40 protein-coding genes and 1 pseudogene are annotated in these 49,695 nt (G+C 72.9%); 20 read left to right on the top strand and 21 right to left on the bottom strand.

Annotation, left to right across the window (positions count from 1 at the left end; all coding sequences use genetic code 11):
- Positions 1 to 938 (bottom strand): methyltransferase (locus ACFW9Z_RS34260; RefSeq protein WP_384647204.1); only part of this gene is annotated, 938 nt, incomplete at its 3' end.
- 214 nt (positions 939 to 1,152) lie between these two features.
- Positions 1,153 to 1,365 carry a hypothetical protein gene (locus ACFW9Z_RS34255; RefSeq protein WP_384647201.1) on the bottom strand — a complete coding sequence of 71 codons (213 nt, stop codon included), beginning with the start codon at positions 1,363 to 1,365 and terminating at the stop codon, positions 1,153 to 1,155.
- 79 nt (positions 1,366 to 1,444) lie between these two features.
- On the opposite strand from ACFW9Z_RS34255, the pseudogene ACFW9Z_RS34250 reads away from it, so the two are divergent.
- A pseudogene (locus ACFW9Z_RS34250) lies at positions 1,445 to 1,540 on the top strand (muramidase); the annotation flags it as partial.
- Between the two features lie 202 nt (positions 1,541 to 1,742).
- Positions 1,743 to 2,561 (top strand): endonuclease I family protein, encoded by an 819-nt coding sequence (locus ACFW9Z_RS34245; protein WP_384647199.1) that lies wholly within the window; start codon positions 1,743 to 1,745, stop codon positions 2,559 to 2,561.
- A gap of 12 nt (positions 2,562 to 2,573) precedes the next feature.
- On the opposite strand, the gene glsA is transcribed toward ACFW9Z_RS34245, so the two are convergent.
- Together glsA and ACFW9Z_RS34235 are read right to left on the bottom strand one after the other, a co-directional pair.
- Positions 2,574 to 3,926 (bottom strand): glutaminase A, encoded by a 1,353-nt coding sequence (glsA, locus tag ACFW9Z_RS34240; RefSeq protein ID WP_384647197.1) that lies wholly within the window; start codon positions 3,924 to 3,926, stop codon positions 2,574 to 2,576.
- A gap of 10 nt (positions 3,927 to 3,936) precedes the next feature.
- Positions 3,937 to 4,530: a hypothetical protein gene (locus ACFW9Z_RS34235; RefSeq protein ID WP_384647194.1), complete on the bottom strand. Its 594-nt coding sequence runs from the start codon at positions 4,528 to 4,530 to the stop codon at positions 3,937 to 3,939.
- 197 nt (positions 4,531 to 4,727) lie between these two features.
- On the opposite strand from ACFW9Z_RS34235, the gene ACFW9Z_RS34230 reads away from it, so the two are divergent.
- Entirely contained in the window at positions 4,728 to 5,843 is a 1,116-nt protein-coding gene (locus ACFW9Z_RS34230; protein WP_384647192.1) for a chemotaxis protein, read from the top strand.
- 156 nt (positions 5,844 to 5,999) lie between these two features.
- Here the strand turns inward: ACFW9Z_RS34230 and ACFW9Z_RS34225 are convergent, their stop codons facing one another.
- From ACFW9Z_RS34225 to ACFW9Z_RS34190, 8 genes are all read right to left on the bottom strand, one after another.
- On the bottom strand, positions 6,000 to 6,959 hold the full coding sequence (locus ACFW9Z_RS34225) for a D-2-hydroxyacid dehydrogenase family protein (protein WP_384647190.1): 960 nt from the start codon (positions 6,957 to 6,959) through the stop codon (positions 6,000 to 6,002).
- Between the two features lie 68 nt (positions 6,960 to 7,027).
- The gene (locus tag ACFW9Z_RS34220) at positions 7,028 to 9,406 is read right to left on the bottom strand and encodes a phosphoketolase (RefSeq protein WP_384647188.1); all 2,379 of its coding nucleotides are present in this window, start codon (positions 9,404 to 9,406) and stop codon (positions 7,028 to 7,030) included.
- Between the two features lie 28 nt (positions 9,407 to 9,434).
- A complete protein-coding gene (locus ACFW9Z_RS34215) occupies positions 9,435 to 10,847 on the bottom strand; it encodes an NADP-dependent succinic semialdehyde dehydrogenase (RefSeq protein ID WP_384647185.1) in 1,413 nt (470 codons plus the stop codon).
- Between the two features lie 212 nt (positions 10,848 to 11,059).
- The gene (locus ACFW9Z_RS34210) at positions 11,060 to 11,518 is read right to left on the bottom strand and encodes an ATP-binding protein (protein ID WP_384647183.1); all 459 of its coding nucleotides are present in this window, start codon (positions 11,516 to 11,518) and stop codon (positions 11,060 to 11,062) included.
- Positions 11,519 to 11,730: 212 nt separating this feature from the next.
- Complete coding sequence (locus ACFW9Z_RS34205) at positions 11,731 to 13,827, bottom strand: xanthine dehydrogenase family protein molybdopterin-binding subunit (RefSeq protein ID WP_384647181.1); 2,097 nt, start codon at positions 13,825 to 13,827, stop codon at positions 11,731 to 11,733.
- Positions 13,828 to 13,858: 31 nt separating this feature from the next.
- Positions 13,859 to 14,869, bottom strand: a complete 1,011-nt coding sequence (locus tag ACFW9Z_RS34200) for an FAD binding domain-containing protein (protein WP_384647179.1) — start codon at positions 14,867 to 14,869, stop codon at positions 13,859 to 13,861.
- Positions 14,866 to 15,429, bottom strand: a complete 564-nt coding sequence (locus ACFW9Z_RS34195) for a 2Fe-2S iron-sulfur cluster-binding protein (protein WP_384647176.1) — start codon at positions 15,427 to 15,429, stop codon at positions 14,866 to 14,868. The genes ACFW9Z_RS34200 and ACFW9Z_RS34195 overlap by 4 nt, the downstream gene beginning before the upstream one ends.
- 86 nt (positions 15,430 to 15,515) lie before the next feature.
- Positions 15,516 to 15,905, bottom strand: coding sequence for a hypothetical protein (locus tag ACFW9Z_RS34190; protein WP_384647174.1), 390 nt, complete (start codon positions 15,903 to 15,905; stop codon positions 15,516 to 15,518).
- A 246-nt stretch (positions 15,906 to 16,151) separates the two neighbouring features.
- On the opposite strand from ACFW9Z_RS34190, the gene ACFW9Z_RS34185 reads away from it, so the two are divergent.
- The 3 genes from ACFW9Z_RS34185 (at position 16,152) to ACFW9Z_RS34175 (ending at position 18,397) form a co-directional block, all read left to right on the top strand.
- A complete protein-coding gene (locus ACFW9Z_RS34185; protein WP_384647173.1) occupies positions 16,152 to 16,505 on the top strand; it encodes a DUF6479 family protein in 354 nt (117 codons plus the stop codon).
- 52 nt (positions 16,506 to 16,557) lie between these two features.
- Positions 16,558 to 17,472: a cation diffusion facilitator family transporter gene (locus ACFW9Z_RS34180; RefSeq protein WP_384647172.1), complete on the top strand. Its 915-nt coding sequence runs from the start codon at positions 16,558 to 16,560 to the stop codon at positions 17,470 to 17,472.
- A 100-nt stretch (positions 17,473 to 17,572) separates the two neighbouring features.
- A complete protein-coding gene (locus tag ACFW9Z_RS34175; protein ID WP_384647170.1) occupies positions 17,573 to 18,397 on the top strand; it encodes a VOC family protein in 825 nt (274 codons plus the stop codon).
- 9 nt (positions 18,398 to 18,406) lie between these two features.
- Here ACFW9Z_RS34175 and ACFW9Z_RS34170 read toward each other — a convergent pair whose 3' ends face one another.
- Entirely contained in the window at positions 18,407 to 18,940 is a 534-nt protein-coding gene (locus tag ACFW9Z_RS34170) for a DUF6328 family protein (protein WP_384647168.1), read from the bottom strand.
- A gap of 136 nt (positions 18,941 to 19,076) precedes the next feature.
- Positions 19,077 to 19,574: a GNAT family N-acetyltransferase gene (locus ACFW9Z_RS34165; protein ID WP_384647166.1), complete on the bottom strand. Its 498-nt coding sequence runs from the start codon at positions 19,572 to 19,574 to the stop codon at positions 19,077 to 19,079.
- Between the two features lie 201 nt (positions 19,575 to 19,775).
- Between ACFW9Z_RS34165 and ACFW9Z_RS34160 the strand changes: the two genes are divergently transcribed.
- Positions 19,776 to 20,357, top strand: coding sequence for a hypothetical protein (locus ACFW9Z_RS34160; protein WP_384647164.1), 582 nt, complete (start codon positions 19,776 to 19,778; stop codon positions 20,355 to 20,357).
- On the top strand, positions 20,354 to 20,947 hold the full coding sequence (locus ACFW9Z_RS34155; RefSeq protein WP_384647162.1) for a hypothetical protein: 594 nt from the start codon (positions 20,354 to 20,356) through the stop codon (positions 20,945 to 20,947). Before ACFW9Z_RS34160 ends, ACFW9Z_RS34155 begins: the two co-directional genes overlap by 4 nt.
- A gap of 116 nt (positions 20,948 to 21,063) precedes the next feature.
- Here the strand turns inward: ACFW9Z_RS34155 and ACFW9Z_RS34150 are convergent, their stop codons facing one another.
- From ACFW9Z_RS34150 to ACFW9Z_RS34140, 3 genes are all read right to left on the bottom strand, one after another.
- Positions 21,064 to 21,243, bottom strand: a complete 180-nt coding sequence (locus ACFW9Z_RS34150) for a hypothetical protein (protein WP_384647160.1) — start codon at positions 21,241 to 21,243, stop codon at positions 21,064 to 21,066.
- 102 nt (positions 21,244 to 21,345) lie between these two features.
- Positions 21,346 to 22,143: a tyrosine-protein phosphatase gene (locus ACFW9Z_RS34145; RefSeq protein WP_384647158.1), complete on the bottom strand. Its 798-nt coding sequence runs from the start codon at positions 22,141 to 22,143 to the stop codon at positions 21,346 to 21,348.
- A 73-nt stretch (positions 22,144 to 22,216) separates the two neighbouring features.
- Positions 22,217 to 22,744 (bottom strand): DUF6325 family protein, encoded by a 528-nt coding sequence (locus tag ACFW9Z_RS34140; protein ID WP_384647155.1) that lies wholly within the window; start codon positions 22,742 to 22,744, stop codon positions 22,217 to 22,219.
- Between the two features lie 309 nt (positions 22,745 to 23,053).
- Here ACFW9Z_RS34140 and ACFW9Z_RS34135 point away from each other — a divergent pair, with 309 nt between their 5' ends.
- The 3 genes from ACFW9Z_RS34135 to meaB are packed head-to-tail and all read left to right on the top strand — an operon-like array spanning position 23,054 to position 28,152.
- Positions 23,054 to 24,916: a methylmalonyl-CoA mutase family protein gene (locus tag ACFW9Z_RS34135; RefSeq protein ID WP_384647152.1), complete on the top strand. Its 1,863-nt coding sequence runs from the start codon at positions 23,054 to 23,056 to the stop codon at positions 24,914 to 24,916.
- Positions 24,916 to 27,144, top strand: a complete 2,229-nt coding sequence (gene scpA / locus ACFW9Z_RS34130) for a methylmalonyl-CoA mutase (protein ID WP_384647150.1) — start codon at positions 24,916 to 24,918, stop codon at positions 27,142 to 27,144. Before ACFW9Z_RS34135 ends, scpA begins: the two co-directional genes overlap by 1 nt.
- A 12-nt stretch (positions 27,145 to 27,156) precedes the next feature.
- On the top strand, positions 27,157 to 28,152 hold the full coding sequence (gene meaB, locus ACFW9Z_RS34125) for a methylmalonyl Co-A mutase-associated GTPase MeaB (RefSeq protein ID WP_384647148.1): 996 nt from the start codon (positions 27,157 to 27,159) through the stop codon (positions 28,150 to 28,152).
- Between the two features lie 77 nt (positions 28,153 to 28,229).
- On the opposite strand, the gene ACFW9Z_RS34120 is transcribed toward meaB, so the two are convergent.
- Positions 28,230 to 29,021 carry an ABC transporter ATP-binding protein gene (locus tag ACFW9Z_RS34120; RefSeq protein WP_384647146.1) on the bottom strand — a complete coding sequence of 264 codons (792 nt, stop codon included), beginning with the start codon at positions 29,019 to 29,021 and terminating at the stop codon, positions 28,230 to 28,232.
- 149 nt (positions 29,022 to 29,170) lie between these two features.
- On the opposite strand from ACFW9Z_RS34120, the gene ACFW9Z_RS34115 reads away from it, so the two are divergent.
- A complete protein-coding gene (locus ACFW9Z_RS34115) occupies positions 29,171 to 30,181 on the top strand; it encodes an ABC transporter substrate-binding protein (RefSeq protein ID WP_384647143.1) in 1,011 nt (336 codons plus the stop codon).
- Positions 30,182 to 30,270: 89 nt separating this feature from the next.
- On the opposite strand, the gene ACFW9Z_RS34110 is transcribed toward ACFW9Z_RS34115, so the two are convergent.
- A complete protein-coding gene (locus ACFW9Z_RS34110) occupies positions 30,271 to 31,506 on the bottom strand; it encodes a M20 family metallopeptidase (protein WP_384647141.1) in 1,236 nt (411 codons plus the stop codon).
- 138 nt (positions 31,507 to 31,644) lie between these two features.
- On the opposite strand from ACFW9Z_RS34110, the gene ACFW9Z_RS34105 reads away from it, so the two are divergent.
- From ACFW9Z_RS34105 to ACFW9Z_RS34095, 3 genes are read left to right on the top strand one after another with little or no spacing between them, the layout of a single operon-like run.
- Positions 31,645 to 38,994, top strand: a complete 7,350-nt coding sequence (locus ACFW9Z_RS34105) for an amino acid adenylation domain-containing protein (RefSeq protein ID WP_384647138.1) — start codon at positions 31,645 to 31,647, stop codon at positions 38,992 to 38,994.
- A 5-nt stretch (positions 38,995 to 38,999) separates the two neighbouring features.
- Complete coding sequence (locus ACFW9Z_RS34100; protein WP_384647135.1) at positions 39,000 to 39,203, top strand: MbtH family protein; 204 nt, start codon at positions 39,000 to 39,002, stop codon at positions 39,201 to 39,203.
- Entirely contained in the window at positions 39,200 to 40,663 is a 1,464-nt protein-coding gene (locus tag ACFW9Z_RS34095) for a DHA2 family efflux MFS transporter permease subunit (RefSeq protein WP_384647133.1), read from the top strand. Before ACFW9Z_RS34100 ends, ACFW9Z_RS34095 begins: the two co-directional genes overlap by 4 nt.
- A gap of 140 nt (positions 40,664 to 40,803) precedes the next feature.
- Here ACFW9Z_RS34095 and fes read toward each other — a convergent pair whose 3' ends face one another.
- Both fes and fhuB read right to left on the bottom strand, forming a co-directional pair.
- Positions 40,804 to 42,087 carry an enterochelin esterase gene (fes, locus tag ACFW9Z_RS34090; RefSeq protein ID WP_384647131.1) on the bottom strand — a complete coding sequence of 428 codons (1,284 nt, stop codon included), beginning with the start codon at positions 42,085 to 42,087 and terminating at the stop codon, positions 40,804 to 40,806.
- A gap of 14 nt (positions 42,088 to 42,101) precedes the next feature.
- Positions 42,102 to 44,441, bottom strand: a complete 2,340-nt coding sequence (fhuB, locus tag ACFW9Z_RS34085) for a Fe(3+)-hydroxamate ABC transporter permease FhuB (protein ID WP_384647129.1) — start codon at positions 44,439 to 44,441, stop codon at positions 42,102 to 42,104.
- Positions 44,442 to 44,542: 101 nt separating this feature from the next.
- Here fhuB and ACFW9Z_RS34080 point away from each other — a divergent pair, with 101 nt between their 5' ends.
- From ACFW9Z_RS34080 to ACFW9Z_RS34060, 5 genes are all read left to right on the top strand, one after another.
- On the top strand, positions 44,543 to 45,373 hold the full coding sequence (locus tag ACFW9Z_RS34080; protein ID WP_384647126.1) for a 2,3-dihydro-2,3-dihydroxybenzoate dehydrogenase: 831 nt from the start codon (positions 44,543 to 44,545) through the stop codon (positions 45,371 to 45,373).
- Between the two features lie 96 nt (positions 45,374 to 45,469).
- Complete coding sequence (gene dhbC / locus ACFW9Z_RS34075) at positions 45,470 to 46,675, top strand: isochorismate synthase DhbC (RefSeq protein ID WP_384647123.1); 1,206 nt, start codon at positions 45,470 to 45,472, stop codon at positions 46,673 to 46,675.
- Positions 46,672 to 48,318, top strand: coding sequence for a (2,3-dihydroxybenzoyl)adenylate synthase (locus tag ACFW9Z_RS34070; RefSeq protein WP_384647121.1), 1,647 nt, complete (start codon positions 46,672 to 46,674; stop codon positions 48,316 to 48,318). The genes dhbC and ACFW9Z_RS34070 overlap by 4 nt, the downstream gene beginning before the upstream one ends.
- A 47-nt stretch (positions 48,319 to 48,365) precedes the next feature.
- Positions 48,366 to 48,998 (top strand): isochorismatase family protein, encoded by a 633-nt coding sequence (locus ACFW9Z_RS34065; RefSeq protein ID WP_384647119.1) that lies wholly within the window; start codon positions 48,366 to 48,368, stop codon positions 48,996 to 48,998.
- Positions 48,995 to 49,234, top strand: coding sequence for a phosphopantetheine-binding protein (locus tag ACFW9Z_RS34060; protein WP_384647117.1), 240 nt, complete (start codon positions 48,995 to 48,997; stop codon positions 49,232 to 49,234). The genes ACFW9Z_RS34065 and ACFW9Z_RS34060 overlap by 4 nt, the downstream gene beginning before the upstream one ends.
- Positions 49,235 to 49,695 lie beyond the last annotated feature (461 nt).

The following is a 49,695-nucleotide window of genomic DNA, read 5'->3' as shown; positions in this document are numbered from 1 at the left end:
GGCACCAGGTCCATGCTGCCCGGGGCCAGGTCGGCGAGTCCGTCGCCGACCAGGAAGTCCGCCTTCGCGCCTTCCGGAGCGCCCAGGCGGAACGTCTCTTCGGCGGAGGCGACGGCCCCGTACGACTCGTCGACGAAGGTCACGTGCGCGTCGGGGTTGGCGATCGCCGCGGAGAGACCGAGGACCCCGTTGCCGCAGCCCAGGTCGGCGACCTTGACGGGGCCGCCGCGGGTGGGCAGGTGCTTCAGGAAGAAGCGGGTGCCGATGTCCAGGCGCTCGGCGCAGAAGATCCCGGCGTGGTTGACGGCGGTGCGGCCGGCGACGGGGCCGACGTCGCCGGGCAGCTCGTAGCGGTACGGCCACGAGCTGGGTGTACGCGGCAGCGCGGGGTCCGGGGTACAGAAGATGAGCCGCGCCTTGCGCACCGCCAGGGAGGTGCGGGTCGGCCCGATGATCCGCTCGAAGAGCTTGAGGGTGGAGGTGTGGATCTCCTTGACCATGCCGGTGCCGATGACCACCGTGCCCGCGTGCAGGGCGGGGGCGATCCGGTGGAGCTGGTCCTCCAGGAAGGCCAGGGACTTGGGCACCCGGACCAGGAGTACGTCGATCCGGTCCGGCGGGGTGTCGCGTGAGGACAGCGTCGTCACGGAGTCCGGGTCCAGGCCGTTGCGGCCGAGGTTGGCCAGGGTGGCGCGCCGGGCCAGGTAGGAGTCGCTGATCTGGACGGGCCGGTGGGCGGCCAGCGCGGTGGCCAGGGCACCCCACCGGTCCCCCACGACGGCAACCTCGCCCGTGAGGTCGACGGGGCCCGTCTCGGGGTCCGTCAGCTGCCGGAGCAGGTATTCGTCGGCGGCGTCCCATGCCCGGAAGGGATCGCTCGGGTGCTCGGGGAAGCGGGCAAGCTCGAAAGTGCCCTGTGAGGTCGTCAAACGGTTCATATGTCACTCAGGCTAACCGAGGGAACCGGGGGCGCCCCACACGCTCCCCGGCCCCTCGGCCCCATCGCCACGGGGTCCCGGCCGGTCGGGCCCCCGGGCGGGCCTGCCCCGTCGGCCTCCGGACGGGGCGGTGGGCTCCGTCCGGGCAGCCGCGTGTCGCGGTCGGGGCAGCCGTGTGCCGTGGTGTCAGGGCAGCGGTGTCGGAGCAGCCGTGTCAGGGCAGCCGTTTGTCGAGGGTGGAGCGGCCCTCGTCCGCCAGTTTGCGCCGCGCCCACTCCAGGGTCTCGGGCGTCACGTCCCGCCCGGAGGCGAGCACCACGTCCTCCGCGCTCGGGCTGTCGCTCGCGCCCGTGTGCAGAAGCCGGTCGGGGGTGATGCCCCGCACCTCGGGCACGGCCGCGGATACGGATTCGGGGTCTTCGCTCATGCCGACTCCTCCTCGTCCTTGCGGCAATTCTCGCGCCGCACGGGCCGGGCCGCATCCGAGACGCCCGCCACCCGGGAGAGCGAAGCGGCGGATCCACCGGTACACCGACGACCCCCTCGACAGGAACGTGGCGGACTTCGGCTCGGTCCGGGCCCTGCGTGACTGGGCCACCGGGCAGTACCCGCCCCCCCGGCCCGAAGGCGCAGGGGCCGGACGAGGACTCACCTTGACCTGCACATGATAGGTACACAGCGTTCACACCCGGGTCACGGTGCGTGTGGAAGGCTCCCGCGTACCAGATATCGCACGGCCACCCCGACGAACGCCCCCACCCAGGGCCGGTGTCGTGGTGCCCGCGTTCCGAGAGGACACCCCACATGTCCCGTCGCCATCAGGTCTACGCGCGTCCGCTACTGGCCACCGCAGCCGCCGTCGCCCTCCTCGCGGGCACCGCGGCCGCCGCCCCCGCCGACACCCCGCCCGACCGCTCCGCCACCCTCGCCGCCGTACTCGACGACACGTACTACCGGGACGCCATCGGCAAGACCGGTGGAGAGCTCAAGGCCGCCCTGCACACGATCATCAGCGACCAGACCAAGCTCTCCTACAGCCAGGTGTGGGACGCCCTGAAGGCCACCGACGAGGACCCGGCCGACCCCTCCAAGGTGGTCCTCCTCTACACCGGGCGCTCCCAGTCCAAGAACGACAACGGCGGCAACGCCGACCAGTGGAACCGGGAGCACGTCTGGGCCAAGTCGCACGGCGATTTCGGTACGGCCACGGGCCCGGGCACCGACATCCACCATCTGCGCCCCGAGGACGTCTCGGTCAACTCCGCCCGGGGCAACAAGGACTTCGACAACGGCGGCAGCGAGCTGGGCGAGGCCCCCGGCAACTACACCGACGGCGACTCCTTCGAACCGCGTGACGCGGTCAAGGGGGACGTCGCCCGCATGATCCTCTACATGGCGGTGCGCTACGAGGGCAACGACTCCTTCGCCGACCTCGAACCCAACGACCAGGTGAACAACGGCTCCGCCCCGAGGATGGGCAAGCTGTCCGTGCTGAAGCAGTGGAGCGAGCAGGACCCGCCGGACGCCTTCGAGAAGCGGCGTAACGACGTCATATTCGAGCGGTTCCAGCACAACCGCAACCCGTTCATCGACCACCCCGAGTGGGTCGGGGCCATCTGGTAGCCCCCTCCCGGGTCAGGCCTCACCGGCCAGGGCCTGCGCGCTGCCCTCCACGGCCGCCTCGCGGGTGGGGTAGCGCGGCAGGTCCTGGCCGATGCCCTCCCGGACCTCGTCCGGCGGGCCCAGCAGGTCGCGCGGGTCGACGATCGCGACGCGCCTGCCGTCGGCGGAGAGCCGGCCCAGCCCCGTGTGCAGCATCCCCAGGCCGACGGAGTCGACGGCGGTGACGTCGTGCAGGTCGAGCACGACAGGGCTCTCCTGGTCCGGCCCCGACTCGTCCAGGGCGTAGAGCACCCGCTCGGCGGCCGTGAAGTCGATGGACCCCTGCGCGGCGACCACGCCGACCTGCTCGTGCAGGACCCTCTCGTGATCGGCCGAGGGCGCGGACGGCAGGTCGTCGGCCGTGGTGACGAGGCTGACGGTGGAGCCGGGCAGCGCGGGGTTGAGCATCAGATGGAGCCCGTACCGCTCCGAGAGCGCCCGCAGTGCCGCCTGGCCGCGTACCGAGTTGCCTGCGGTGTCCAGCGGCGGGCTGTAGGTGGCGAGGCCGAAGCGGGCGGGGCCGACCGCGATCAGGCCGCCGGAGACCCCGCTCTTGGCGGGCAGCCCGATCCGCAGCAGCCACTCCCCCGAACCGTCGTACATCCCGCAGGTGGCCATCACGGCGAGCACCCGGGCGGTGACCTCCGCCGAGACGACCTGCTCGCGCGTGACCGGGTTGAACCCGCCGTACGCGAGGGTCGCGGCCATCGTGGCGAGGTCGAGGGCGGTGACGCGTACCGCGCACTGACGGAAGTACCGGTCCACGGCCAGGACCGGGTCGACGGGCATGGTGCCGGTGGCGCGGATCAGATAGGCGAGCGCCCGGTTGCGGTCACCGGTCATCGATTCGGAGCTGAACACCTCCTCGTCGACGTCCAGTTCACGCCCGGCGAAGCGGCCGAGACAGTGCAGGATGCGCTCGAAGGCGGGTTCGTCGGGGGCGTCGGGGATCAGGGCGGTGGTGACGATGGCCCCGGCGTTGACCATCGGGTTGGCGGGCCGGCCGGTGCCGGGTTCGAGGCTGATCGCGTTGAACGCGTCGCCGCTCGGCTCGGCGCCCACCCACCGGCTCACCTCGTCGAGGCCGAGCACGGAGAGCGCGAGGGCGTAGATGAACGGTTTGGAGACCGACTGGATGGTGAAGGGCACGTCGGCCTCGCCCGCGCTGTAGCAGTGGCCGTCCATGCTGACCAGGGCCAGCCCGAAGGCCTCCGGGTCGGCCAGGCCCAGCTGCGGGATGTAGTCGGCCGGACGGCCGCCCGGCAGGTCGCGGAATTCGGCGCGCATCCTGTTGAGGGAGTCGGTCACCGCGTCGGAAGCACTCATCGCCGCCCCCTCAGCCGCGCTCGGCCTGGGCGACCCGGGGGAAGGTCTTCACCCCGGCGGCCTTGCGGCTGTTGGCCTGGGCGTCGACCGTACGGTCCGGCGGGGCGTCCTCCACCCCGACGACCACGGTGTCCAGGACCTTGTCCTCCGCGTCGACGAACTCCACCTTGACGGCGTAGAAGGCGGGTTCGTCCGTGGGGTTGGTGATCCGGACGCGGGCGCTGCGGACGTCCTCCGAAGCGGTGACGGGCAGTCCGCTCACCGAGACGTCGCCCACCGCGTTGCCCCGGCCCTGGACGCCTTCGAGCTGTTCGGCGGCCTTCCGCCGGACGCGTTCGGTCTCGGCGGAGACGGAGGCGGCGAAGCTGCGCTGGGTGCGCGGGCTCTCCTCCGTGGACGGCGACCCCTCCGGTTCGGCGTGCGGGCTCCCGGACGGCGATTCCCCGTGCTCGGAGTGTTCCGGCGTGAGCGTCCGCACGCTGCGGGAGGTGCCCTCACTGGTGGTGTCGGAGTCGCAGGCAGCCGTGGAGGCGGCGAGCAGGGCGGCGGCGGCCACGGCGGGGACCAGGAGACGGGCCCTACGGCGGTGGAGGTTCGCTTTCACGGACGGTCCGTCCAATCGAGGGATGTCGGGGGATGAGGAGAGAACGACGGGGAACGAGGAGGCCGCGAGCACGGGCATCGCGCGCCCTCCGGCAGCCGATGATCACCAACTCGCCCATATTAGGATCAAAAGGTATGTATTGACTCGTCGAAGCATCCGCTTCATACGGGAGCGGGTTAAAGCCCTGGGAGGGAACGATGGACACGGACGCCCTGACCGCCGGCCTGTTGCGGGAGCTGCGGGCGACCCGGCCCTATCCGGCCCTGTCCCTGACGATGCCGACCCACCGCACGGCCCCGGACAACGCCCAGGACCCGGTGCGGCTGCGCAACCTGGTGGCGGAGGCGGTCCACCGTCTGGAGGCCGATCCGCAGGTGAGCCGGGAGACGGCCGCCGCGATCCGGGCCGAGCTGGACCGGGCGGCCGACGAGGTGGACCCGCGCCGGGCCCTGGACTCGCTGGTCGTCCTCGCCACGGCCGACGAACACCAGGTCTGGCAACTTCCGCGTACCGCACCCGAACGGGTGGTGCTGAGCGACAGCTACCTGACCCGCAACCTCGTCGCCGCCAAGGCCCAGGCCCGTCCGTACTGGGCACTCACCGTCGCCGCCGACCACGCCACCCTATGGAACGGCACGGACGGAGGTATCGAGGTACGGGAGACCGGCGGATTCCCCCTCACCGCGCCGAAGGAGCCGCCCAACCCGCAGCGCGAGGAGCGGATCGGGGACACCCCGAGCACGTTCACCGACGAGGACACGCGGAACTTCTTCCGTACGGTCGACGAGAAGCTGCGGGCCCTGCTGGCCTCCGACCCGCGTCCGCTGTACGTGATGGGGCTGGCGCCCGCCCTCTCGCTGCTGGACGACGTCGGCGAGAGCGTGAAGGCGGCCGCCGGCCGCGTCGCCAAGGGCGCACCGGCCGATCTGCCGCCGGCCGAGGTCCTCAGGGAGCTGCGGCCCGCGCTCGACGAGGGGGCCCGGCAGACCACGGCCGAGGTCGAGCGGCGCCTCGACAACGCGCGCAGCGCCCACACCTTCGCCGGCGGGCTCGACGAGGTGTGGACAGCGGTCCGGGAGGGCCGGGTGGGACTCGTGACGGTGGAGGAGCACTACCAGACCACCGTCCGGGTGACCGACGAACACCTGGATCCGGTCCCCGAGGGCACCACGCCCGCCGAGGACCCGCAGATCCGCGAGGACATCGTGGACGAGCTGATCGAGGCCGCGCTGGACGGCGGGGCCGACGTGGTGTTCGTCGCGGACGACTCACTGGCCGAGCACGGACGGATCGCAGCGGCGCTCCGGTTCTGACGGCCGGTTCTGACAGCTGGTCCTCACCGCCGGTCCCCACCGCCGGTCCTGACGGCCGGTCCTGACGGCCGGTCCTGACGGCCGGTCCTGACGGCCGGATCCGACGAACGTCGGCTGTACGAGGCCGTCTCCGTACGCGACCGTACGGAGGCGGCCTCAGCCGATCCGCCGGACCGGTGCCCCGTCCAGGAACGCCCGGATGTTCTCAACCGCCTGGCCGTAGTACGTGGCGTAGTTGGCGCGGGAGACATACCCCAGGTGCGGGGTGGCCAGCAGGCGCGGGGCGGTGCGCATCGGGTGGCCGGGCGGCAGGGGCTCGACGTCGAACACGTCGATCCCGGCCCCGGCGATGGTCCCGGCGTGCAGGGCCGCGAGCAGGGCGTCCTGGTCGACGATGGCGGCCCGTGAGGTGTTGACGAGGTAGGCGGTGGGCCGCATCCGGGCGAGCTCGGCGGCGCCGATCAGGCCGCGCGTGCGCTCGCTCAGAGCCAGGTGTACGGAGACGAAGTCGGCGGCCTCCAGCAGCTCTTCCCTGGACGCGGCCAGCTCGGCCCCGACCTCCTCGGTGCGTTCCTTCGTGAGGTTCTGGCTCCAGGCGACGACCTCCATGCCGAAGGCCCGGCCCACCTGGGCGACCCGGCTGCCGATCTTCCCCAGGCCGAGCAGGCCGAGGGTCCTGCCGTGCAGGTCGGCGCCGAGGGTGGACTGCCAGGGGCCTTCCGTGCGCAGGCCGTTGGCCTCGGGGACGATCGAGCGGGCGAGGCCGAGCAGCAGGGCCCAGGTGAGCTCGACCGGCGGGGTGGAGGAGCTGGCCGTCCCGCAGACGGTGACACCGTGCCGCTCGGCGGCGGCGAAGTCAATCACGGAGTTGCGCATACCGGAGGCGATCAGCAGCCGGAGCCGGGGCAGGCGCGCGAACACCTCGGCCGGGAACGGGACCCGTTCGCGCAGGGTGACGACGATGTCGAACTCCGCGAGGGCGGCGGCCACTTCCTCGGCCGAGCCCAGGTGCTCGGTGAACGTGACGACTTCCACGTCGGGGGTGACGGGCGACCAGTCGGCGACGGTGGTGGCGGCGGACTGGAAGTCCTCGATCACGGCGCAGCGCAGCTTCATGAAGGCTCTCTCTCGCGAGGCGGGGCGGTCGGACGCCCTCCATGATCACCCAAAGCGCCTCGCGGCCCTCAGCCGCCCCAGCTCCACTCCGCCACCTCGGGCAGGTCGACGCCGTGCTCGCGGATCCAGGCGTGGTGGCGGGTGCGGACATCGGCCATCGCCTGGCGTACGGCGACCGCGCGGACGCCGAGCCCCGGCACCCGGTCGATGACGTCCATGACCAGCCGGTAGCGGTCCAGGTCGTTGCGGACCACCATGTCGAAGGGCGTGGTGGTGGTGCCCTCCTCCTGGTAGCCGCGCACATGCAGGTGGGCGTGGCCGGCCCGGCGGTAGGCGAGCCGGTGGATCAGCCAGGGGTAGCCGTGGTACGCGAAGATCACCGGCCGGTCGCGGGTGAACAGGGCGTCGTACTCGGCGTCCCTCATCCCGTGCGGGTGCTCCTCGTTGGGCATCATGCGGGCGATGTCGACCACGTTGACCACGCGTACGGCCAGCTCCGGCAGATGGCGGCGGAGCAGGCCGGCGGCGGCCAGGACCTCCTGGGTCGGCACGTCCCCGGCGCAGCCGAGCACCACGTCCGGCTCCCGGCCGCCGTCCTCGGTCCCGGCCCACTCCCACACCCCGGCCCCGCGGGCGCAGTGGGCGCGGGCCTCCGCCAGGGTGAGCCAGTCGAAGGCCGGCTGCTTGCCCGCCACGATCACGTTGACGTAATCGCGACTGCGCAGGACATGGTCCGCCACGGAGAGCAGGGTGTTGGCGTCCGGCGGCAGATAGACCCGTACGACCTCGGGGCTCTTGTTCAGCACGTGGTCCACGAAGCCGGGGTCCTGGTGCGAGAAGCCGTTGTGGTCCTGCCGCCAGACGTGCGAGGTGAGCAGGTAGTTGAGGGAGGCGATGGGGCGCCGCCAGGGCAGCCGGCGTGCGGTGCGCAGCCACTTGATGTGCTGGTTGACCATCGAGTCGACGATATGGGCGAACGCCTCGTAGCTGGAGAAGAGCCCGTGCCGTCCGGTGAGCAGATATCCCTCCAGCCAGCCCTGGCAGAGGTGTTCGGAGAGCACCTCCATCACCCGGCCGTCTCGGGCGAGGTGTTCGTCGGTGGGCAGGATCCCGGCCTGCCAGGCCTTGCCGGTGGCCCGGTAGAGGTCCTGGAGCCGGTTGGAGGCGGTCTCGTCGGGGCCGACCACCCGGAAGTCCCGGCGCCCGGCCGTCGCCGCCATGAGGTCCGCGAGGAGCCCGCCGAGCACCTGGGTCGGCGAGTGGGTGGCGGAGCCCGGCTTGTCGACGCGTACGGCGTGGTCCTCCAGGGCGGGGAGCGGCAGCTCCCGCAGGAGGAGGCCGCCGTTGGCGTACGGGGTCGAGCCGAGCCGGGCCGCTCCCTCGGGGACGCAGGCGAGGACCTGTTCGGTGGGGCGGCCGTCGGCGTCGAAGAGCTCCTCGGGGCGGTAGGAGCGCAGCCAGGCCTCCAGCTGCCGCAGGTGCTCCTGGTTGTCCCGGACCCCGGAGAGCGGGACCTGGTGGGAGCGCCAGGTGTTCTCGACGGGCAGCCCGTCGGCCTCCTTGGGCCCGGTCCACCCCTTGGGGGTGCGCAGGACGATCATGGGCCAGCGGGGGCGCTCGGTGGCCCCGTCCTCCCGGGCCGCGCGCTGGCAGGCGGCGATCCGCTCCACGGCGGTGTCCATCGCGGCGGCCATCGCCCGGTGGACGGTGGCCGGGTCGTCGCCGGTGACGTACAGCGGGTCATGCCCGTAGCCGCGCAGGAGGGCGTCGAGTTCGTCCTCGGGCAGCCGGGCCAGGACCGTCGGGTTGGCGATCTTGTAGCCGTTGAGGTGGAGGACCGGGAGGACGGCCCCGTCGTGGACCGGGTCGAGGAACTTGTTGGCGTGCCAGGACGCGGCGAGCGGCCCGGTCTCGGCCTCGCCGTCACCGATGACGCAGGTCACCAGCAGTCCGGGGTGGTCGAAGGCGGCCCCGTAGGCGTGGGTGAGGGCGTAGCCGAGTTCGCCGCCCTCGTGGATGGAGCCGGGGGTCTCCGGGGCGACATGGCTGGGCACCCCGCCGGGGAAGGAGAACTGCTTGAAGAGCACGCCCATGCCCTCGGCGTTCCGGGGCACGTCGGGGTAGGTCTCGGAGTAGCTGCCCTCCAGCCAGGCGTTGGCGAGGACGGCCGGGCCGCCGTGGCCGGGGCCCCAGACGCAGAGGGCCTCGATGGACCGGTCCTTGACCACGCGGTTGAGGTGGGTGTGGACGAGGTTGAGCCCGGGTGAGGTGCCCCAGTGGCCGAGCAGCCGCGGCTTGATGTCCTCGGGCGCGAGCGGCCGGGTCAGCAGGGGGTTGGCCATCAGATAGATCTGGCCCACGGCGAGGTAGTTGGCGGCGCGCCAGTGCGCGTCGAGCGCGGCCAGTTCCTCGTCGGAGGGAGTGGCCGGGGTGTGGGTGTCGCTCACGGAGCGGATCTCCTCGTGGGCTGAGGTCTCAGGACTTCCCGGGGCCGTACCAGAGCGTGGTGGCGTTGCAGAACTCGCGGATACCGTGCCCGGCCAGCTCGCGCCCGTAACCGGACCGCTTGATCCCGCCGAAAGGCAGCGCCGGGTGCGAGGCGGTCATCCCGTTGAAGAAGACCCCGCCCGCCTCCAGGTCGCGGGCGCACCGCTCCTGCTCCCCCGGGTCGCGGGTCCAGACATTGGAACTGAGCCCGAACGGGGTGTCGTTGGCCAGGTGGACGGCCTCGTCGAGGTCGGCGACCCGGTAGAGGGTGGCGACCGGGCCGAAGGTCTCCTCGCGGTGGACGCGCATGGCGGGGGTGATGCCCGCGAGTACGGTCGGGCGGTAGAACCAGCCGTTCTCCAGGCCGCCGTCGAGCTTGTCGGGGCGGCCGCCGCCACACAGGACGGTGGCGCCGCGCTCCACGGCGTCGTCGACCAGCTCCTCCAGGTCGGTGCGGCCCTGTTCGCTGGCGAGCGGCCCGATGTCGGTGGTCTCCTCCAGCGGGTCGCCGACGGTCAGGGCGCGCATCCCGGCGGTGAAGTGCTCGGCGAACGTGTCGTACACCTCGGCGTGGACGATGAACCGCTTGGCGGCGATACAGGACTGGCCGTTGTTCTGGACGCGCGCGGTGACGGCGGTGGCCGCGGCCTTCTCGACGTCGGCCGAGGGCAGCACGACGTACGGATCGCTGCCGCCGAGCTCCAGCACGGTCTTCTTGACCTCGTCCCCGGCGGTTGAGGCGACGGCGCGGCCCGCCGGTTCGCTGCCGGTGAGGGTGGCCGCCGCGACCCGGGGGTCGCGCAGCACGGCCTCGACGGCGCCCGAGCCGATCAGCAGCGTACGGAAGCAGCCCGCCGGGAATCCGGCCCGGTGGAAGAGGTCCTCCAGATAGAGCGCGGTCTGCGGGACGTTCGACGCGTGCTTGAGGAGACCGGTGTTGCCCGCCATCAGCGCGGGGGCGGCGAACCGCACCACCTGCCAGAGCGGGAAGTTCCACGGCATCACGGCGAGGACGACACCGAGCGGCCGGTAGCGGACCAGGGCCCGGGAGGCACCGGAGTCGCGTACGTCGTCGGGGCCGGGGGGCTCGTCGGCGAGCAGGCGCTCGGCGTTGGCCGCGTACCAGCGCATCGCCTTGGCGCACTTGGCCGCCTCGGCCCGGGCCGCGGTGACCGGCTTGCCCATTTCGAGGGTCATCGTGCGGGCGATGGTGTCGCGGTCCGTGTCCAGCAGGTCGGCGGCCCGGTTCAGCCAGGCGGCGCGCTGCTCGAAGGAGGTGGTGCGGTACTGCTGGAAGGTGGTGTGGGCGGCGGTGATCCTGCGCTCGGTCTCCTCCTCGCCGAGGGCGTCGTAGGACCTGATCAGTTCGCCGTTCGCGGGGTTGACCGTCGCGATGGGCATGGCAGTGGCCTCCTTGCATCGGTACTTCGACGGTGCCGCGCCGCGTGGCCGGGCGCAACGCGGCCCCCTCCGCGTGTACGCGGCCTCTTCACACACGTACGCGGCCCTCTCCCACACATCCGCGGCCTCTTCCACGCGTACCCGGCCGACGCGGATCATGCGTGCCGGGTGGGCACGTTCCGCGTCGGCCGGGTGTGCGAGCTGCCGGGGACCTATACGAGCGCCGTGAGCGGGGTGCGGCGGGACTCGCGCACACCCGGCAGCGGCGGGTACGGCAGCAGCCGCGCGGTCTGCGGCGCCTGGGCGTACCGGGTGAACCAGACCACCTTGCCGTCCGTGGTCCGGCAGGTGCCCCAGCTGTCGCTGAGGGCCATCACCCGGCTCAGCCCGCCGCCCGCCGGCAGCAGGCGCGGCATCCGGGCACTGTTGTCGGCGACGGACACGGTGAGGTGCCGTCCGGTCCAGCGGAGTTCGAGGACGCACGCGTTGGCGTCGCCGACATGCCGGTGGACATTGGTCAGGAGTTCGTCCATGGCCCGGCACACCGGCCGGACGTGGAGTTCGAGGCTCCAGTGACGAAGGTGCGCGGCGACGATGCGCCGCACCTGGGAAACGCGCTCTGCCGACACCTGCAGTTCGACCGAGTAGTGCCGGTCGAGTGGAACGGTCATCGTCGAGGCTCCTCACCACGAGGCCCACATGCTTCACCCCGTCGTACGAACACCCCCCGAACACGAAGCGTGAGCACTGATCACTTCTGGGTCACTCAACAGGGTGACTCGGCTGTGCCGTCCTCGCAACAGATGAGCTGTCGGCCCTGGTGAGGGGGTCGGTCCGGGTCGTGCGGCCCCGGCCCTCACAGGAGGTCGTGCGGCCCCGGCCCTCACAGGAGGTAGGGCAGCAGCCGGTCGGGGGTCAGGGGAAGTTCCCGCAGCCGGGCCCCGGTGGCGTGGCGGACCGCGTTCCCGATGGCGGCCGCGGTGCCGACGATGCCGATCTCCCCGATGCCCTTGGAGCCCATCGGGTTGAGGTGGCGGTCATCCTCCTCGATCCAGTGGGCCTGGATGTCGAGCGCGTCGGCGTTGACGGGCACGTGGTAGGAGGCCAGGTCCTTCGCCGTGAAGTCGCCGAAGACCGGGTCGATGGCGGAGCCCTCGGTCAGCGCCATGCCGATGCCCATGACCATGCCGCCGGTGAACTGGGAGCGTGCGGTACGGGCGTTGAGGATCCTCCCGGCGGCGTACACGCCGAGGAGACGGCGTACCCGGACCTCCCCGGTGACGGAGTCGACGGCCGTCTCGGCGAAGTGGGCGCCGAAGGCGTGCCGGGCGTACGGGGAGTCGGCGGCGGTCTCCTCCTCGGTGTCGGCGGTGGCGGTGAACCCCTCGGCGGGCAGCGGCCCCCGGTGGTCGGCGAGGCGGGCGGCGAGGGCGGTCGCCGCCTTGTGCACGGCCCACCCCCAGGAGGCCGTGCCGGAGGAGCCGCCGGCCAGCGGGGCGGTGGGCAGGTCGGTGGAGCCGATCCGCACGTCGACGGTCTCCACGTCCACGCCGAGCGCCGAGGCGGCGATCTGGGCGAGCACGGTACGGGCACCGGTGCCGATGTCGGTGGCGTTGACCTCGACCCGGAAGGTGCCGTCCGCCGCCGCGTGGGCGCGTGCGGAGGACCGGGAGACGAGGACGGGGTACGTCGCCGAGGCCACGCCCGTACCGAGCAGCCAGCGGCCCTCCTGGCGGGTGGCGGGGCGGGGGTCGCGGCCGTGCCAGCCGAAGCGTTTCGCGCCCTCGCGCAGACAGGCGGCCAGGCCCCGGCTGCTGAAGGGGCGGTCGCTGTCCGGTTCGGTGGCCGGGTCGTTGCGCAGCCGCAGCTCGACCGGGTCCGTGCCGAGGGCGGAGGCGAGCTCGTCCATGGCCGACTCCAGCGCGTACATCCCGGACGCCTCGCCCGGGGCGCGCATCCAGGAGGGGCTGGGGACGTCCAGGGCGGTCACCCGGTGCACGGTCGTGCTGTCCGGCGATCCGTACATCACCCGGGCCGGTACGGCGGCCTGCTCGACGAACTCCTTGAGGGTGGAGGTGTGGGTGACGATCTCCTGGGAGACGGCGTGCAGGGTGCCATCGAGGTCGGCGCCGAGGCGCACCCGCTGGATCGTGGGGGCCCGGTGGCCGACGACCTCCGCGAGCTGGGCGCGGGGGAAGACCATCTTCACCGGGTGGCCGGTGTGCCGGGCGGCCATGGCGGCCAGCACGGCCTGGGGGCGGGTGGTGCCCTTGGAGCCGAAGCCGCCGCCGACGTGCTCGGAGTGGACGGTGATGTGTGCGGGGTCCAGGCCGAAGACCCGGGCGAGGCTCTTGCGTACGGCGTGGGAGCCCTGGCTGGAGTCGTGGACGGTGAGGTGCCCGTCCGTCCACCGGGCGGTGGCGGCGTGCGGCTCCATGGGGTGGTTGTGGAGCGAGGTGAGGCGGTAGGTGGCGTCGACCTGGACGGGGGCGGCGGCGAAGGACCGCTCGAAGTCTCCCCGCTTGCGGACGGCGGGGAAGCCGCCGTTGGCCTCCTCGGGTGTGTAGAGGCCCGGGTGGTCCTCGGTGAGGATCACGTCGTGCTCGGTACTCTCGTACTCGACGAGAAGCCGCCCCGCGCCCGTCCGGGCGGCCTCAAGGGACTCGGCGACGACCAGGGCGATCGGCCAGCCGTGGTGCGGGACCCGGTCGCTCTGGAGGACGGCGAGGATCGGGTCCTCGGGTTCGGCGAGGGGTGGCGCGTTGTCGTGGGTGAGGACGGTGTGCACGCCGGGGACGGCGAGCGCGTCGACGGCCCGTACGGCGGTGACCCGGCCGGCGGCGATGGTGGCCGGGACCGGCCAGGCGTACAGGGTGCCGGGCGGGGTGTGCTCGGCCGCGTACCGGGCGGCGCCGGTGACCTTGTCCCGGGCCTCCCTGCGGACGACGGGCGCACCGGTGAGCTGCGGGGCTTGGGGCATGGCGGCGGGGCCTCCGGTCGGTGGGGGCGGGTCAGACGGTCGGGCAGGTCCCGGGGCTCTGCGGCCCGGTGAGTTCGCCGAGGACGTCGAGGGCGAGGCGGCGGACGAGGTCCACCTTGAAGGCGTTGTCGCGCAGGGGCTGTGCCTCGGCCAGTTCGGCGATCAGGGCGTGCTGGAAGGCGGCCGGGGTGGCGGGGGCGCCGAGCAGTTCGGCCTCGGCCCGGCGGGCGCGCCACGGACGGTGGGCGACGCCGCCGAAGGCGAGCGTGGCCCGCTCGACGCGGCCGGAGTCCACCTGGACGGTGGCGGCGACGGAGACCAGGGCGAAGGCGTAGCTGGCGCGGTCGCGGGCCTTGCGGTAGCGGGAGACCGTACCGGGGGCCGGTGGCGGGAGCACCACCTCGGTGATCAGTTCGCCGGGCCTGATGACGGTGTCCTGGTCGGGGTTCTCGCCCGGCAGCCGGTGGAACTCGGTGACGGGGACGGTCCGTTCGCCCTCGGGCCCCAGCAGTGCCACGGTCGCGTCGAGGGCGGCGAGGGCCACGGCCATGTCGGAGGGGTTGGTGGCCACGCACTCCGCCGAGTGCCCGAGGATCGCGAGGTCGCGGTGGGCGCCTTCGCGGGCGGGGCAGCCGGAGCCGGGGAGTCGTTTGTTGCAGGGCTTGGAGACGTCCTGGAAGTAGGTGCAGCGGGTGCGCTGGAGGAGGTTGCCGCCGGTCGTCGCGGTGTTGCGGAGCTGACCCGAGGCTCCGGCCAGCAGTGCCTGCGAGAGCGCCGGGTAGTCACGGCGTACGCCGGGGTGGGCGGCGAGGTCGCTGTTGCGGACGGTGGCGCCGATCCGCAGGCCGCCGTCCGGGGTGGGGATCACCCGGTCCAGCGGCAGCCTGGTGACGTCGATCAGGATGCCGGGTTCCTCCACGCCGAGCTTCATGAGGTCGACGAGGTTGGTGCCGCCGCCCAGGAACCGGGCTCCGGCTCCGGCCGCGCAGAGCCGTACGGCCTCGGCGGTGGTGGTGGGGCGCTGGTAGCCGAAGGGTTTCACGGGGTCACGTCCTCGATGGCCTCGACGATCCGGGGGTAGGCCCCGCACCGGCACAGGTTGCCGCTCATGCGCTCGCGGATCTCGTCCGGGCCGAGGGGGGCGTGTTCCGTGGTCAGGGCGTCCGGAGGGGTGGCGTGGGACGGGTGGCCGGCGGCGGCCTCCTTGAGCATGCCGACGGCCGAACAGATCTGCCCGGGGGTGCAGTAGCCGCACTGGAGGGCGTCCCGTTCCACGAAGGCCCGCTGCACGGGGTGGAGGGTGTCGCCGTCGGCCAGCCCTTCCACCGTGGTGATCGCCGCGCCGTCCTGGGCCACGGCGAGCAGCAGGCAGCTGTTGGCGCGGCGGCCGTCCACGAGGACCGTGCAGGCGCCGCACTGGCCGTGGTCGCAGCCCTTCTTGGCACCGGTCAGACCGAGCTGTTCCCGCAACAGGTCCAGGACCGTGGTGCGGTGGTCGAGCGTCAGCGTGGTCTCCTCCCCGTTGATGTGCAGGGTCACGGCGGAACGTTCGACGGTGACCGGTTCCGGTGCGACGACCGTCTCCAGGGCAAGGGAATCCATGCGCGAACACCTTTCACTGCGGGCCACTGTTGACCCTGTTCACAGCCATTTCCGCGTACGCCGACTCGCACAGGGCGACGGGCGTGTCAGCGGTTCTCCAGACGCAGCCTGACTTCCTGCTCCTGGTCCCCCGCCGCCGTACCGACGACGCGTACGGCGAACGCGCCGGTGAGGTGGTCACGCAGCCGGTCGACGGCCCAGTAGCCGCCCTGGGCGTCCACCGTGACCGGGGCGGTGAGCGTCACGGGTTCGGCGGCGGCCTTCGGCTCGGAGACGTCGACCGTGGTGACCCAGACGGTCGGGCGGGGGCCGCTCGTCGGCTCGGGCTCGTCGCCCGCCGCGCGGTCGGACGCGAAGGCGCTGCCGAGCACGCCGAACACGCTCCGCGCGTCCGCGACGTCGCACCGGCTCAGCGACACCAGCACCTCCTGGTCGGCCGTGGATCCGTCGCCGCTTCGTTCCGGTGTGCTGTTCACGGGGTTCCTTCCGTCGGATACGCCGGCCTTGGGGTCCACTCCAGGCTGACCCCGCATCGGGCCGACGGCGACACGGGAGGGCCGAAGAGCCGAACAGCGGCCTACAGCTCCTGCGGCCCGGCCCGTTCGGTCATCATCGTGTTGCCGATTCGCACCATGCGAAACGCTTTTCCCGTTAGATACTCATAAAACATGAATTGATGGGAACACCCGACTGACACCCTCCCCCCGGGGTATGCGGCAAGCATGGACGTATCGAACGGAGCCACGCACTCACTGGCCGCCCCGCTCGCCGACGGCACGGGCGCGCTGGCCATCGTCTTTCCCGTCGCCGCGCTCGCCGTGGTGGGCCTGCTGATCGGCGGTTTCCTGCTGGGCAAGCGCAAGAGGGACACCGAACTGCCACCGCCGCTCCCCCACGAGCAGCCCACTAAGCCGGAGGGGCGCACCCATATCGAGGCGCACGACCCGCATGCCTCGGACCGCTTCCCCGATGACGGCAGCGCCCTCAATCCGCACCAGCTCGACGACCACGGCAACGCGCCTCTCCCGCCCCACGAGGACGGCCCGCGCACCGATACGGACCCCCCACGCAGCTGACCCGTCCCCACAGGGGGCGGGTCCGCCGGCCCCCTCGTCACCGGAGGTAGTGATGAGCCGGTCGGCCGCCGACCGACAGACCCGTGTCACCGTCCTGGTCGCGCTCGCGGCCAACCTGGTGATCGCGGCAGCCAAGACCACGGGCGGGCTGATCTCCGGCTCGCCCGCGCTGCTGTCCGAAGCGGCCCACTCGGTCGCGGACAGCCTCAACGAGATCTTCCTGCTCGCCGCACTCCGGCGCAGCCGGCGGCCCGCCGACGCCCGTCACCCGTTCGGCTACGGCAAGGAGCGCTACTTCTGGGCGCTCCTCGCCGCCGTCGGCATCTTCGTGATGGGCGGCTGCTTCTCGTTCTACCAGGGGCTCCACGCCCTGCGGCGCGACGACGACGAGTCCCCCACCGGCTACACCGCCGGGCTGATCGTGCTCGGCGTCGCCCTCATCGCCGAGAGCACCTCGCTGGCCCGGGCCCTGCACCAGGCACGCGGCAAGAAGGGCGCGGCCATCGACCCCGCGCTGCGTACGGTCATCGCGGAGGACAGCACGGCGGTGCTCGGCGTCAGCCTGGCCATCGCCGGAATGTCCCTGCACCTGGTCACCGGAAGCGTGGCCTGGGAGGCGGCCGCCTCGCTGGGCATCGGGCTGCTCCTGGTCTACGTCGCCTTCCGGCTCGGCCGGAACGCCCGGGACCTGCTGATCGGGGAGTCCGTCGATCCGGAGCTGCAACGGGAGCTCGTGGGCTTCCTGATGCGCCAGAACGAGATCGACAACGTGGCCGAACTCCTCACCATGCGCATGGGCATGCACTCCGTGCTGGTGGCGGCCCGTATCGACCTGGCTCCCGGCATCGACAGCGAACGGGTGGAGGAGGTCTCGATGCGGATCCGGCACGCGATGTGCGAGCGGTGGCCGCAGGCGGACCAGGTCTTCCTGGACATCACCAACGCCCCGCCGCGCATCGGGCTGTGAGCGCGCCCCGCGTTGCGCCGCCGCACGGGCCGACCGAGGGTGGGTGCTGGACCGCAGCGGCCGCCCCGGGCGCCGCACACCCGTGAGAAGGCAGTGGACCATGACCGGAAGCGATCCCCGTACGGCACCCTCCACGGCGCCCCTGACCGGCTCCGCCGCGCCGTGCTGGGTCACCTTGATGACCCGGGACCTGCGGGCCGCCCAGCGGTTCTACACCGGGGTCCTGGGCTGGTCGTTCCGCCCGGGGCGGCTCGGCGCCGAGTTCTCCGTGGCCCGGCGCGGTGACATCCCGGTCGCGGGGATCTTCGCCGTCTCGACCGCGTACCAGGTGGCGGTGGCCTGGACGCCGTACTTCGCGGTGGAGAACGCGGACCTGGCCGCCGCCCGGGTCCGTGAGCGCAGCGGGACGGTGGCGGTGGGACCGCTGACGCTCGGCAAGGGGCGCGGCGTCCTGGCCTCCGACCGGGACGGTGCCGCGTTCGGCCTCTGGGAGCGCACCGAACCCGCCACCTCGCCACCGGCCCCCGACGACCACGCGCACGCCTGGCTTCGGCTGCGCACCCGCAACGCCTTCGACGCGGCGATCTTCTACGGCGAGGTACTCCACTGGGCGAGCGGGCTCCCCGGGTCCTGTGATGTGGCGTACGAGGGCGAGGAGGTCATCGTGCGGTGCGGGGGACGGCCGCTGGCCCGGATCAGCTCCGGGGCGGTGGAGGCCGCCGTCGATCCGCTGGTGCGTCCGCACTGGCAGGTGCAGTTCCCGGTGGAGGACGTCCCCGGGACGGTCGCGGCGGCCGTGCGGCAGGGCGGGACCCTCGTCGAGGAGCGGTCCGTCCTCGACGGCAGGGAGGCCACCCTGCGGGACCCCGACGGGGCGCTGTTCACCGTGACCGACGTGCGCGGCCCGGTGGGCCCGGGGAGCTGACTGATCCGCTCAGTCCCGCGGGCCGTCGGAGGATTCCCCGTCGCGCGGCTCGTCGATGCGCGGTCCGGAGCGGCCGCGAGCCAGGGCCCAGAGGGGGAAGACGAACCAGCAGACCAGGAACCACAGCGCCATCCCGCCGACCAGCCACAGGGCGAGCGGGTTGTGGAGGGCGACCCGGAGGATCAGCAGCAGGGTCGAGCACATCGTGCAGAACAGCAGCACGAGCCCGACGACGGTCATGCGCGAGGCCCAGACGACCGTCTCCGGCTTCATCCGCCGGCCGGTGAGCAGCCGGTGGTACGAGACGGGGCCGATGAGCGCCGCCGCGGTGGCGGCGCCGAGCAGGACGGTGACCACGTAGATGTCGCGGTCCACGTCCGAGAGGTCGGCGAACCTCGGCTGGAACACCACGGCGAGGAGGAAACCGAAGAGGATCTGCACCCCGGTCTGGGCGACGCGCAGTTCCTGGAGCAGATCGGACCACCGCCGGTCCGCCCGCTCCTCCTCGGTCTCCTCGCGGCCTCTGCCGTCGGTCGGTGACACGGGCGCCTCCTCGTCTCGACGCGACCGGGAGCGCTTGCACACCCGTTCGATCCGGGTGTACGGGTTCCCCGGCCCGACGGGCTCATTCCCTCCAGTCAACCACCCGTACGCCGCAGCGGCGGCTGAGCGCGGGCGGTCAGGAGAGGCCGACGGGGAGCAGGAGTTCGGGCCGGTCCCACATGACCGCGGGCGGGTCGGCGCGGACCGTGCCGGTGGGTTCCGCGCCCACACTGCGGTAGAACCCCTCGGCGGGCGGGTGCGCGACGATCCGGACACTGTCGAGGCCCGCGGCCCGGGCCTCCTCGCGCAGATGGCCGATGAGCAGCCGCCCGATGCCGAGCCCCTGCGCCGCGTCGGCGACGAACATCAGGTCGAGCTCGGGCGGCTGGAGGATCAGCGCGTAGAAGCCGAGGACCCGGTCGTCGGCGCGGTCGACGGCCACGAAGACCCGGTGCGCCTCGATGTAGTCCGGACCGACGCGGTAACCGGCGACCATCGGGGCGTAGGGGCCCTCGTAGGCGCGGGAGGACCGGACCAGGCGGGTGAGCCGCCGGGCGTCGCGCGCCGTGGCCCGGCGGACCAGGAGGTCCGGACGGAGCGGGCCGCGCCCGGAGTTCGTAACGCCTGATCTCATACGTCGAGTATTACGTACGGCGTCCTGTGCACGGTACACGGAGCGCTCCGGCGGACACCGGCCGCATGAACGGCCGTCCGGGGGTACACGGACTCCTGCACCTCGCCCGGTGGTTGCTCCGCCGGGCCCGGACCGAAAGGGGTTGACCACTGTGCGACAACGAAGCTGCGTACCGGACGATGAGCGGTGGGGGCGGTAGCCGTGACAACCGTGATCATCATCATCGCCGCGGCCCTCGTGCCGGCCGCCGCCGTCTGCTTCTTCCTGGTCCGCGGCCACCGGCCCGGCGGCCGGGGGCTCCGCAGCCGCTTCGGCCCCGAGTACGACCGGGTCGTCGCCCGGCACGGCGGTGACACCGAGGCGGCCGAGCACGAACTGGACGAGCGGGTGAAGCGCCACGGTCACCTGGAGAAGCTCCCGCTCACCGAGGCGGCCCGCGCGGAGTACACCGCCCGCTGGGCCCGGGCCCAGGAGCAGTTCGTCGAGTCCCCGCGGCAGGCGCTCATCGAGGCCGACGCGCTGCTGGCCGACCTCTCCCGCGACCGCGGATTCCCGGGCGGCGAGAGCTTCGAGGAGCGCACCGACGCGCTCTCCGTCCACCACGCACACGATGTCGACGGCTACCGCAGGGTGCACACCGCGCGGAACGACGGCACCGGCACCGAGGAGATGCGCGAGGCCTTCGTCGAGGCCCGCGGCCTCTTCGAGGCGCTCCTCGCGGACGGACCGGCGGACCGTGACCACGGCAACCGACAGCTCACGAAGGGACGGAGCACATCATGACGCAGACCCCGAACGGCGCCGAGAACACCGGCCGCACGCCGGACAGGGCCACCCCGTCGACCGGGGCCGAGCGGGTGCCGCCCATGACGCCTCCCGGCACCGCCCCCGTACCGCAGACGGCCGTGAAGCCTGCCGAGTCGTCGCCGAAGACCACCGGCACCCTCGGCTCGTCCGTGGAGCCGACCGGCACCCCGACCGACCCGGGCCACACCGATCCGGCCCGCACGGACGGCACCCGGGACACCGGCCGGCCGGCCACCTCCCCCGCGAGCACGGACACCGGCCGCGCGGCCGGTTCCCCCAGCGGCACGGACACCGGCCGGCCCCTGTTCGCACCGGAGGAGCGGGAGAAGTTCGACGCCCGCATCCACCAGGCCGTGGCCGGTTTCGTGGAGAATCCGCGCCGGGCCGTCCAGGAGGCCGACGCCACCTTCGACGAGGTCGTCGCCGGGCTCACGGACGCCCTCGCCACCCGGTCACGGCTGCTGCGCGCCGACCGCGACGGCGAACAGTCCGAGGCGGGCACGGAGGATCTGCGGATCGCCCTCCAGCACTACCGCGACCTGACGCGACGCCTCGTACGCCTCTGATCGTGACCGCACGACGCCCGGCCGCGAGGGGCCGGTCCGACCGGGACGTTCCGGCCGGACCGGCCCCCCGCGGCGTAAGACGTACGGAGTCCCACGGCGTACGGCCCGGGGGCGCGTCACGGCTCCCCTTCACCGTGGCTCTCCTCCTGATGAGTGGTGGGCCCGGGGGTCTGATGGGTGGTGGGCCCGGGAGTGGGCTCCGAGTCCGGTCCGGCCACCCTGCCGACACCGAAGGCGATGGCGAAGACGACGGCCACCGCGGCGACGAAGGCCGCGATTCTCAGTCCGGTGTTCATGGCTGCCTCCCGGCGGACGACGGTGGTTCCCGACACCGTCCAACATACCCCCTGGGGGTATTACTGTCACGCCGGTGCCCCCCTCCCTGCCGGTGCCGGGGCTCAGCCCGCGATCACCAGACCCTCGCGCAGTCGGTCCAGCGCCGCTTCGGGAACGCGCAGCCCTGTGCGTACATAACCGTCGAGGCCGCCCCACCGTTCGTCCATCGCGTCGAGCGCCACGTCCAGGTAGCGAGGACGCACCTCGACGATCGCCGCCGCGACGGCCGGATCGCCGCCGCCGTCGAGGAACTTCTGGACGTACGGTGCGAACGCGGCCCGCACGGCGGGGTTCACCGCGAGGAAGTCCGACCGGACCGTCTCGCGGGGCGCCCCCAGGATCATCAGCAGGACGGCCGCCGCCCAGCCGGTGCGATCCTTGCCCGCCGTGCAGTGGAAGAGCACCGGGCGCGCGCCGGGATCGGCCGCGGTCTCCAGGAAGGCCCGGTAGGCGGCCGCCGCGCCGGGCGAGAGCACCATCTTGCGGTAGGTCTCGGCGAACAGCTCCTCGGCCCTCCCCCCGCCCAGCGTGCGTTCCGCCTCGTCCGGATCGGCGAGCAGCGCCTTGAGCCTGGCCGGCGCCACCCCGGGGTGGTCGCCCAGGACGTCGGCGACGAAAAGCCGGGCCCGGTCCGGCAGCCGGTCCGGGGCCCACTGCCGTTCGTCGGCGGTGCGCAGGTCGACGACCGTACGGATGCCGAGTGCGGCCACCGCCCGGTCGCGGTCCGGGGCGAGCTCGCTCAGCTGCCCCGAGCGGAACAGGACCCCCTGCCGCACCCGGCGGCCACGGCCCAGGGCGATGCCGCCCAGGTCGCGCAGATTGACAACGGTGGCGGCCGGAACGGTCCGGGCGGTCTGCACGATGAACTGCCTCTTTCCCTGATGAGAACGCCGACGACAGGCCTTGGTGGCTCACCGGCCCACCGGCCGGAACTCAGTCCGCCAGCAGATCCTTCTTCTGCTGCGCGAACTCGGCGTCCGTGAGCACGTCCCGCCGCCGCAGTTCGGCGAGCCGCTCCAGCCGGGTGATGATGTCGTCCCCCTCCCCTTCACCGCCCCCGTCCGCCGCCGCACCGGCCGCACCGAAGCGCTCGTGCGCGACGAAGGCGCCGCCCGCCTCCCGGAAAGCGCGGGCGAGCTCGGAGCTCCACAGGTCCTCCCGGACGACGAGGGCGACCGCCTCGCCCTGCGGCACGCTCCGCTCCAGCACCCCCACGCTCTCGGCGCCCAGCACCACCGCCGCCCCGCCCTCCGCCGCATCGTGGGGCACCGCCCCCTCCGGATCGAGCTCCCCCAGCTCCGCCGGGGCCAGCGCACCACCCTCGGCGCGGCGGACGAAGGCCAGATCGGAGGCGCGTACGGCACCGGACGCCACGGCATCGGCGAGGACGGGCACGACGGCCCCGGTGAAGCCGCTGCCGGGAAAGGCGATGACGAGGTGTTCCACAGGTCCGACGGCCACGGTCGCGTCCTCTCCGCATCCCGGCGGCCCGCGAGGGCTCCGGGGTGGATACGGGCATTCCAGGGATTACATAACAAACCGGCAAACTGCGCACATAATATGCATCAACCGTCGAATTCCCCCCGTTGTCGAGCATGGCCGTGTTGCGCCCGGCTCGGTCGGGTTCGGCCGGTGTGACGGCTTGGGCCCGTGTGACGGCTTCGGCCCGGTATCGCGACGTTGAGTGAACGATCACGTGCGGACCGGAGAGGGCAAGGTCACAGCACGTGCCCCTGCTGCTCATTCCACACCCTGGCCTAGCATCTGAGCATGACGGTCCAGCCTGCTGACGGGCTCTCTCCGGCCGCCGCGTTCCCCGACCCCTCCCATGACCAGTGGCAGAGCCTCGTCGAAGGCGTTCTGCGCAAGTCGGGCAAGGAAGTCTCGGGCTCGGCCGCCGAGGAAGCGCTGTCCACCACACTGGAGGACGGGCTCACCACCCGCCCCCTCTACACCGCGCACGACACCTCGCCGGACACCGGTTTCCCCGGCTTCGCGCCCTTCACCCGGGGCAGCAGGGCCGAGGGGAACGCGGCGGGCGGCTGGGACGTGCGCCAACGCCACGCCCTGAGCGACCCCGCCCGGCTCAACGAGGCGGTGCTCGGCGACCTGGAGAACGGGGTCACCTCGCTCTGGCTCACCGTGGGCGGCCCGGCGGGTGTCCCGGTGGACTCGCTCGCCCGCTCGCTGGAGGGCGTCTACCTCGACCTGGCCCCTGTCGTCCTCGACGCCCCGGCCGACCTGGACGCCGCCGCCACCGAACTGCTGCGGCTGTACGGGGAGCGGGGCGTCGCCAAGGGCGAGGCGCGCGGCACCCTGGGCGCCGACCCGCTCGGCCACGAGGCCCGGACCGGCATCGAGGCCGACCTCGCCCCCGCCGTCCACTGGGCGAAGGTCTGCGGCCGGGAGTACCCGGGGCTGCGGGCGATCGCCGTGGACGCGCTGCCGTACCACGAGGCGGGCGGTTCGGCCGCCGAGGAGCTGGGGCTCTCCCTGGCGACCGGCGTCGCCTATCTGCGGGCGCTCACCGCGGCCGGGCTCGGCGTGGAAGAGGCCTGCGCGCAGCTGGAGTTCCGTTACGCGGCCACGGCCGACCAGTTCCTGACGATCGCCAAGCTGCGGGCGGCCCGCCGGCTCTGGGCGCGGGTCGCCGAGGTCTCGGGGGCTCCCGGGGCGGGCGGCCAGCGGCAGCACGCCGTGACCTCCCCGGTGATGATGACGCGCCGCGACCCGTGGGTGAACATGCTCCGCACCACCCTCGCCACGCTGGGCGCGGGGGTCGGCGGCGCGGACTCCGTCACCGTCCTGCCGTTCGATCACGCGCTGGGGCTGCCCGACGCGTTCGCCCGCAGGATCGCCCGTAACACCTCCACGATCCTGATGGAGGAGTCGCACCTCGCCCGGGTCATCGACCCCGCGGGCGGGTCCTGGTACGTGGAGCGGCTCACCGACGAACTCGCGGCGGCGGCCTGGGCGTTCTTCCAGGAGACCGAGCGGGCGGGCGGGCTGCCCGCCGCCCTGCGCTCGGGGATGGTCGCGGAGCGGCTGGCCGCCACCTGGGCCGCGCGGAGCGCGAAGCTGGCCCGCCGCAAGGAGCCGGTGACGGGGGTCAGCGAGTTCCCGATGCCCGCGGAACGGCCGGTGGAGCGCGAGCCCGCGCCCGATCCGTACGCGGGTGCCCCGGGCGGTCTGCCCCGGGTGCGGCGCGACGAGGCGTTCGAGGCGCTGCGGGCCCGGTCGGACGCGCACCTGGCGGCGACGGGCGCCCGGCCGAAGGTGTTCATCGCCGCGCTGGGTCCGGCCGCCGCGCACACCGCGCGGGTCTCCTTCGCCGTCAACCTCTTCGGGGCGGGCGGGATCGAGGCGGTGCACGAGCCGGTGTCGGTGGACGCGTCCACGGCCGCCGGCCCCTTCACCGCCTCCGGTGCGAGCGTGGCCTGTCTCTGCTCGTCGGACGCCCTGTACGCCGAGCAGGCGGGCGAGGTGGCCGGGGCGCTGAAGTCGGCGGGCGCGGCGCAGGTGTTCCTCGCCGGACGCCCCGGCGAGTACGCCGGTGTCGACGCCTACGTCTTCGCGGGCTGCGACACGGTCGCCGTTCTCACCTCCGTACTCGACCGCATGGGAGTGGCGTGATGCAGACATCGCCCACGGAACAGAAATCCACCGTTCCCGACTTCACCGAGGTCGCGCTGGAGTCCCCCGCTCCCCCGGCAGGTTCGGCCGAGGAGTGGCAGGCCGCCGCGGCCAAGACGGCCGACGGCTCCGAGGCCGCCCCGCTCTGGGAGACGCCCGAGGGCATCACGGTCAAGCCGCTGTACACCGGGGACGACCTGGAGGGCCTGGACGCGCTGCATTCGTACCCGGGCATCGCCCCGTATCTGCGCGGTCCGTACCCGACGATGTACGTCAACCAGCCCTGGACGATCCGTCAGTACGCCGGGTTCTCCACGGCCGAGGAGTCCAACGCCTTCTACCGCCGCAACCTCGCGGCCGGGCAGAAGGGGCTCTCGGTCGCCTTCGACCTGCCGACCCACCGGGGGTACGACAGCGACCACCCGCGCGTCACCGGTGACGTCGGTATGGCGGGCGTGGCGATCGACTCCATCTACGACATGCGTCAGCTGTTCGACGGCATTCCGCTGGACCGGATGTCGGTGTCGATGACGATGAACGGCGCGGTGCTCCCCGTACTGGCTCTGTACATCGTGGCCGCCGAGGAGCAGGGCGTACCGCCCGAGAAGCTGGCCGGGACCATTCAGAACGACATTCTCAAGGAGTTCATGGTCCGCAACACCTACATCTATCCGCCGACGCCGTCGATGCGGATCATCTCCGACATCTTCGCGTTCACCTCGCAGAAGATGCCGCGCTACAACTCCATCTCGATCTCCGGGTATCACATCCAGGAGGCCGGGGCGACGGCCGATCTGGAGCTTGCGTACACGCTGGCCGACGGGGTGGAGTATCTGCGCGCCGGGCAGGAAGCGGGCCTGGACGTGGACGCGTTCGCGCCCCGGCTGTCGTTCTTCTGGGCGATCGGGATGAACTTCTTCATGGAGGTCGCCAAGTTGCGGGCGGCCCGGCTGCTCTGGGCGCGCCTGGTCAAGCAGTTCGACCCGAAGAACCCCAAGTCGCTCTCCCTGCGCACCCATTCGCAGACCTCGGGGTGGTCGTTGACCGCGCAGGACGTGTTCAACAACGTGACGCGTACGTGTGTGGAGGCGATGGCCGCGACGCAGGGCCACACCCAGTCGCTGCACACCAACGCGCTGGACGAGGCGCTGGCGCTGCCCACCGACTTCTCGGCGCGCATCGCCCGTAACACGCAGCTCCTGCTCCAGCAGGAGTCCGGCACCTGCCGGGTCATCGACCCGTGGGGCGGCAGCGCGTACGTGGAGAAGCTGACGCGTGACCTGGCGGACCGGGCCTGGCAGCACATCGAGGAGGTCGAGGCGGCCGGCGGGATGGCGAAGGCCATCGACGCGGGCATCCCCAAGCTCCGGGTGGAGGAGGCGGCCGCCCGTACGCAGGCGCGGATCGACTCCGGGCGGCAGCCGGTGATCGGGGTCAACAAGTACCGGGTGGAGACCGACGAGAAGATCGACGTCCTCAAGGTCGACAACTCCTCGGTGCGCACCCAGCAGATCGAGAAGCTGCGCCGACTGCGCGAGGAGCGCGACGAGGTGGCCTGCCAGGAGGCGCTGCGGGCGCTGACGGCCGCCGCCGAACGCGCCCCCGGGCCGGGACTTGAGGGCAACCTGCTGGCGCTGGCGGTCGACGCGGCGCGGGCGATGGCCACGGTCGGGGAGATCTCGGACGCGCTGGAGAAGGTGTACGGGCGCCATGCCGGGCAGATCCGTACGATCTCCGGTGTGTACCGCAAAGAGGCAGGGGATTCCCCTTCGGTGGACCGTACCCGCGCGCTGGTCGACGCGTTCGAGGAGGCGGAGGGCCGCCGTCCGCGCATCCTGGTCGCCAAGATGGGCCAGGACGGCCACGACCGGGGCCAGAAGGTGATCGCCACGGCTTTCGCCGACCTGGGCTTCGACGTGGACGTCGGCCCGCTCTTCCAGACGCCGGGCGAGGTGGCGCGGCAGGCGGTGGAGGCGGACGTGCACATCGTGGGCGTCTCCTCGCTGGCGGCCGGGCACCTGACGCTGGTGCCCGCGCTGCGCGAGGAGCTGGCCGCCGAGGGGCGCGAGGACATCATGATCGTGGTGGGCGGGGTGATCCCGCCGCAGGACATCGAGGCCCTGCACGAGGCGGGCGCCGCCTCCGTCTTCCCGCCGGGGACGGTGATCCCGGACGCGGCCCACGATCTGGTGACGCGGCTCGGTGCCGCGCTCGGCCACGAGCTGTGAGCCGCTGACCGGATGGCTGCCAAGATCGACATCGACAGTTATGTGCAGGGAGTGCTCGACGGCAAGCGGGCGTTCATCGCCCGTGCGATCACGCTCGTCGAGTCGACGCGGGCCGAACACCGGGTACTGGCCCAGGAGTTGCTGAGCCGGTTGCTGCCGCACGCGGGGAAGGCCCGGCGGATCGGGATCAGCGGGGTGCCAGGGGTGGGCAAGTCCACCTTCATCGACGCGCTCGGCACGATGCTCACGGGGCTCGGGCACCGGGTGGCGGTGCTGGCCGTCGACCCGTCCTCCAGCCGTACGGGCGGTTCCATCCTGGGCGACAAGACCCGGATGGAACGGCTCGCGGTGGATCCGGCCGCCTTTGTCCGCCCCTCCCCCACCGCCGGGACGCTGGGCGGGGTGGCGAAGGCGACCCGGGAGTCCATCGTGGTGATGGAGGCGGCGGGGTACGACGTGGTGCTCGTGGAGACGGTGGGGGTCGGGCAGTCGGAGACGGCCGTGGCCAACATGGTGGACACGTTCCTGCTGCTGACCCTGGCCCGGACCGGCGATCAGTTGCAGGGCATCAAGAAGGGGGTCCTGGAGCTGGCGGACGCCATCGCGGTGAACAAGGCCGACGGTCCGCACGAGCGCGACGCCCGCTCGGCGGCGCGTGAACTGGCGGGCGCGCTGCGGCTGATGCACCCGGTGGACGCGGCCTGGACGCCTCCGGTGCTCACGTGCAGCGCCCGGGAGTCGACGGGGCTCGACACGCTGTGGGACCGGCTGGAGCAGCACCGTACGGTCCTGGAGTCCACCGGCCGGCTGGCCGCCAAGCGCCGGGACCAGCAGGTGGACTGGACCTGGTCCATGGTCCGCGACGAGCTGCTGGACAGCCTGCGCAACCATCCGGCGGTACGGAAGCTGGCGCCGGAGCTCGAACAGCGGGTCCGCGAGGGCACGTTGACGGCGACGTTGGCCGCCGAGGAGATCCTGCACGTGTTCCGGGGCGACGAGCCCGCCTGAGCCGTACGGCCACAGACCGATGGGCCCCTGGACGGAGGGGCCCATCGGCGTTTCCGGGGAGGCTTCCTGACCGTGCGTCAGGCGGCGACCGGGGGCACGCTCACGGTCGGTACGACGACGGGGGTGCCGTCGGAGGTGGCGGTGAGGATCTCCGCCTCGATTCCGTACAACTCCCGTACGAGGTCGGCGTCGACGATCTCGCGGGGCGGGCCGGAGGCGACGATCCGGCCGGCGCGCATGGCGACCAGGGTGTCGGCGTACCGGGCGGCCCCGGCCAGGTCGTGGACGACCATGACGATGGTCCGGCCCTGCGCCGCGACCTCGCGCACCAGGTCCAGCACCTCCACGGCGTGACCGATGTCCAGGGCGCTGGTCGGCTCGTCGAGCAGGACGATCGGGGTCTCCTGGGCCAGAGCCATGGCGAGCCAGCAGCGCTGGCGCTGGCCGCCGGAGAGCTGGTCGAGGCGACGGTCGGCCAGACCGGTCGTGCCGGTCGCCTCCAGGGCACGGGTCACCGCGTCCTCGTCCTCGTGCGACCACTGGCGGAACAGCCCCTGGTGCGGGTGGCGTCCGTACCGTACGAGCCCGGCGACGGTCACCGCCTCGGGGGCCTGCGGGGCCTGGGGCAGCAGGGCGATCCGGTGGGCGGCGTCCCGCTGGCGCAGCTCCCAGACATCGGCGTCACCGGCGAACACCTGGCCCGAGCGCGGCTGGTGCAGACGGGCGATGCAGCGGAGCAGGGTCGACTTCCCGCAGCCGTTGGGGCCGACGATCGCCACCACCTGTCCGGAGCCGACGGTCAGATCGACATGGTCCACGGCGGTATGACCGGCATATCCAGCGGTGAGCTGTTCAACACGGATGTCCACGAGGACCGGCCTTTCCGAAGAAATGGGGCATCACCTTGCCTGATGCCGCTAAAGTAAGGCTAACCTTAGCCCGCCGAGCGGTCGACGGTCGCCCTTGTGCTGCCGTTCGCCCCTCGTCGCTTCATGTCCCGTTGATTCCGGAGCCCTTGATGATCCTGCACCGCCGCCCCGTCCGCACCGCCTCCCGAAGAGCCGCACAGGCCGTCGCCACGCTCGGGGCCGCAGCCCTGCTCCTGACGGCCTGCGGCGGGAGCTCCGACTCCGGCAGCAGCAAGCCCTCCGGCGACAAGCCCGCCTCGGCGGACTCCTCCGCGTCCAAGACGCGCACCGTCAAGGACGCGACCGGCACGGCCGTGGAGATACCCGCCGAGCCGAAGCGCATCGTGACGCTCACCCAGGAGGACCTGGACGCGGTCCTCGCGCTGGACATCAAGCCGGTCGGCATCACCAACGGGCAGGGCCTGGACAAGCCGCCGGCCTACCTCGCGGACAAGGTCGAGGGCATCGACATCGTCGGCAACCTGCTCCAGCCGGTCATGGACAAGGTCGTCGCCGCCAAGCCCGACCTGATCCTCGCCGGTGACATGCAGGACGAGCAGGTGCTCAAGCAGCTCCGCGAGATCACCCCGGCCACGCTGGTGACGATGGCACCGGCCGACGACTGGAAGCTGTTCTTCCGCGGGGTCGGCAACGCCGTCAACAAGCTGGACGCGGCCAACAAGCTCATCACCGACCACGAGGCCGCCGCCAAGGCCGCCGGTGAGAAGCTCGGTAGGCACAAGGGCGCCGAGGTCTCCATCGTCCGCTGGAACCCGGACGGGCCGAGCTGGATGGAGAACAAGCAGTTCGCGAGCGGTGTCGCGCTGGAGATGGGGCTGAAGCGGCCCAAGTCCCAGAACAAGGACGGCAACGCGCACACGCCGTCGCTGAGCCTGGAGAAGATCAACGAGATCGACGGCGACTGGCTGTTCCTGTCGACGCTGACCTCCGACGGCGCCAAGGCGCTCAAGGACGTCCAGAACAAGCCGGCCTACAAGGAGCTGGGCGCCGTCAAGAACAAGCAGGTCGTGACGGTCGACGGCTCGGTGTGGTCCACCCGTGGCGGGCCGCTGGCGGCCGACGTGGTGATGGACGACTACATCAAGGCACTCTCCAAGTAGCGCTGCCCAAGCAGCAGGGGAGCGTTGCCCCGTGGCCCGGTCCGGAGACTCCGGACCGGGCCACGGGGCCGCCTGCGGGTAGGCCCCGGTCAGGCGGACGGGGTGACGGCTTCTCCGTGGGCCGCAGCGGCGGTCGCTCCGGCGGCAGTCCTGGCGGCGGCGAAGTCCGCGGCGGTCCACGCCATGCCCACCGCGCCGTCCAGCAGGGCCTGTTCGGCCACCGGAGAGACCGCCGCTTCGGCGAACTCGGGCTCGTGCGGGCCGCAGACACCTCCGCTGATGTCCAGCACCGGATGGATGGACGGCACCACGTGCGAGACGTTGCCCATGTCCGTGCAGGCGAAGGGCGGGCGCTCGACGGATTCGGCGCGGCCCAGCTCGCGGGCGTTGGCGGTCCAGAGCCGCAGCAGCTCCGGGTCGCCCCGGAAGTCGAGGTAGTCGGGCTCGGGGCGCTCCAGGGCCACTTCGCAGCCCGTGGCGAGCGCGCCGGCCCGGAAGCAGTCCTCGACGCGCTGCCGCAGCTCCCGCAGGTCCTCGGCGGCCAGCGCGCGGATCTCGTACGTGGCGGTGGCCCGGTCGGGTATCAGGTTGGGCCGGGTCCCGGCCGCCGTCGTGACGCCGTGCACCCGCCACTGGGGCGGGAGTTGCTGGCGCAGCAGCCCCAGGGCGACCTGGGCGACCGTGAGCGCGTCGGCGGCGTTGCGGCCCTCGTGCGGGTTGAGGCTGGGGTGGGCGGAGCGGCCGGTGAAGGTGACGTCGAGGGTGCCGAGGGCGAACGAGCGGAAGTCGGCGAGCTCGAAGGGGCAGGGGTGGACCATCATCGCGGCATCCACCCCGTCGAACGCTCCGGCCTCCAGAAGGAGCGCCTTGCCCGCGCCTCGCTCCTCGGCGGGTGTGCCGATCACCCGGACGGTCAGGCCGAGTTCATCGGCGTACGGGGCGAGGCCGAGCGCCGCGCCGACCCCGGCGGCGGCGATCAGGTTGTGGCCGCAGGCGTGGCCGAGGCCGGGCAGGGCGTCGTACTCGCAGGCGATCGCGACGGTGACGGGCCCCGAGCCGATCGTGGCCCGGAAGGCCGTCTCCAGGCCGTGGGCGGGTGCGGTGACCTCGAAGCCGTGGGCGGCCAGGAGTTCGGCACAGAGGGCGGCGGAGCGGTGCTCCTCGAAGGCGGTCTCCGGGTCGGCGTGGATGCGCCGGCTCAGGTCGAGCAGGGCCGCCGCGTTCTTCGCGACCGTGTCCTGGACGGCGGCCCTCAGGGCGCCGAGCCGCTCGCCGGCCACCCCCTCGGCCGGTGCGGTGGCGCGTTCGGTTCCGGGGACGGGCATGGGGCTCTCCTGGCGTTCCGGACCGCCCGGGGACGGTCGCCTGCACTGTCGGAAATAGGTTAACTTAGCCTTACCTAAGTGCGTACCGGGGAGCTGGTGGCCCGGTGTCCGTTGTCCTTCAGGGGAGTCGTCACACATATGCATGAGCGTCCGAACCGCCCGACCAGCTCTTCGGCAGCGCACCCCGGCAGCCCTCCTTCCCCGCCACTGCCCCTTCTGACCGCCCAGTCGGGCATCTACTACGCGCACCAACTGGCGCCGGACGGCACCGCGCTGAACACGGCCGACCGCGTGGAGATCGAGGGGCCGCTCGACGGGGACCTGTTCGCCGAGGCGGTCGTACGGACCGTGGGCGAGGCGGACACCCTGGCGCTGCGGCTCTCCGAGGCCGACGGCACTCCGGTGCAGCACGTCGTCCACGCCGAACCCGTCGTCCACCGGCTCGATCTGACGGAGGAACAGGCCGAGGCGTGGATACGGGAGGACCTGGCCCGTCCGGTGGACCTCACCTCCACCGGGGGTCTGATGACGCAGGCGCTGATCCGCGTCGGCGAGGACCGCCACTGGTGGTACCAGCGCGTCCACCACATAGCCGTCGACGCCTACGCCCTCTCCCTCATCGGCCGCCGGGTCGCCGAGCTCTACTCGGCGGCCGTCGCCCAGGAGCCCGCGCCCGAGGGCCGGTTCGCCCCGCTGAGCGAGCTGACCGGCGACGAGGCCGCGTATCTGTCCGGTGAGGAGTACGCCGAGGACCGCGCCTTCTGGGCGGAGCGCATGGCCGGGTACTCCCCCGAGGCCCCGCCCGTCCCCGCCGATGGTTCTGCCGACGACGGCCTCCTCCACCGGATCACCGACCTCCCCGCGACCACCCTGGACCGGCTCTCCCGGGCGGCGCGCGCCGCGAAGGCGACCTGGGCCGAACTCGTCGTCGCCGCCACCGCCGGTCATCTGCACCGGCTCACCGGCACCGAGGACGTGGTGCTGGGCCTGCCGCTGACCAACCGGCGCGGACCGGCCGCCCTGCGCACCCCGGCCATGACGGTGAACGTGCTGCCGCTGCGGATCGCCGTACGTCCGCAGGACACCGGGGCCGAGCTGCTGCGCCGGGTCGTGCTGGAGATCCGCGCGGTCCGCCGCCACCAGCGCTACCCGCAGGCCGACCTCCGCCGCGATCTGGCCCTGGAGTCGGCCGACGTGCCGCTGACGGGCCCGATGGTCAACATCAAGCCCTTCGACGGCTCCCTGGACTTCGCCGGGCTCCCCGGCACCGTGCGCAACCTCGCCGCAGGCCCCGTGGAGGGCCTCGCGGTCGGCGCGGCACCGGGCCCGGACGGCGGCCTGCGGCTCACGCTGGACGCCAACCCCGCCGCGTACGGCGAGGCCGCGCTCGCCGCCCACGAGGAGACCTGGCTGCGCTACCTGGACGGTCTGGCCGAGCTGTTGCTCACCGCCCCGGACCGGCCCGTCGCCACCCTGGACCTGCTCACCGACGACCAGCTCCGCGAGGCCACGGCGGGCCGCACCGAGCCGCCCGCCGCCCTGACCCTCCCCAGGTCGTTCACCGCGCAGGCCGCACTGACTCCCGACGCCGTCGCCGTACGCTCCACCCTCGCGGGCACGTTCCGGGGCGCCCGGGCGGCGGAGGGCTCCGAGCAGGCGGAAGGCTCCGGGGAGACGGAGGGCTCCGCGGAGGCGGAAGGTGCCGAGAAGGCCGCAGGCGCCGTCCTCACCTTCGCCGAGCTGGACGCCGCGTCCGACCGGCTGGCCCATCTGCTGGCCGGGACCGGTGGAGAGCCGGAGACCGGTGCCACGGTGGCGCTGGCGCTGCCCCGGACCGCCGACATGGTGGTGGCCCTGCTCGCCGTGCTCAAGGCGGGCCTGGTCTGCCAGCCGCTGGATCTCGGCCACCCCGCCGCCCGGACGCTGGCCGTCCTAGAGGACGCCCGGCCCCTCTGCGTCATCGGCACGGCCGCGACCCTGGCCGGGCTCCCCCCGCACGGTCTGGCCACTGTCGCACTCGACGAGCCCGCGACCGCCGCCGCACTCGCCGCCCGCCCCGACGGACCGCTTCCCACCGGGCCCGCGCTCGGTGACCCCGCCTATCTCATCCACACCTCCGGTTCCACCGGGCGCCCCAAGGGCGTCCTCGTCAGCCACGCCTCGCTGGCCAATCTCGGCGCGGGCCACCTCACCGACCACATCGCCCCGGCCGTCGCCCGCACCGGCCGGGACCGGCTCCGGGTCGCCCACAGCGCCTCGTTCGCCTTCGACGCGTCCTGGGACCCGCTGCTGTGGATGGTCCACGGCCATGAGCTGCACCTGCTGGACGACGCCGCCTACCGGGACCCCTCGGTCCTCAGCGCGTACGTCGACACCCACCGGGTCGACTATCTCGACATCACCCCCTCCTACGCCGAAGCGCTCATCGCCGAAGGCCTGCTGGACGAGGGGCGCCACCACCCCGCCCATCTGGTCGTCGGCGGCGAGACCGTGCCCCCGGCCCTGTGGGAGCGGCTGACCGCAGCCGAGGCCGTGCACCCGGTCAACCTCTACGGCCCGACCGAGACGACCGTCGACGCCTACTACTGGCTCCCCGGCGAGACCCCGGCCCGCCCCGACGGCCGGCCCGTGCGCGGCTCGCGTGTCTACGTCCTGGACTCCTCCCTCCGCCCCGTGCCCGCCGGGGTGACCGGTGAGCTCTACGTCTCCGGGTCCTGCCTGGCCCTCGGCTACCTCGGCCGCCCCGACCTGACGGCCGAGCGGTTCGTCGCCGACCCGTTCGGTGATCTGCACGGCACCCCCGGCGGCCGGATGTACCGCACCGGGGACCTCGTGCGCCGCCGCGAGGACCACACCCTGGAGTTCCTGGGCCGCAGCGACGACCAGGTGAAGATCCGCGGCTTCCGGATCGAGCTCGGCGAGATCCAGGCCCGGCTGGCCGCCCATCCGCAGGTCGCGGCGGCCGCCGTCATCGCCCGGGAGACCGGGCACGGCAAGCGCCTCCTCGCCTACGCGGTCCCGGCGAAGGACAGCGGAACACCCCCCACCCCCGACGCCCTCCGCGACCATCTGGCCGCCGCGCTGCCCGAGCACATGGTCCCCGCGACCGTGACGCTGCTCGACGCCCTCCCCCGTACCGCCAACGACAAGCTGGACCACCGCGCGCTGCCCGACCCCGAACCGCTCTCCCCTGCCATCGGGGCCGAGGCCGTCGGTGAGAGCGGCCCGCACACCGAGATCGTGCGGGGCCTCTACGCCGATGTCCTCGGTATCGCGGAGCCCCCGGCCGCCGAGGCCGGTTTCCTCGACCTCGGCGGGCACTCCCTGCTCGCCGCCCGGCTGGCCGCCCGGGTCCGCGAGCACTTCGGCGTCCCCTTCTCCATCGCCGATGTCTTCCGCCACTCCACCCCGGCGGCGCTCGCCGCACAGGTCCGCACCCGCAGCGGCGCGGCCACCGCGTCCGTCCCGCTCTCGCTCGTCCCCCGCACCGGTCCCCTGCCTCTCTCTCCGGCCCAGCAGCGGCTCTGGTTCCTCCACCGCCTCGAAGGCCCCAGCCCGACCTACAACATCCCGCTCGTCCTGAGTGTCACCGGCCCCCTCGACCGGGACGCGCTCCAGCTCGCCCTGCACGATCTGGTGGGCCGTCACGAGACACTGAGAACGGTATATCCGCCCACTGACAACGCGTCCGGAGCCGACGGCGACGGCACCCCTCACCAGGTGATTCTTCCCCCCGGCCACGAGGCGGCCCGCCCGGTGCTGCGCCTCGCGGAGCCCGGCAGCGACCTCACCGAGGCCGTGCGGTACTGCTTCGACCTGGCCGCCGAGCCCCCGCTGCGCACGGTCCTGTTCAGCGAGGAGCCCGGCCACCACACCCTGCTCCTGCTGCTCCACCACATCGCGGGCGACGGCGCGTCCACCACGCCCCTGGCCCGGGACCTCGCCACGGCCTACACCGCCCGCCTCGCGGGCCGCGCCCCGGAGTTCACGCCGCTGGACGGCCAGTACGTCGACCACGCCGCCCGGCTCCAGGAGGTCCTGGGCACCCCCGCCGAGCCGACCCCGCTCGCCGAGGCCCAGCTCGCCCACTGGCGCGAGGCGCTGGCCGGGCTGCCCGACCAGCTGGAGCTGCCCACCGACCGGCCCCGGCCGCCCGTCGCCACCTCGGCCGGTGACACCGTGCCGTTCGCCCTGGACGCGGCCACCCACGAGGCGCTGCGCCGACTGGCCCGGTCGCACGGCGCGACGGTCTTCATGACCGTGCAGGCGGGCCTCGCCGCCCTGCTGACCCGGCACGGCTGCGGCACCGACATCCCGCTCGGCACCCCCGTGGCGGGCCGCGACGACGACACCACGGCCGGGCTCGTCGGCTTCTTCACCAACACCGTGGTCCTGCGCACCGACACCTCCGGCGACCCCGGATTCGGCGCCCTGCTGGACCGCGTGCGGGCCACCACGCTCGCCGCCTACGAGCACGACGCGCTCCCCTTCGACCACCTGGTGGAGGCGCTGAACCCGCCGCGCTCGCTGGCCCGGCACCCGCTGTTCCAGGTGATGCTGGCCTGGCAGTCGATCGCGGACGGGCCCGCCGCCTTCGGCCCGGACGCCACCGCGCGGCTCGCCGCCGTACCGTCCGGCACCGCCAAGTTCGACCTGACGCTCAACGCGGGCGAGCTGGCCGAGGGCGGGATCGCCGGGTTCCTGGAGTTCCGCACGGACCTCTTCGACCGGGCGAGCGCCCAGGCGCTCGCGGACCGGCTGGCCCGGCTGCTGACCGCCGCTGCCGCACAGCCCAAGACCCCGGTGGGACTGCTGCCCGTGCTCGGCGAGGACGAGGTGCACCGCGCCCTGGTCGAGGCCAACGGCGTGCCCGCCGACCGCCCGGTGCCGCTCACGCTCGCGGAGGTCTACGAGGTGGCGGCGCGCCGTCACCCGGAGCGCGTGGCCGTGAGCTGTGCGGGCGAGTCGCTGACGTACGCTCAGCTCTCCTCCCGCGCCCAGTCGTTGGCGCGGCTGCTCGCGGCCCGGGACATCGGGCCCGGCTCCATCGTGGCCCTCGCGCTGCCGCGTTCGCTGGATCTGGTGGCGGGGCTGCTCGCGGTTTCGCTGTCGGGGGCCGCCTACCTGCCGATGGACCCGGACTACCCGGCGGACCGGCTCGCGTACATGCTGGACGACGCCCGTCCGGCCGCGCTGATCACGGACGCGGCGACGGCGGACCGGCTGCCCGCGCACGAGCTGCCGCTGATCACGGTGGACGAGGCGGCGGGCTTCCCGGACGGACCGCTCAGCCAGTCGGACCGGACGCGGCCGCTGAGCCCGCAGGACCCGGCGTACGTCATCTACACCTCGGGATCGACCGGCCGCCCCAAGGGAGTTGTCGTCACGCAGCACAATGTGACGCGGCTGATGACGGCGACCGAGCACTGGTTCGCGTTCGGTCCGGACGACGTGTGGACGCTGTTCCACTCCTACGCCTTCGACTTCTCGGTGTGGGAGCTGTGGGGCGCGCTGCTGTACGGCGGCAAGGTCGTCGTCGTACCGCATCTGACGAGCCGTGACCCCCAGGCGTTCCTGCGGCTGTTGGCCGACGAGCGGGTCACCGTCCTCAACCAGACGCCGTCCGCGTTCTACCAGCTGGCCGCCGCCGACCGGGAGGCCCCGGGGCACAACCTGGCGCTGCGGTATGTGGTGTTCGGCGGGGAGGCGCTGGAGCTGGGACGGCTGGCGGACTGGTACGCGCGCCACCGGGAGAACGCGCCGACGCTGGTCAACATGTACGGCATCACCGAGACCACCGTCCATGTCTCCTATCTCGCGCTCGACCGGGAGACGGCCGCATCCGCCGTCTCCAGCACCATCGGCGTCAACATCCCCGATCTGCGCGTCTATGTGCTGGACGACCGGCTCCAGCCGGTGCCGCCCGGGGTCACCGGCGAGATGTACGTGGCCGGGCAGGGGGTGGCCCTCGGCTATCTGGGCCGCCCGGACCTGACGGCGGGGCGCTTCGTCGCCGATCCGTTCGCGCATCTCTTCGGGGAGAGGGGGACCCGGATGTACCGTTCGGGCGACCTCGCCCGGCGGCGTACGGACGGGGCGCTGGAGTACTTCGGGCGTGGCGACCAGCAGGTCAAGATCCGTGGGTTCCGCATCGAACTCGGCGAGATCGAGGCGGTGTTGGCCGGTCATCCGGAGGTCGCGGATGTGGCGGTCGTCGTCCGGGAGGACGTGCCCGGCGACAAGCGGCTGGTCGGTTACGTCGTTCCCGCGCCCGGCACCGACCCGGTCCCGGTCGAGCTGCGTGAGCACGCGGCGGGGAGTCTGCCGGTGCACATGGTGCCCTCGGCCGTGGTGGTGCTGGACCGGCTGCCGCTGACCGGCAACGGCAAGCTGGACCGCAAGGCGCTGCCCGCACCGGGTGTTCCGGTCAGCGGTGGCGGCCGGGCGCCGCGCACGGTCCGCGAGGAGCAGCTCTGCTCGATCTTCGCGGAGGTGCTGGGGCTGCCGTCGGCCGGGGTGGAGGACAACTTCTTCGACCTGGGCGGCCATTCGCTGCTCGCGGTACGTCTCGCGGGGCGGATCAAGTCCGCGTTCGGCATCGAGGTGTCGATCGGTACGGTCTTCCAGGCGCCGACCCCGGCCGCCCTGGACGCGGCGCTGGACGTCTCGCGCGAGGAGGACCCGCTGGATGTGCTGCTGCCTCTGCGCCCGGCCCGCCCCGGCGACCGCTCACCCGTGCACTGCGTCCACCCGGCGGGCGGTCTGAGCTGGTGCTACGCGGGGCTGATCCGCCACCTCCCGGCCGATGTGCCGATCTACGGGCTCCAGGCCCAGGGCGTCGGCGGGGCGACGGCGGACGAGCCGCTGCCCGCCACGCTGGAGGAGCTGGCCGCCCACTACGCCTCCCGCATCCGCGAGGTCCAGCCGGAGGGACCCTACCGGCTGCTCGGCTGGTCGACCGGCGGGATCATCGCCCATGCCATCGCGGCGGTGCTCCAAGAGGCGGGCCACGAGGTCGAGTTGCTGGCGATCCTCGACGCCTACCCCGCTGAGGGCTTCCGTGGCCTGCCGGTGCCCGACCTCGCCGAAGCGCTCGAATCACTGCTCACCATGGGCGGTTACGGCCCCGAGAGCCTTGGTGAGAAGGAGCTGACCACGGCGAACGTGGTGGAGGTGCTGCGCCGCGAGGGCTCCCCGCTGGCCGCGCTCTCCGCCGCGAAGATCGAAGCGCTCGGCGAGGTGTACCTCAACACCAACGACCTCGTACGGGCCTACGACCACCGGGTGTTCCGGGGCGATGTGCTGTTCTTCCGGGCCACGGTGGACACCATCGACGACACCCTGACGCCGGAGACCTGGACCCCGTACGTGAGCGGGCGCATCGACAACACGAACGTGGCCTGCTCGCACAAGGACATGACCCTGCCCGAACCGATCGCGCACATCGCGCGCGTGGTCGCCGACCGACTCACCGAGCTGGAGAAGTGACACCGATGAGTGACGCACCCGCCAACCCCTTCGATACGGACGGGGAGTTCCTCGTCCTGACCAACGACGAGGGGCAGCACTCGCTGTGGCCGCTCTTCGCGGCGGTCCCCGCGGGCTGGTCGACGGCTCACGGCCCGTGTGCCCGGCAGGAGGCGCTGGACTGGATCAACGCCCACTGGGCCGGCCCCGTCGCCACCACCGCCCGGTGAGCGGGCTGCTGATCCGGCCCCGGATACGTCCCCGGGTCGCCGTCGTCCTCGTCTACACGGCCGCGATGTGCATGAACGGCCTGGACTCGACGATCGTGAACCCGGCGCTCTACACGATCGCGGGCGACTTCGGCCGACCGCTGTCGGCGGCCAACACCGTCGAGACGGCCTTCCTGGTCGCGCTCGCGGTGGGGCTGCCGGTGGCGGGGTGGCTGGGCGACCGGTTCGGGACGAAGCGGATCTTCCTCGGCGCGCTGACCGCGTTCACGATCGCCTCGGCGGTCTGCGGGCTCGCCCCGGACCTCAACACGCTGGTGGTGGCCCGGGCCGTACAGGGCCTGGCCGGTGGGCTGTTGACGCCGGTCGGGATGACGCTGCTGTTCCGGGCGTTCCCGCCGCACGAGCGGATGAAGCTGGCCAAGGTGCTGATCGTGCCGACGGCCCTGATGCCCGCGCTGGGTCCGCCGCTGGGCGGGCTGCTCACCGAACACCTCTCCTGGCACTGGCTGTTCTTCGTGAACGTGCCGATCGGCACGGCGGCGATCCTGCTGGGCATCTTCGGTCTGCGCGAGCATGTCGAGGGCCCCGAGGGGAAGTTCGACACGGTCGGCTTCTGGCTGGCCACTCCGGCGCTGGGTCTGCTGACGTACGCGCTCGGCTTCGGCCCCTCCCAGGGCTGGACCCGGCCCGCGGTGGCCGTCTGCGCGGCCCTGGGCGCCGTGCTGCTGGTGGCGGCCGTCCTGCACCAGGTGCGGGCAAAGACACCGCTGTTGAAGCTGCGGCTGCTGGCCGACCGGGTGTACGGGTCGGCGTCCGCACTGGCCGGGGTGACGGCGGCCGGGCTGATGGGCGTGCTGTTCGTCTTCCCGCTGCTCTACCAGGCGAGCCTGGGCGCATCGGCGCTGGACGCCGGGCTGAGCGTCTTCCCGGAGGCGGTCGGGCTGATGCTGGCCTCGCAGGTGGTGGACCGGCTGCTCCCCCGGCTCGGCCCCCGGCTGCTGACCGTACCGGCCCTGCTGGTCGCGGCGGCGGTCTTCGCGACGCTCGCGATCCCGGGGGTGGCGGAGAACGCGTGGAGCGTGCGCGGGCTGATGTTCCTGATCGGTCTGGTGCTCGGTACGGCGGTGCTCACCGTGCAGATCTCCGGGTTCGAGTCGATCGGGCCCGCCGACATGGGCCAGGCGATGGGCCTGTTCCAGATCGTCCGCACGCTCGGCGGCGCGCTGGGCATCGCCGCCTGTGCGGCGGTGATCGGAGGCGGCCATGTGACGGAGGCCGCCGCCGACCCGGGCCCGTACCGTACGGCGGTCTGGGTGACGGCCGCGCTCGTCGCGGCCGGGGCGGTGCTCGCGCTGCGGCTGCCGCGCGAGGCCCCGCAGCCGCCGCCCTTCGACGACGAGGACGCGCCGCCGCCGGGTGAGGACCGGGCGACGGACGGGGCTCCGGCCGTCAAGGGCTGAGGGCACGGGACTCTCAAGGCCTGAGGGCACAAGGCTCTCAAGGGCTGAGAACACACAGGAGAGGGGCGGGGCGGCATCCGGAGGGGGGATGCCGCCCCGCCCCTTCGTGTTCGTTACGGGAGCGGGGTTACGGGAGCGGCTCAGCGGCCGCCGAGCAGGGCCGCCAGGCCGTCCGCGAGGCCGCCGCGCCAACAGGCGTAGTCGTGGCCGCCGTTGAACTCCCGGTAACGCACGTCGTAGCCGCGGGCCCGCAGGATGTTGCGGAAGCGGCGGTTCTCCTCCAGCAGCATCCACTCCTGTCGGCCGACCTCCAGATGGAGGGTGACCGGCCTGCGCTCCGCCCAGGCGTACTGCCCGGTGAGCCATTCGCCCTCGCGGTCGTCGTCGGGCCACCAGAAGGAGCCGGACTGGGAGAGGGCGAGGCCGAAGCGGTCGGACCGCCGGAAGGCGGCGAAGGCGGCGGTGAGGCCGCCCGCGCTCTGCCCGGCGACGACCGTACGGGCCGCGTCGGCCCCGGCCCCGTACGCCTGCTCCACCCAGGGCAGCAGGGTGTCGGCCATCCAGTCGACGAACGGGCCGCTGCACGCGAGGTCCTCCATGCGGCGGCCCATCGTGTCGACCAAGACCGCCACGGTGGGCGGGAGTTCGCCGTCCGCGTGCAGGTTGTCGAAGATGTCCCCGACGCCGAGCACCGGCCCCCACATCTCGCCGTCCAGGAGCACCGCGAGCGCGTACGGGCCGCCGTCCGGGCGGTGCCCCGGCGGGAGGTGGACCATGACCCGGCGGCCGTCCACCTCCGCGTCGAACGTCCGGCCCCGGGCCACGTCGTCGCGGCGGTGGGCGCGCGACTGGTCGGGGGCTTCGGGCAGTTCGAGTACGGAGGCGGGGTTGCGGCCGTCACGGGAGGGCAGCGGGGCCCCGGTGTTGAGCGGGTCGGGCTCCGCGTGGTCGAGGACCCGGCGCCAGGAGGGGCGGTCGGCGCGCAGGGCGTCCTCGCGGGTGCCACAGGTGGCGTGGAACTGGTAGGAGGCGCGGTGGTCGGTGCGCAGCCGGTGGCTGATGGCCCAGACCCCGGTGCCCGCCACCCGTTCCATCAGGTGCGGGGCGAGGTCTCCGGCGTGCCGGTCCTTGTCGGTGACGGTGTGGACCAGGGCCAGGACGTGGGTGGCGGGGCGCGCGGGGTCCTCGCGGCGGACGAAGGTGACCAGCCGGTGGCCGGGGTCGCCCTCGGGGTCGGGTTCGACGAGCGGGGCGCCGGTTTCGGAGACGTACCGCCAGAAGATCTCCTCGGCGTCGGGCTTGCCCGCGGTGACGTCCTCAAGGAGCTTACGCAGCAGGGGGCTTCGCACGGTGGACACCTCGGTTCGGCTCGGTCCCGCGGGGGCGGGAGGGGCGGGCGGGTTGCGGCGCGGTGGGTAGGTCATGTGCGGGCCGCCTTTCAGACGCGGGTGGCGGCGGAGCGGCCGAGGAGCACCCAGAGGAGGAACGGGCCGCCGAGGACGGTGGTGACGATGCCGACGGGGAGTTCGACGCCGTCGAAGACGATCCGGCCGAGGGTGTCGGCGACGACGACGAGGACGGCCCCGGTGAGCATCGAGCCGACCAGCGGGACCCGCAGCGGGCCGGCGAGCCGGGAGGCGATGACGGGGGCGGCGAGCGCGACGAAGCCGACCGGTCCGCAGATGCCGACCGCGAGCCCGGCGAGGCCGACGGCCAGCAGCAGGGCGAGGGTGCGGACCCGGCCGGGGGCGGAGCCGAGGGAGGAGGCGGTCGCGTCGTCGAAGCGCAGGACGCCCAGGTGGCGGGCGACGACGAGGCTCGCGGGGACGAGGACCGCGAGGCCGATGAGGACGGGGACGGCGACGGAGTAGCTGCGTCCGTTGAGGCTGCCGGAGGTCCACACGTACAGCGAGCTGGCCGAACTCAGCGAGCGGCGGGAGAGCACGACCTGGGTGATGGCGGAGGCCAGGGCGGACATCGCGAGGCCGACGACGAGGACGCGGTAGCCGCGCTGGCCGAGGCCGCCGGAGACGGTGGTGACGACGATGACGGCGACCAGGGCGCCGATCGGACCGGCCCACCAGGCGCCGAACGTGCCGGAGGCGCTGAGGGTGACGGAGAGCAGGACGGCGGCGGTGGCCCCGTCGTTGACGCCGAGGAGTTCGGGGGTGGCGAGGCGGTTGCGGGCCAGGGTCTGGGTGAGGCAGCCCGCGAGGCCGAGGGCGGCGCCCGCGGTGAGTCCGGCGACGATGCGGCCGAGGCGGAAGTTCTGGACGAGCAGGACGTCGAAGTGGTCGCCCTGGCCGAGGACCGCGCGGAAGGTACGGGCGACGCCCATGTCGCTCTGGCCCGCGTAGGCGGAGAGGACGACGGCGGCCAGGAGGGCGGCGGCGAGCGCGATGGCGGCCAGGGCCGCGCGCCGGGTGACCAGCAGGGAGAGGGGGCCCCGGCGCACAACGAGGGTGTCGGGCGGGCGCACGCGTACGGCCTTGGGCTTACGGCCCTTCGGGCGGGGCAGGGCGAGCTTGAAGCGGCGGGGGCGGTCGGGGGCGCGCTCCTCGGTGGCCGGTTCCGTCATGCCCATCGAGGCCAGCTGCTTGGAGCGGACGATGGCGATGAGGACGGGGGCGCCGATGAGGGCGACGATGACGGAGACGGGCGCTTCGAAGGGCCGGGAGACCACGCGGGCGGCGACGTCGGAGACGGCCAGGACGCAGGCGCCGATGAGTCCGGCGAGCAGGAGGCGGGCGGCCAGCCGGGTGCCCGCGATGGCCCGGGCGAGGAATCCGGCGAGCAGACCGAGGAAGGAGATGGGCCCGGCGAGCGCGACGGCGGAGGCCGTGAGGAGGGTGACGCCGATGGCGACGACCGTACGGATGACGGGCGGCCGGTGACCAAGGCTGCGGGCCAGGTCGTCGCCGAGCGCGAGCGCGGAGAGCGGGCGGGCGACCAGCAGGGCGACGAGGAAGCCGACGGCGAGGACGGGGGCCAGGCGGCCGAGTTCGCCGAAGCCCTCGACTCCGGCGAGGGAGCCGAGGACCCAGAAGCGGAACCGGTCGTAGGTCTCGGCGGAGTTGACGACGATCACGCTGGTGAGCCCGCCGAAGGTGGCGCCGAGCGCCGCTCCGGCGAGGACGAGCCGCATGGGGGAGCCGCCGCCGCGCCGCCCGGATATGAGGAGGACCAGACCGCTGGCGACCACCGCGCCGACGAAGGCGCAGACCAGGTAGGCGTAACCGGAATCGAAGCCGAGGAGTGCGATGCCCGCGACGACACCGAGCGAGGCGCCCGCGTTCACGCCGAGCAGACCGGTCTCGGCGAGCGGGTTGCGGGTGACCGCCTGGAGCAGGCATCCGGCGACACCGAGGGCCGCGCCGACGAGCAGCGCGGTGAGGGTGCGCGGCAGGCGCAGATCGCCGACGACCAGGGAGAGGCGGGCGTTGTCGCGGGCCCCGTCCCGGTTGAGCAGGTAGTCGAGCACCCCGCCGACGCCGACCTCGCCCGCGCCTATGGAGAGCGAGAGGCCGCTCAGCAGCAGGACGGCGGCGGTGAGACCGGCCACGGCGAGCACCACGGCGCGGCGCCCGGTGGAGGGCGCGCCCGCCTCCTTGCCGGGGTCCGCCCCCGTGCCGGGTCCGGAGCCGGGTCCCGAAGCGGCTTTCTCCGCTCCGGCGGGCGGTGTCTTCGCCCCCTGTTCCGTCTCCCCTCCGTCCAACTGGGCCGTCGAAGAGTCATGTTCGGGAGCCGAGGCCGTGGTCCCCGTGCGCGGCGTTTGCATAAGGTGAGGCTAACCTAACCGTATAGAGACAGTTCGACACCCTTCTGGGCGGTCGAATCGATTTAGGTTACCCTTACCTAACACCCAGGGGGAGGTTGCTCATGCCTGAGCACATACCGGGCAGAAGCGGCGAGTTCGAGGGCCGTACGGCCCTGGTGACCGGTGCCGGACAAGGCATCGGAGCCGCTGTCGCCGAACTGCTCGCCGACCTCGGCGCCCAGGTGGCGGCCACCGACCGCGCCGGGCACACCATCGAGGCGCTGGCCGCCGACTGGCCCCGCCGACAGGAGAAACTGCCGGCGGGCGAGCGTTCGGCGGGCTGCCTGGATCCATATGTGATGGACGTCACGGACCGCACCGCGGTCGAGGAGACCGTGGCCCGCATCGAACGTGAACTCGGCCCCGTGGACGTGCTGGTGAACGTCGCGGGCATCCTGCGCACGGGCGCGGCGACCGAACTCTCCGCACAGGACTGGGCGGACACCTTCGCGGTGAACACCACCGGCGTCTTCCACCTCTCGCAGACGCTCGCCCCGCTCATGGCCGCCCGGAAGTCCGGCTGCATCGTCACCGTCGGCTCCAACGCCGCCGGGATCCCGCGCACCGGCATGGCCGCCTACGCCGCCTCCAAGGCGGCCGCCGCCATGTTCACCAAGTGTCTGGGCCTCGAACTCGCCCGCAGCGGCGTACGCTGCAACGTCGTCGCCCCCGGCTCCACCGACACCGCGATGCAGCGCGCTCTGTGGACCGACCCGGGCGCCGAACAGCGCGTGATCGACGGGGACTCGCCGACGTACCGCACCGGCATCCCGCTGGGCCGGATCGCCGAACCCTCCGACATCGCCGACGCGGTGGCGTTCCTCGCCTCGGACCGCGCCCGCCACATCACGCTCCAGGAGCTGTACGTCGACGGCGGCGCGACCCTGCGCTGACCGGCGGCCCCGCACGACTCCCCCCGTACCGCTTCACCCCTCCCTCCCATCCAGCCCCCCGCACCCGCTGACGGGACCATCGAGAATGGAGTGCCCGTGTCGACGGCATCCCAGGTCGCCACGCACGTATCCCCGGCCGATCCGGCCCACCCCTCCGTAGGAGCGGCCACCTCGCTCCTGGACGCCTACACACCGGGCGACCACTTCCTCGCCACGCCCGCACGCACCCTGCTCGCACACGGACCGGCACGCCAAGTGCCCCACGACGAGAGACCGCTGACCCAGCGGGTGGACGCCACCCTGGCCGAGGCCGTCGCCGCCGGGCAGGAGACGCCCGTCGTGATCGGTGCCATCCCGTTCGACCACACGGCCCCGGCCGCCCTCACCGTCCCCGCCTCGGTGCGCACCGCCCCGCCGCTCGCCTCCGACCCGCTCATCGCCCTGCCCGCGGGCCTCTCCGCCACCACGGACTGGCAGATCCGGCCGGTCCCCGAGCCCGAGGTCTACGGGGCGGGCGTCGCCTCCGCCGTGGCCCGGATGTGGCGCGGCGAGTTCAGCAAGGTGGTGCTGGCCCGCACCCTGGAGCTCACCTCCGACGCCCCGCTCGACCTGCCCGCGATGCTCCAGCGCCTGGCCCGCCGCGACCCCTCCGGCTACACCTTCGCCCTGCCGACCGGCCCCGGCCGCACCCTGATCGGCGCCAGCCCCGAACTGCTCGTCTCCCGTCAGGGCAAGCAGGTCGTCGCCAACCCGCTCGCCGGGTCGACCCCGCGCAGCGAGGACCTGGCCGAGGACGTCCGCCGGGCCGCGACGCTGCTGGAGTCCGCCAAGGACCTCCACGAGCACGCCGTCGTCGTGGACGCCGTCCACCAGGCGCTCGCCCCGCACTGCACCGAGCTGACCGTCCCGGCCCGGCCGACGCTGATCCGCACCGCCACCATGTGGCACCTGTCCACCACCGTGACCGGCACCCTCGCCTCCCCCGACACCTCGGCGCTGGAGCTCGCGATCGCGCTGCACCCGACGCCCGCCGTATGCGGTACGCCGACTCAGACGGCCCGTCAGATCATCTCGGAGACCGAGCCGTTCGACCGCGGCTTCTTCACCGGCGTCGTCGGCTGGGGGAACGCCGACGGCGACGGCGAATGGGTCGTCACCATCCGCTGCGCCGAGGCCGAGGAGCGCACGCTGCGCCTCTACGCCGGAGCGGGCATCGTCGCCGCCTCCGAGCCCGAGGCGGAGACCGCCGAGACCGCGGCCAAGTTCCGCACCTTCCTCAGCGCTGTGGGAGCCGAGCTGTGAGTACGCAAGCGGCGCCGGCCTGGCCCGCCGAGTTCGCCGAGAAGTACCGGGCGGCGGGCTGGTGGCGCGGGGAGACCTTCGGCGAGATGCTGCGGCAGCGCGCCGAGGAGCACCCGGACCGGATCGCGATCGTCGACCCGGTGGCCGGGAGCCGGTGGACCTACGCCGATCTCGACCGGCGGGCCGACCGGCTGGCGGCGGGCTTCCTGGCCCGGGGCATCGCCAAGGACGACAAGGTGGTGGTGCAACTCCCCAACATCGCCGAGTTCTTCGAGGTGATCTTCGCGCTGTTCCGGATCGGCGCGCTGCCCGTCTTCGCGCTGCCCGCCCACCGCGAGACCGAGATCGCCTACTTCTGCGAGTTCACCGAGGCGGTCGCCTACGTCATCGCCGCCGAGCACGGCGGCTACGACTACCGCGAGCTCGCGGTGAAGACCCGCGCCCAAGTGCCGACGCTGAAGCATGTGTTCGTCGCCCAGGGGGACCCGGGCGAGTTCGAGGCGCTGGCCGAGGTGGCCGAGGAGCCGGTCGGCTACGGCGGGCCGCGACCGGACGACCTCGCCTTCCTCCAGCTCTCCGGCGGCAGCACCGGCGTACCGAAACTGATCCCGCGCACCCACGACGACTACATCTACTCGCTGTGGGGCTCCAACGAGATCTGCGGGGTCGACGCCGACACCGTCTATCTGTGCGTGCTGCCCGCCGCGCACAACTTCCCGCTCTCCTCCCCCGGTTCGCTCGGCACGCTGTACGCCGGTGGGCGCGTGGTCCTGTGCCCGCAGCCCGCGCCCGAGGTGGCCTTCCCGCTGATCGAGCGCGAGGGCGTGACCATCACCGGACTGGTGCCGCCGCTGGCCCTGCTGTGGACCGAGGCGGCGCCCGGCACCGCGCACGACCTCAGCAGCCTGGACGTGCTGCTCGTGGGCGGCGCCAAGTTCAGCGAGGAGGCCGCCCGCCGGGTGCGCCCCGCGCTCGGCTGCACGCTCCAGCAGGTCTTCGGGATGGCCGAGGGGCTGGTCAACTACACACGTCTCGACGACCCGGTCGAGACCATCGTCACCACCCAGGGCCGGCCCATCTCGCCGGACGACGAGATCCTGGTCGTCGACGACGAGGACCGGGAGGTGGCGCCCGGTGAGACGGGCCACCTGCTGACCCGGGGCCCGTACACGATCCGCGGCTACTGGAACGCCCCCGAGCACAACGCCCGTTCCTTCACCGAGGACGGCTTCTACCGGACCGGTGACGTCGTACGGGTCACGGAGAGCGGCCACATCGTCGTGGAGGGGCGCGCCAAGGACCAGATCAACCGGGGCGGTGAGAAGATCGCCGCCGAGGAGGTGGAGAACCACATCCTCGCCCACCCGGCCGTGCACGACGCCAACGTGGTGGCCGAACCGGACCCGTACCTGGGCGAACGCGTCTGCGCGTACGTGATCCTGCGCCCGGGCGCCGGTCCGCTGAAGGCGGTGGCCGTCAAGCGGTTCGTACGCGAACGGGGCCTGGCCGCCTACAAGGTGCCGGACCGGGTCGAGTTCGTGGACGCGTTCCCGCAGACGGGGGTCGGCAAGGTCTCCAAGAAGGACCTGCGCAACGCCGCCGCCCGCACGGCCACGCCCGCTCCCGCCGCCTCCTCCCTCTGACGTCCCCGCCGAACCTCCCCGCAACTCCGAACGGAACCCTCTCCACCATGGCCCTGCCCGCCATCACCCCCTACCCCATGCCGGCCGCCGACGAGCTGCCCGCCAACCGGGTCGACTGGACCGTCGACCCGGCGCGTGCGGTGCTGCTCGTCCACGACCTGCAGAACTACTTCCTGTCGGCGTACGACCGGCAGGCCGCGCCCGTGCCCGAACTCCTGTCGCATGTGGCCCAGTTGAAGAAGGAGGCGGCGCGCCTGGGCGTACCGGTCCTCTACACCGCCCAGCCCGGCGGCCAGAGCGCCGAGGAGCGCGGTCTCCAGCAGGACTTCTGGGGACCCGGTCTGCCCGCCGACGAGCAGGCGGCGGCCATCGCGGACGAGGTCGCGCCCGACGCGGGCGACACCGTCATCACCAAGTGGAAGTACAGCGGTTTCGTCCGCACCGATCTGCTGGAGCGGCTGCGCGAACAGGGCCGCGACCAGATCGTCCTCACCGGCGTCTACGCCCACATCGGCGTCCTGATGACCGCGTGCGACGCCTGGATGCAGGACATCCAGGCGTTCGTGGTGGCCGACGCGGTGGCGGACTTCTCGGCCGACGACCACGCGATGGCACTGCGCTGGGCGGCCGGCAAGTGCGCCGTCGTCACCACCGCCCGAGCCGTCTTCGAAGGGAAGTGACCGCTGTGGCTCTGACGCTCGAACAGCTGCGCGCCGATGTCGCCGACATCCTCGGCGAGGAACCGGAGGAGATCCCGCTCGACGAGAACCTCGTCGACTACGGGCTCGACTCCGTCCGTCTGATGTCCCTGGCGGCGGCCTGGCGCCGTGACCACGGGATCGAGGTGGCCTTCGCCGACCTCGCCGAGAAGCCGGCCCTGGAGGCCTGGGCACCGCTGCTCGGCGCGACCGGCTGAGCAGGCGGCGACGAGCAGTTCTTCCGAGGGTGGTGCGGACCCGGCAGTACCGGGTCCGCACCACCCTCGGCGCGTTTCCCCGGTGAACAGCGCCATTCTCCCGGCGAACAGCACCATTCTCCCGATGAACAGACCGCTCCCTCGATGAACAGTGCTACAGTGCGAAGAGCACACGTGGATGCCCCTTCGTCGGGCACCGGTGCTGGTTTCTCTCTCCCGCTGTGGCGCCCGTCCTTTCCGACCGGCGATCCGGCTTTCTCTCCCAGCGTTCTCGCTGGCTCTCCTTCCGGCCCCGGGCTTGCGTGCCCCGGTGCGGGCGTGACGATGCCGCCCCTCCGTACGCCGGTCCCCGATTTCGCCATGTCCGCGAAAGGACTTCCCAATCGTGATGTCAAGCCGCAGCCGTGACGGGAGGTGAACCTTGGTAGCGCTGTCCGTCACGGATCATGGCCCACAGGACG

The sequence above is a fragment of the Streptomyces sp. NPDC059452 genome (assembly GCF_042750035.1).
Lineage (GTDB): Bacteria > Actinomycetota > Actinomycetes > Streptomycetales > Streptomycetaceae > Streptomyces.
Note: the sequence above shows the minus strand (reverse complement) of the source record. Positions and strands in the feature narration are given on the sequence as shown.

What these genes read in the sequence shown, in the direction of transcription:
- ACFW9Z_RS34210 (WP_384647183.1), bottom strand. Translation starts at nt 11,518, where the DNA reads ATGACCGTTCCACTCGACCGGCACTACTCGGTCGAACTGCAGGTGTCG.
- ACFW9Z_RS34230 (WP_384647192.1), top strand. Translation starts at nt 4,728, where the DNA reads ATGGACACGGACGCCCTGACCGCCGGCCTGTTGCGGGAGCTGCGGGCG.
- ACFW9Z_RS34065 (WP_384647119.1), top strand. Translation starts at nt 48,366, where the DNA reads ATGGCCCTGCCCGCCATCACCCCCTACCCCATGCCGGCCGCCGACGAG.
- ACFW9Z_RS34105 (WP_384647138.1), top strand. Translation starts at nt 31,645, where the DNA reads ATGCATGAGCGTCCGAACCGCCCGACCAGCTCTTCGGCAGCGCACCCC.
- ACFW9Z_RS34110 (WP_384647141.1), bottom strand. Translation starts at nt 31,506, where the DNA reads ATGCCCGTCCCCGGAACCGAACGCGCCACCGCACCGGCCGAGGGGGTG.
- ACFW9Z_RS34215 (WP_384647185.1), bottom strand. Translation starts at nt 10,847, where the DNA reads ATGCCCATCGCGACGGTCAACCCCGCGAACGGCGAACTGATCAGGTCC.
- ACFW9Z_RS34175 (WP_384647170.1), top strand. Translation starts at nt 17,573, where the DNA reads ATGACCGGAAGCGATCCCCGTACGGCACCCTCCACGGCGCCCCTGACC.
- fhuB (WP_384647129.1), bottom strand. Translation starts at nt 44,441, where the DNA reads ATGCAAACGCCGCGCACGGGGACCACGGCCTCGGCTCCCGAACATGAC.
- ACFW9Z_RS34185 (WP_384647173.1), top strand. Translation starts at nt 16,152, where the DNA reads ATGGACGTATCGAACGGAGCCACGCACTCACTGGCCGCCCCGCTCGCC.
- ACFW9Z_RS34115 (WP_384647143.1), top strand. Translation starts at nt 29,171, where the DNA reads ATGATCCTGCACCGCCGCCCCGTCCGCACCGCCTCCCGAAGAGCCGCA.
- glsA (WP_384647197.1), bottom strand. Translation starts at nt 3,926, where the DNA reads ATGAGTGCTTCCGACGCGGTGACCGACTCCCTCAACAGGATGCGCGCC.
- fes (WP_384647131.1), bottom strand. Translation starts at nt 42,087, where the DNA reads ATGACCTACCCACCGCGCCGCAACCCGCCCGCCCCTCCCGCCCCCGCG.
- ACFW9Z_RS34205 (WP_384647181.1), bottom strand. Translation starts at nt 13,827, where the DNA reads ATGCCCCAAGCCCCGCAGCTCACCGGTGCGCCCGTCGTCCGCAGGGAG.
- scpA (WP_384647150.1), top strand. Translation starts at nt 24,916, where the DNA reads ATGCAGACATCGCCCACGGAACAGAAATCCACCGTTCCCGACTTCACC.
- ACFW9Z_RS34080 (WP_384647126.1), top strand. Translation starts at nt 44,543, where the DNA reads ATGCCTGAGCACATACCGGGCAGAAGCGGCGAGTTCGAGGGCCGTACG.
- meaB (WP_384647148.1), top strand. Translation starts at nt 27,157, where the DNA reads ATGGCTGCCAAGATCGACATCGACAGTTATGTGCAGGGAGTGCTCGAC.
- ACFW9Z_RS34150 (WP_384647160.1), bottom strand. Translation starts at nt 21,243, where the DNA reads ATGAACACCGGACTGAGAATCGCGGCCTTCGTCGCCGCGGTGGCCGTC.
- ACFW9Z_RS34225 (WP_384647190.1), bottom strand. Translation starts at nt 6,959, where the DNA reads ATGAAGCTGCGCTGCGCCGTGATCGAGGACTTCCAGTCCGCCGCCACC.
- ACFW9Z_RS34165 (WP_384647166.1), bottom strand. Translation starts at nt 19,574, where the DNA reads ATGAGATCAGGCGTTACGAACTCCGGGCGCGGCCCGCTCCGTCCGGAC.
- ACFW9Z_RS34245 (WP_384647199.1), top strand. Translation starts at nt 1,743, where the DNA reads ATGTCCCGTCGCCATCAGGTCTACGCGCGTCCGCTACTGGCCACCGCA.
- ACFW9Z_RS34255 (WP_384647201.1), bottom strand. Translation starts at nt 1,365, where the DNA reads ATGAGCGAAGACCCCGAATCCGTATCCGCGGCCGTGCCCGAGGTGCGG.
- ACFW9Z_RS34180 (WP_384647172.1), top strand. Translation starts at nt 16,558, where the DNA reads ATGAGCCGGTCGGCCGCCGACCGACAGACCCGTGTCACCGTCCTGGTC.
- ACFW9Z_RS34155 (WP_384647162.1), top strand. Translation starts at nt 20,354, where the DNA reads ATGACGCAGACCCCGAACGGCGCCGAGAACACCGGCCGCACGCCGGAC.
- ACFW9Z_RS34135 (WP_384647152.1), top strand. Translation starts at nt 23,054, where the DNA reads ATGACGGTCCAGCCTGCTGACGGGCTCTCTCCGGCCGCCGCGTTCCCC.
- ACFW9Z_RS34195 (WP_384647176.1), bottom strand. Translation starts at nt 15,429, where the DNA reads ATGGATTCCCTTGCCCTGGAGACGGTCGTCGCACCGGAACCGGTCACC.
- ACFW9Z_RS34100 (WP_384647135.1), top strand. Translation starts at nt 39,000, where the DNA reads ATGAGTGACGCACCCGCCAACCCCTTCGATACGGACGGGGAGTTCCTC.